We start from the raw sequence: 57,671 nt of genomic DNA, 5'->3' as shown, positions 1-57,671 counted from the left end.
CACCTGACCGGGCACGGCGGTCACCATGCCGCAGCGCTCCAGGTGTGCCAGGTAGGTCTGCCGCAGCCCCAGCCGGGGCCCGCCGATCCAGTGCGTGGCGCGGACCGGGCTGCCGCGTCGTCGCAGCAGCTCGAGTGCGTGGTCGAGTGTCGGGTCACCGGTCGGCCGTGGGAGCACCACGGCGATCCGGTCACCCTCAGGAACGATCCGTCCGGCCAGGGACAGCTCGACGAGCTGTGCCCCGGCGAGTCCGAGGTCGAGGGTCTGCGGCTGCGCAGTGGTGCCCGTGGTCGGGTCCAAAGCGAGCAGCAAGAGTTCCTCGGGAACAGTTCTGCGGCTCTTGCCCATCCAAGCCTCCCCGCGTGGATGGGAAACAGCGTGACGCCTCTCACACGGGCTTGTCGAGTACGCCTCCGAATCGTGACCTTGCGATCGAGCGGGGGAACCGCCCGTGGCGGGCCCGGCGTCTGACCGTTGAACAGGCCGCGGCGCGGCCGCGCCGCGCCAATAACCGCCGGTCGGGCGGGGTGTGGGCGACCGGATCGGTCGCCGGTGGCGGAGACTGTACAGGTACACGGGGCGGGGTACCGGCTTCCCGAAATCGGGTCGGCCGGTGCCCCGCCGGGCGTTGAGGAGGCTGGGTTACGTGGGCGAGTCCCCCGACAGGGTGCTGCGGGACGGCGATCGGGCGCGGGAGCGGGACGGCGAACCGGCCGACTCCGCCACGGCCGAGAAGGCGGCCGCGCCGGCGGTGGACGGGGCGGCGGACGGCGTGACGGACGGAGTGACGGGCCGGGCGGCCGAGCCGGAGCCGGGCACCGTCGCCGAGCCTGCGGAGGCCGGCGACGCTCCGTCGGGCGATGCTCCGTCCGGTGACTCGGGCGATGCCCGGTCGGGGGACTCGTCCGGTCGCTCGCCCGGTCACTCGTCCGATGAATCGGACGAGTCGAACGAACCGGACGGCGCCCCGGATCCCGCCGACGGCGGACCGGGCCGGCCGGCCAAGCCCGCCACGGTGCAGCTGCGCGTCCGGGATTCGGACACCCGGACGACCGCGCTGCGGATGCCCGTGGACCAGGCGACCACGGCGTTGCGGATGCCGTCCGACGATGCCACCACGGCGTTGCGGATGCCGTCCGACGACGCGACCACGGCGCTGAGGATGCCGTCCGACGACGCCACCACCGCACTTCGCCTGACCGAGGAGTCGCGCAGGCCGTCCGGGGCCACCGCGATCGGTTCGGCCGGGCGGGAGGAGGAGGTCGGCGGCGCCGCGGCCGACGCACCGGGGCGCCCGACCGGAACCGACCCCCGTCTCGCCATTCGGACGCCGTCGCCGTCGCCGGCGGCGGCCGGGCCCACCGGTCGCACAGAGCCCAAGGCCAAGGCAGAGGCAGAGGCCGAAGCCGAGCCCGCCGGGAACGACACGGACACCGACGGGCAGCCGGCGTCCGCCTCCGCGTCCCCGGTGACCGCGGCGGCGGAACCGGCGGAACCGGCGGAACCGGCCGAACCGGCCGCCGCGGCCGCGCGGGCCGAGAAGTTCGAGAAGCGGGAGGACGCCGAACGGACCCGGATGCTGCGCCTCCCCACGGCCGCCGGCACCGTCCCGAAGCCACCCGCCCCCGAGCCCGTTCCGGAGCCCGAGCCGGTCCCCGCCCCCGAACCCGGGCCGGCCCCGGAGCCGCGCCCCGCCCCGGCCCCCGCGCCGCCGCCCGCGCCCGAACCGCTGCCCCTGCCCGAACCCGCGCCGCTGCCGTTCCCGGAGTCCACCTCCGAGGCGATGGACGTGCTGGCCACGCTCAACGGCCGGCCGGTCTCCCCGCTGCGTCGCGCGCTCAAGCGGATCACCATCTGGACGGCCTTCCTCGCCGTCGTCCTCGGCGCGATGGTCACCGCCCAGCTGCTCCGCCCGCTGCCGGACGCCAAGGTGCGGATGACCGCGGCCGGCGGCTTCGGTTTCCCCGGTGACCCGCTCGACCTGGCCTGGCCCGCCAAGGGCCAGTCGGCCGCCGGGGTGGTCGGGGTCGGCAGCCTGGGCAGCTCGGGCCCGGAGACCCCGGCCTCGATCGCCAGTGTCACCAAGGTGATGAACGCCTACCTCATCCTTCAGGCGCACCCGCTGAAGAAGGGCGAGGGCGGTCCGAAGATCACCGTCGACAAGCAGGCCGCCCAAGAGTCCGGCAACGTCGACGAGTCCCGGGTCACCCTCACCGAGGGGCAGCAGCTCAGCCAGTACCAGGCGCTGGAACTGCTGATGCTGCCCTCCGCCAACAACGTGGCCCGGCTGCTGGCGCGCTGGGACGCCGGATCGGAGGAGGCGTTCGTCAAGAAGATGAACGACACCGCCGCCGCGTTCGGCATGACCAACACCACCTACACCGACCCGGCCGGCTTCAACGCCGAGACCAGGAGCACGGCCAAGGACCAGCTGAAGCTGGCCGAGCAGGTGATGCAGGACGAGATCTTCCGGCAGATCGTGTCGACCCCGGACACCACCTTCAACAACCAGAAGATCTCCAACACCAACACGCTGATCTCGCCCAAGAACGGCATCATCGGCGTCAAGACCGGCTCCAGCACCCCGGCCGGCGGCTGCCTGATGTGGGCCGCGTTCAAGGACGTCGCCGGTGTGCGGCGGCTGATCCTGGGCGTCACCCTGGGGCAGCCGGCGACCGCCGCCGAGCCCAGCATCCTCAAGGTGGTGCAGAGCGTCAGCGCCAAGCAGATCCAGGCGGCGCAGAACGGGCTCACCGCTCAGACCCTGGCCAAGCAGGGCGACGTGGTCGGCCGGATCGACGACGGCCTCGGCGGTTCGGTCCCGGTCGTCGCCGCGCAGGACCTCTCGGTGGCCGGCTTCCCCGGCATCACCGGCACCCTGGTGCTGGACCCGGTGAAGGTCGGGCACCGGGTGACGGCCGGGACCCAGGTCGGTGTGCTGCGGTCCGGTGAGGGCGCCAACAAGGTCGAGGTGCCGGTCGTGCTGAAGTCCGACCTCGCCCCGCCGTCCATCCTGGACCGGCTGACCCGGGCGCTCTGAGGTCCGCCGCGGCCCGGGCACACCGCCCGGGCCGCCGCCCGGGCGCGTCGGTACGGCCACACCGCCGAGGCTCGTCGGCACCGGCACACCGCCCGGGGCCTCGGTCGGGGCGGTCCGCGTTCAGGAGCGCGGACCGCCCCACCGGCCCGGTTCGGTGCGCGAGCCCAGCAGCTCGGCGATCGGTTCCTCCTCGGCGACCACCCGGCCCAGCGCGATCGCCAGGGTCACCCCGGTGAAGCCCACGATCAGCCAGGACAACGAGGTGAACACCACACCGTAGGGGCCGAACTGGCCGATGCTGCGACTCATCGCGCTCGGCAGGTAGATCCGCGAGGCCACCCCGATCACGACCACGGCCACCCCGCAGAGCAGCGCCCCCGGCAACAGCGGCAGCCAGCGCACCCGGGCGCCCAGCAGCAGGTGCTGGGTCCACCACCAGAGCACCGTCGACGCCAGGAAGATCAGCGGGACGCCGAGCCAGGCGCCCAGGCCGAAGCCCTCCCGGACCGGGGTCTGGAACACCAGGTAGACCAGCCAGACCAGCAGCCAGACCAGCCAGCGCCAGGCCGCCACCCTGGTGCCCGACTTGGGCAGCTCCCAGCAGCGCTCGCAGACCCGCTGCATCGCCCGGCTGAGGGCCGTCGCCGAGAGCAGGGTCACCAGCGCGCCGATCACCCCGAAGCCGGTGTCCTCGTGGTGGGCCGTCCCGAGCAGCTGCTGGACGGACTGCGCGGCCGCGCCCTGGAGCCCCAGCTCCTTGCGCAGCGAGCGCACCAGCCCGTCCCGGACGGCCGCGGGGGTGAACACCGCGACCACGAACAGTGCGGGCAGGGCGCTCAGGAAGGCCTGGGCGGCCAGCCGGGTCGCGCAGTCCAGCAGGTTCACCCGGAGCAGCTGGCGCAGGGCGCGGCCCACCAGCGGGACCTGTTGGGGCAGCTCGCGCGCCGAACCGGCCAGGGCGGTCGACCGCTGCTTCCACCGGTCCGTCCGCCGGGGTGCCGGACCTTCCGGCGGAGGGGTCCGCCGTTCGGGAGGCTGCTCGCTCGGCTGCTCGCTCACGGACGGTCCTCCCGACCTGGTCGCCGTGATCCATGGTCGCCCGAGCCCCGGCGCGCCGCATCCGGGCTGCCTCCCGTCCCGCGGGCCCGCCGGCCCGGGCGGGGGTCAGCGGCCGGCGCCGGCGCCGTCCAGCAGCGCGAGCGTCATCCCGCCCAGCGGCGTCACCTGCTGCGGCGGGCCGAACCGGCTCCGCAGGGCGGCCGCCTCGCCGGCGGGCACCTCGGCGAGCGGATCGGCGGTGTCGCCCAGCACGACCAGCCAGGTCCGGGTCCCGGACCCGGTGCAGTCCGCGGGCTTCGGGCACGGTATCGGGAAGAGGTCCCCGGCCGGGACGGCTCCGCTCGCCACGAACAGGGGGTACGGCCGTATCGCGTCCGGCAGGTAGTAGGAGACACCGGGGCCGACCATCGACCAGGCCTGGCCGCCGATCGGCACGGCCAGCCCGTCCCCGGGCCGGTAGCCGGCGGTGATCAGCCGGGCCACCGCCTGGTACGGCTCCTTGGACTGCGCGTGCGATCCCGGGTAGCGCACCAGCGACTGCCGGGGCAGCGCCGTGGCCCCGGTCACCGCCACCACACCGACCGCGAGCACCAGCCCCGCCGCCCGCAGCTCCGGATTGGTCCGGCCGGGCTTGGCCGCCGCCGTCACGGCCGCGTACACGGCGCCGACCCCGCAGCCGGCCAGCGCGGCCCAGGCGGGGACCGTGAACAGCAGGTACCGGTCGAGGAAGTACGAGGTGGTGCCGCGCGAGAGCACCCAGACCGCCAGCACCGGCAGCACCGCGAGCAGCAGCAGCCGCAGCGCCGGACCGCGCCGCCCGGGCAGCACCAGGGCCAGCACCGCCAGCACCAGGAAGACGTCGAACACCCGGGCCGAGCCGAACAGCGGCTCGCCGAAGTGCCACAGCTGGTCCACGCTCGGCCGGGCGAGCCAGCCCAGCTGCCGCTCCGACTGCTGACGGCCGAGGAGCGCGACCGGCAGCACCGCCACCACCACGGCGGTCAGCACCGCCGCCAGGCCGACGAGCAGCCGCCGCAGGTCCGGACCCCGGGCCGCCCACAGGTGCGGCGCGACCAGGGCCGCCTGCCCGACCAGGGCACTCAGCGAGACCAGGTGCGCGGCGCCGGCCACCGCCATCGCCAGGCCGTACGCGATCCACCGCCACGGCGTCGACCGGTCCAGGGCGCGCAGCAGGAACCAGGTCGCGGCCGCGACGGCGCAGGTCACCAGCGCGTAGGAGCGGGCCTCCTGCGCGTACCGGGAGACCAGTGGCACGGTCGCGAAGAGGAGCCCGGCACAGGTGCCCGCGACCCGGCCGCCGAACAGCCGTGCGGCGGTCAGCGCGGTGAACGCGGCCGCGCCCGCCATGGCCAGCACCGACGGCAGCCGCAGCATCGTCACCGAGTCGCCGAACAGTGCGATCCAGCCGTGCAGCAGGATGTAGTAGGCGCCGTTGCTGGCGTCGACGTGCTGCAGCATCCGCAGCAGTTCACCGAGCGGGCGGACGGCGGAGGTCCAGGTCGCCACCTCGTCCCGCCACAGGGTCGGGGTCCCCAGCCGGTAGCCGCCGACCGCCAGCATCACCAGCGCCGGGGCCAGCCAGGTCGCCGGCCCGGCCACCCGTGCCGCCCGGCGGACGGATCTCCCGTACCACCGCTCGCCCGCCGTCATCTGCCGCCCCCGCCTCTGTCCACCGGCCCCTCGGGCCCGGGGCCGAGGGGCCGTCGAGTCCCGTCCTCCCAGGCTAACCGGCGTTCCTTCCGCAGGTCGGGCCGCCCCCGGCCGCGCTGACCCACCGTCGGCCCGCCCACCCCGGGCCCGTCCCCGCCCAACCCTCTCCACCGATCCGCTAGGCTGTCAGCGGTCTTCCCCGCCTCAGTAGCTCAGGGGATAGAGCACGGCTCTCCTAAAGCCGGTGTCGCAGGTTCGAATCCTGCCTGGGGCACAGTACGAACGCAGCAAAGGCCCAGGCCGGCGGGTGAATCCCGCCGCCCTGGGCCTTCGCCGTTCAGTCCTGTCGGTCACCCCGTGCGGCCCGGTGCGGCGGAGATCGTGGAAGCGCACCTCCATCGGGATGCCCGTGCGGACCTTCGCGGCGGTCCGGGCGTCCCGGAAGTCGCTGCGGCGCAGCCGGTCGCGGCGCGGCCCGATGAACATGCGGCTGTCCGACTCTGCCCCCGCGAAGTGCTCCAGGTGGTGCCGGAGGGCATCCACGACCGAGTCCGGGAACACGACCGGACGGGAACCCCGTACGGCTCTTCGGCGCCTGGTCCTACGGCGGGAAGCTGTACGGCGCCGCGCGTTGCGGTGGGCCGAGGCCGGCCGGGGTGATCGTCGGCGCGGTCGTTCGGGGGTGCGGCGGCCCTCAGCGCAGGAGGCCGTCGGGACGGTCGGGGACGGGGTCGGTGGCCGGCCCGGCGGCGGTGCCGGGGGTGTCGGAGGCGCGGACCGGGGCGTCGACCGAGGGTGCGTCCGGGAGGTCGTCGGCGGGGTCGTCCGCGGGGCCGGTGTCGCGGGGCGGTCGGGCGGAGGAGACGAGGACCCGCTGGACGCGGGGGCGGGTGCGCCAGTCCACCCGGCGGAAGTCGCGGGCGAGGGCGCCCGGGCGGGCGAGTTCCACGATGACGGTGACGGCGCCGAGGACGATTCCGGCGGCGAGCCAGCCGGCCAGGACATCGGTGGTCCAGTGCAGACCGAGGAAGACCCGGGAGGCACCTATCGCGAGAACGGTCAGCGCGGCGGTGGTGCAGGCGGTGGTCCGGCCGGCGCGGCGGGCCCGGGGCCAGAGCAGGCCGACCAGTACCGCACAGGTGATCGCGGAGGCCATCGCGTGTCCGGAGGGGAACGCGGGACCGGAGGCGTGCGCGACCGGGTCGGAGAAGGCCGGGCGCTGGCGGCCGAAGGAGAGCTTCAGCACCCACTGGCCGCCCCAGCCGATCAGGGTCTGGGCCGCGACCCAGCCGGCCAGGGTCCGGGCGCCGATCAGCCAGAGCCAGAGCGCGACGGCGCCGAGGACGCTGCGCATGGTGATCGTCCCACCGATGTCGGAGAACATCTGCACCGAGGCGGTCCACACGGTGTGATCGGCCGCGTAGCTGTGCAGGTCGCCGGTGAGCTCGTGGTCGAACCGGGAGAGCGGGCCCCAGCCGGTCTGCACCAGGGCCGCGAGGGCGGCGAACAGTCCGGCGCAACAGACCGCGAGTGCCGCGTGCCGGAGCAGGTGGCGATCACGCGCGGTGATGATGGGCGAGCTGTTGGTCAGGTGCATGGCTGTCACCTTCCCAGCCGCCTGTGCCGAGCGCGCGCTGCGGTGATAGCGATTTGGCATCTTTTGTGCGGAGAACCTGCGTGCGCCGGTGCGGGAGCGCGGGTCCGCGCGGGAACGCGCCCGGCGCCGGCGGGGTTGTGCCTGACGGGGGCCGTGCGCGGGGTGCGCCGGAACGGTCCCGAAACGGCACCCGTGGTGCCCGCACGGTCACCCTCCGCTCGGAATCGGGGAAAAATCTCGCAGGATACTGCATCCCTGGAAGAATCTGAGCGACTTGGGAATGTTGTCCGGAATCTGTTCGTTGGATCGTTACGTGCAAGGCCCTCCGGGCCCGCATGTCGCGCCCTCCTGGGGGCAGGCAGCCAGACCTCGGCAACACCAGCAAAGGGAGCACAAGCATGGCCACCCGTGCCGTCGTTCGCGACAGGGCCGACCGGACTCGCGCGGCCCGCCCGACCAACTTCGAGGCCGACCGTGACCTGGTCGGCATGTATCTCGACGAGATCGCCAGGACACCCCTGCTCGATGCCGCCGAGGAGGTCGAGCTCTCGCTGCGGATCGAGGCCGGTGTCTACGCGCAGCACCTGCTGGAGGAGGGAGCGCTCCCCGAGGGGGTGCGACGCGAGGAGCTCGAGGCGATAGCCGAGGACGCCGAGCGTGCCAAGGACGTCTTCATCCGATCGAACCTCCGCCTCGTGGTCGCCGTGGCCCGCCGCTACCCGCGCAGTGGTCTGCCCCTGCTGGACCTCATCCAGGAGGGCAACGCGGGTCTGGTCCGCGCCGTGGAGAAGTTCGACTACGCCAAGGGCTTCAAGTTCTCCACCTACGCGACGTGGTGGATCCGCCAGGCCATCACCCGGTCGATCGCCGACCAGTCGCGCACCATCCGGCTGCCCGTCCACCTGGTCGAGGAGCTGGGCCGGATCCGGCGGGTGCAGCGGGAGAAGTCGAAGGAGCTGGGCCGTGAGCCCGAGCCGGCCGAGATCGCGGCCGAGCTGGACACCACCGAGACCCGGATCAAGGACGTGCTGGACTGGGCGCGCGACCCGGTCAGTCTGAACATGTCGGTCGACGACGAGGGCGAGACCCAGTTCGGCGACCTGGTCGAGGACACCGGGGCCACGTCCCCCGAGGACGCCGTGATGGTCATGCTCCGCCGCGAGGAGCTGGACGGCCTGATCGGGCGGCTGGACGACCGGACGGCGTCGATCATCCGCTCCCGTTACGGCATGGAGGACGGCCGCGAGCGCACCCTCACCGAGGTGGGCAAGCAGCACGGGCTGACCCGTGAGCGGATCCGCCAGATCGAGAAGCACGCGCTGGCGGAGCTGAAGAAGATCGCCGACCACGCGGGCTTCGAGGCCGCGTAGCAGCGGTCCACGGGCGTCGCGGACACGGCGTGCGGGAGCACGGCGCGCGGGGCGCCGGGTGGAGCGGGTGCGGACGGGTACGGCCCGGTGGGCCCGGTGCGGAGCGGTCCGCACCGGGCCCACCGTCGTCCCGGGGCCGCGTCAGGGCCTTCTAGGCTTGGTGGGCGGGGGCGGACGGCGGCGGCGGGGTACGAGAGCGGTGGAGAAGACGATGGCGAAGGACACGACGGACGACCGGCCGGGCCAGGAGTCGGAGCCCGGCACGGGGGACGGGTCGGCGCAGGCCGCCCCGAAGGCCCGGCCGGGCGCGGACGCGGCGGCGAAGGCCCGGCTGATCTTCGGCGACCCGCTGGACCGGCAGTCCCGGGACGACACCGACACCGGGTGGGGCGACCGCCCCGGGGCCGGGGAGAGCGGTGGACGGGGGCTGGACTGGTACCTGAGCCAGCGCCCGCCGCACCACGGGGACTGATCCGGAGGGACGGGACCGCCGGACCGGGCCCGGGCCCGGTCGGGTGCCGCAGGGTCGGGTGTCGCGGGGTCGGACGGCTCGGGGGTCGGGCAGCCCGGTCTTCAGGCGGCCCGGGTGACCAGGGCGTCGCGGATCTCGGTGAGCAGCAGGACCTCCTTGGCCTCGGCCTCGGCCTGGACCTCGGCCAGGGTCTTGCGCCGGGCGGTGAACCTGGTCATCGGCAGGATGAGGCAGAAGTAGACGACGGCGGCGGTGATCAGGAACTGCAGGGCCGCGCTGAGCACGCTGCCCCAGAGGATCGGGATTCCGGACGTGACCTCGCCGGTGGCGCTCACCTCACAGGGCCCTTTGAGGCAGGAGCTGTAGGACGCGAGGTCCTGGGCCCCGAACGCGCCGACGATCGGATTGATCACGCCCTTGACGAAGGCGTTGACGATGCTGGTGAAGGCCGCACCGATGACCACGGCGACGGCCAGTTCGACGACGTTTCCGCGCAGCAGGAATTCCTTGAAGCCCTTCATGCCGCGTGAACGACGAAGTCGTCCGCCGGTCACGGGTGATTTTCTCCCCCCTCCGCAGGACAACCCGTTCGGCCGACCGGCGGTGCCGATTCCGGCGGCCGCGAGTCCGCCCGGGCCGGTCCGAGGGCGAGTGCGGTCACCACCGCGAGCAGCAGTGCGGCCGGCACCCGGGGGCCGTACCCCAGCAGCTGTCGGAGTCGGCCGCGCGGCCCGGACCGGCCTCCGATCGGCGGGAACGAGGGCACCGGCTGCCGGGGTGGAACGGTCGGCGCGGGCAGCGGGGGGATTGGCAGCGGACGGGGCGGCAGGGCGGACGAAGCGGTGGTCACGGGCACCTCCACGGTCGGGCTCGGGGTTTGCGGTGCCCACTCTGGGCCGCCCCGCGCGACCGCCGGAACTCCGTTTCCAGAACCTGTGGACAACCCGGGCCTGTGGACAACGGGACCCACTCGCAGGGGTGAACCGGCCCGCCCCGCGCTGACAGAACCCGTCCTCCGCAACCCGTCCTTCGGGATCCGTGCTCTCCGCCCCGTCTTCCGGGACCAGCCTTCCGGGACCAGCCTTCCGGGACCCGCCTTCCGCGCCCCGCCCCGGCACCTGCCGCCGAACGCGCGAAAGGCCCGCCGCACCCGTGGAGAACGGGAACGGCGGGCCGTCCGAGAAGCTGGTGCCGCGGCCCGGCCGGAAGTCAGCCGGCCGCCGGGGCGGGGCTGGCGGCGGGGGCCGAGGACCCCGACGAACCCGAGGAGCCCGACGAGGACGAGCCCGAGGAGGAGCTCGCGGGCGACGTCGACGAAGAGGTCGACGAAGAGGTCGACGACGAGCCGGAACCCACCGAGCTGCTGGAGGAGGAGCGGCTGTCGGTCCGGTAGAAACCGGAGCCCTTGAAGACGACACCCACCGCCGAGAAGACCTTGCGGAGCCGTCCCTGGCAGTCGGGGCACGTGGTCAGCGCTTCGTCGGTGAACTTCTGCACCGCCTCCAGGCCGTTGCCGCACTCGGTGCACTGGTACTGGTACGTGGGCACTTGTCTTCCTCCTGGCACTCTCGCCTGATGAGTGCTAACGATCCTCAATGATGCGGCATTCCGAAGGATCAGTCCAGCGACTCGAATGTGAGATGAGTCGGTTCCGGCTCCGGGGTCAGCCCTTGACGGCCCCCACCAGTCCGGCCGGGGCACCCCGTTCCACCGAGCCGGCGACCACCGTGCTGCGGGTTCCGGCCGGTACCAGCAGTCCCCGCAGCGAGAACAGGGCGATCAGGCCGAGGCCGGCACCGGCCACCGGTACCAGGAAGCCGACGGTCGGGCCGTGCGCGTCGATCAGCCGCCCGGCCGCCGTCGCGCCGGTCGCCAGGCCCAGCCCGATGGCGCCGGTCAGCCAGGTGAAGGCCTCGGTCTTGGCGCCGTCCTCGACCAGCGTCTCGACCAGGGTGTAGCCGCTGATCAGGGTCGGGGCGATGGCCAGGCCGCAGACCAGCCCGGCGACCGACAGTGCGACCAGGTTGGGCATCGCCCACAGGGTCGAGCAGCCCAGCACCAGCAGGCCGTAGCTCATGACCATCCGCTGCTGGACCGACCGCCGCCAGGCGATCACGCCGTAGAGCACGCCGGCCACCATCGAGCCGCCGGCGAAGATGCCGTAGACGGTGCCGGCGGCGCCCTGCTGGCCGACCGAGTCGGCGAAGGCGTTCACCGAGACCTGCATGCCGCCGAAGACGGCGCCCACGCCCAGGAAGGTGCCGGCCAGCAGCCGGACGCCGGGCGAGGCGAGGGCCGAGGCCTGCCGGACACCGGGTTCGCGCACCACCCGGGCGGGCGCGGTGCGCCGCTGGGCCGCGAAGGCCAGACCGCCGACCAGGGTCAGCGCGGCCTCGGCGATCAGCCCGGTCGAGGGGTTGACCGAGGTGGCCACGGCGGCGGCCAGGATCGGGCCGACGACGAAGGTGAACTCGTCGGTCACGGACTCGAAGGCGAAGGCGGTGCTCACCTTGGCGGCGGAGGACGCGGAGGCGCCCTCGGCGGTGAAGGTGGAGATCCAGCGGGCGCGCACCATCGCGCCGATCTGCGGGACGCTCGCGCCGGCCGGGGCGGCGGCCAGGAACAGGCTCCAGGCCGGCGCGTGCCCGAGGGCGAGCGCGATCAGTGCGCCGACCGAGGCCGCGTGCACCAGGACGGTCGGGACGAGCACGGCGGCCTGGCCGTAACGGTCCGCGAGCCGCCCGGTCTGCGGGCCGATCAGCGCCTGGGCGACGGCGGCGACGGCCGCGACCGTGCTGGCGGTGCCGTACGAGCCGTGGGTGTCCTTGACCAGCAGCAGGATCCCCATGCTGAGCATCGCGTAGGGCAGCCGGGCGAGCAGCGCGGGGGTCAGGAACGTCCAGGCCCCGGGGGTGCGCAGCAGGGTCCCGTAGCCGACCCGGGCCGGCGCGGCGTCGGCGCGGCCCGTGGCATCGGCGTGGTCCGCGGCGCCCGTGGCCTCCGCGTGGCCGGCGGTGTCCGCGTGGTTCGCGGCGTCCGCGCTGCTCCTGGCATCCGCGGCGTCCACGGGGCGACCGGGGTTTCCGGTGCTCCGGGCGTCCTCGACGCTCTCGACCGTTCGGCGGGCCGTCACGGTCGGTCCTTCCTGCTGCCTGGTAGCGCGGCAGGGCATGGGGTGGCCCCGACGGCGCCGAGAGTCGTCCTCTCGCGCGTCGACCGGGGTAGTTACCGGGCCGGTCCGGCGGTGGGCCGGGTCCGGGCCGCGGCCGCCGAGCGGTCGCGCCAACTCTGCTTCAGGCAGATGCTGGGGTGTGGTGTGTCAGCGAACAATGGTTATACGCGCGTAGATGTCGCGCTGAACCCGACACTACAGGACGGATCCAAAGTTGTCCTGTTAAGTCAAGGTGAACTCCGGGCGAGACCTTCAGGTCCTGCGTCCGTGCAGCCAGTCGGCCAGCTTGCCGCCCTTGTCCACGGCCCGCAGTCGCCGCTCGGCCGCCTCGCCCACCTCGTCCGTGGTGACGACCAGCAGCTCGTCCCCGCCGCGCAGCACGGTCGCCTTGTCGGGCACGAAGCTGCTGCCCTCCCGCACCACCAGGGTGACCGCCGCCCCGGTCGGCAGCCGCAGCTCGCCGATCTCCACGCCGGACATCCGGGAGTCCGGCGCCAGTGCGACCGACAACAGGTGTCCGTGCAGCTTCTCCAGCGGGGCGGACTCGATGCCGAGGTCCTGTCCCATCGACCCTTCGCCGATCCGCAGGCCCTTGGCGACCCAGGGCAGGGTCGGGCCCTGGAGCAGGGTGAAGACCACGACCAGGATGAAGACGATGTTGAAGACGTCCTGGGCCATCGGCGCGCCGGACACCATCGGGATGGTGGCCAGCACGATGGGCACCGCCCCGCGCAGGCCGGCCCAGCTGAGCAGGGCCTGCTCGCGCAGCGGCAGCCGGAACGGGGTGAGCGTGAGCACCACCGAGAGCGGCCGGGCGAGGAAGACCAGTACCGCGCCGATCACCAGCGCCGGCACCACGGCCGAGCCCATCGACTCGGGGGTGCAGAGCAGGCCGAGCAGCACGAACATGCCGATCTGCCCGATCCAGGCCAGGCCGTCGGCGAAGCCCCGGACGGCGGGGCCGTGCGGCAGCTTGGAGTTGCCGAGGATCACCGCGGTGACGTAGACGGCGAGGAACCCGGAGCCGTGCAGCAGGGCGCCGCCGGCGTAGCCGAGCACGGCCAGGGCCAGCACCGCGATCGGGTAGAGGCCGGAGGACGGCAGGGCGACGTGCTTGAGGCCGAACGCCCCGAGCTTGCCGACCGCGAGGCCGACGGCCAGGCCGATCGCCAGCTCGGCGAGGATCGTGCCGATCAGGACGTACCACGGCTCCGTGTCGCCGACGGCGGCGAAGGCGACGACCAGGATGACCACGGGCGCGTCGTTGAAGCCGGACTCGGCCTCCAGCAGACCGGTCAGCCGGCGCGGCAGCGGCACCGTGCGCAGCACCGAGAAGACGGCCGCGGCGTCCGTGGACGAGACGATCGCGCCGAGCAGCAGTGAGGTGCGCCAGTCCAGGCCGACCAGCCAGTGCGCCCCGGCCGCGGTGACGAAGACGCTGATCCCGACGCCGACGGTGGCGAGTACGGTGGCGGCCCCCATCACGGGTCTGGCCTCGCGCCAGTTGGTCTTGAGGCCGCCCTCGGCCAGGATCACCACCAGGGCCGCGTAGCCGAGCACCTGGGTGAGTTCGGCGTTGTCGAAGGAGACGCCGAGGCCGTTCTGGCCGAGCGCCACCCCGATGCCGAGGTAGATCAGCAGGCTGGGCAGGCCGGATTTGGTGGAGACGCGCACGGCGACCACCGCGATCAGCAGGATCACGGAGAACTCGAGCAGCAGCTGGTTCAGGTGGTCGACATTCACGCAGGGGCACCTCGGACGTGGCGGGGGCGGACGGGGTCCCGACAGGGGTGGCGACCGGGGGCGCCAATTACTCCCCTTGCGGATCGTTACTCAGTCTAACATTTTGCCATATCTTTAGGTTCATTGGCCACGCGTTTCCTCGGTCCGGGCCTCCGGCCTCCTGGTGACCTGCTCCGGTCCGCCGCCTCCGGTCTCCTCCGGCCCGCGCCCGCGGCCTCCCGCCGGCCCTCCTCGGGCCGCCTCCTGACCTCCTCCGATCCCACCGTGAGCGTCCCCCGTGCACGGCCGCCAGCCGAGTCGGCCTAATGTGGTGCCCTGTCACGGCCCCGTGCCCTTGACATGTCCGCCCGCCCCCCAGTGAGGACCGCAAGGACCCAGATGCCCCGCTCGAAAAAGTTCCGGCGCGCCCGTCTGATCGTGATCGTGCTGGTCGTACTGCTGGTGGCCGGCGCCGGCTACGGCGGCTACCGGGGGGTGGCCGCGGTCCGCGCGTCCTTCCCCGAGGTCGACGGCAGCGTCAAGGTGGCGGGCATGAGCGCGCCGGTCGACGTGAAGCGGGACGCCAACGGCATCCCCCAGCTCTACGCAGACACCTCCGAGGACCTCTTCCGGGCCCAGGGCTACGTCCAGGCCCAGGACCGGTTCTGGGAGATGGACGTCCGGCGGCACATCACCGCGGGCCGGCTCTCCGAGATGTTCGGCGACAGCCAGGTCGACACCGACTCCATGATCCGCACCATGGGCTGGCGCCAGGTGGCCCAGAAGGAGTTCGACACCCTCCTCGGCGCCGACACCAAGAAGAACCTCCAGGCCTACGCGGAGGGGGTCAACTCCTGGCTCGCCGAGCACCCGGGCGGCTCCGCCGCCTCGGTGGAGTACGGCGTCCTCGGCGTCGTCAACGGCGACTACAAGCCCGAGCAGTGGACCCCGGTCGACTCGGTGGCCTGGCTCAAGGCGATGGCCTGGGACCTCTCCGGGAACCTCCAGGAGGAGATCGACCGCTCGCTGCTCGCCCAGGACTTCAGCCCGGAGAAGATCGCCGAGCTGTACCCGGACTACCCGTACGCGCGCAACGGCACGATCGTGAAGACCGGCACCGTGAACGGCACCTCCTACAAGCCGGCCGACGGCTCGGCCCCGGCCGCCCAGGGGACCGCCGCCGGCACCGCCCAGGGCGCCGCCGCCTCCTCGGCACTGCTCAAGGGCGTCACCGACCGGATCGACGCGCTGCCCGAGCTGCTCGGCCGCAACGGCCAGGGCATCGGCTCCAACTCCTGGGTGGTGGCCGGCAGCCACACCACCACCGGCAAGCCGCTGCTGGCCAACGACCCGCACCTCGGTCCCGGCCTGCCCTCGGTCTGGTACCAGATGGGCCTGCACTGCCGGGCGGTCTCCCCGACCTGCCAGTACGACGTCTCCGGCTTCACCTTCGCCGGCATGCCCGGTGTGGTCATCGGCCACAACAAGGACATCGCCTGGGGCTTCACCAACCTCGGCGCCGACGTCACCGACCTCTTCCTGGAGAAGGTGACCGGCCCCGAGACCTACCTGGTCGACGGCAAGGAGAAGAAGTTCGAGCTCCGCAAGGAGACCATCAAGGTCGCCGGCGGTGAGGACCGCACCATCACCGTCCGCACCACCGAGACCGGCGCCCCGCTGATCTCCGACCCGAGCACCGAGCAGCAGAACGTCGGCAAGTACGCGCCCAACGGCGCCTCCGCCCCGGACCGGGGCACCGGCGGCTACGGCGTCGCCCTGCAGTGGACCGCGCTGATCCCGGGCCGCACCATGGACGCCGTCTTCGCGCTCGACCGGGCGAAGAACTGGGACGACTTCCAGAAGGCCGCCGCCGACTTCACCGTCCCGTCGCAGAACCTCGTCTACGCCGACGCCAAGAACATCGGCTACCAGGCCCCGGGCTACATCCCGGTGCGCGGCAAGGGCGACGGCCGCTACCCGGCGCCGGGCTGGGACTCCGCCTACCAGTGGAAGAAGGACCCGGTCCCGTTCAGTGCCATGCCCTGGAGCCTCAACCCGAGCAGCGGCTACATCGTCACCGCCAACCAGGCCGTGGTCGACCCGGGCTACAAGCCCGCGCTGACCACCGACTGGGAGTACGGCACCCGGGCCAAGGAGATCACCGACCAGCTCGAGGCCCGGCTGAAGAACAACGGCAAGATCTCGCCGGACGACATGCAGGACATGCAGCTCGACAACACCAGCATCCTGGCCAAGACCCTGGTCCCGATGCTGCTCAAGGTCGAGATCGACGACCCCTACGTGCGCGAGGCGCAGGACCTGCTGAAGGACTGGAACTTCCACCAGGACGCCGACTCGGCCGCCGCCGCCTACTACAACGGCGTCTGGCGCCAGCTGCTCACCCTCGCCTTCGGCCAGAAGTTCCCGGCCGACCTGCGGGCCGAGGAGAACTGCCTGCTGGTCCGCCAGCAGATCGACCCGACCAGGCCGGACAGCAAGTCGAAGATCGTCACCGAGTGCGGCACCCGTGACCCGGCCAAGGCCCAGCCGGACGGCGGCGACCGCTGGAACGAGGTCGTCCGGCAGCAGCTGGAGAAGCCCGACAGCGGCTGGTGGACGTACATCGACTCCCAGCACAAGGAGCAGAAGGGCCTGGACAACCTGCTGCGCGAGGCGATGACCAACGCCCGCCAGGAGCTCACCTCGCTGCTCACCAAGGACATCACCACCTGGAGCTGGGGCCGGCTGCACAAGCTGGAGCTGCGCGAGCGCACCATGGGCTCGGACAGCTCCTCGATCGGCTCGGGCGTCGTCCACCAGTTGCTCAACCGGGGCCCCTACCGGCTCTCCGGCGGTTCGGCGGCGGTCGACGCGGCGGGGTGGAACGCGGCCGCCGGGTACCAGGTGGACTGGATCCCCTCGATGCGCATGGTGGTCGACCTGAACGACCTCGACGCCTCGCGCTGGATCATCGTCGGTGGTGCCTCCGGTCACGCCTTCCACGAGAACTACAACGACCAGACCGACCTCTGGCTCAAGGGCAAGCTGCTGAGCTGGTCCTTCTCGCCGGACGCGGTCGAACGGGCGACCAAGCACAAGCTGACGCTGACCGCGGGCTGACGCCCGCCCGCCGTCCGGGCCCCGTGCCCCCGGATCCGTCCGGGGGCACGGGGCCCCGCCGTACCCGCCCGCCGTACCCGCCCGCCGGGCCTCACCCCAGCCGGTGGGCGCCGGAGGGGGTCAGCGCGAGGTCCACCGGCCGGTCGTGCGGCTCGGCCGGCACCCGTTCGAGCAGCTCGTGCTCGTACAGCAGCACCGCCAGCACCGGCCGCGCCCCGGACCGCTCCAGCCGGGCCAGCACCCGGTCGTACGAGCCGCCGCCCCGGCCCAGCCGCAGCCCCCGCCGGTCCACCGCCAGCCCCGGCAGCAGCACCAGCCCGGCGCCGGTCACCGCCTCTGGCCCGAGCCGCCCGCCGACCGGCTCCAGCAGGCCGCGCCCGGCCGGGGCCAGCGCCGCCGGCCCGGTGTACTCCGCCCAGTCCAGATCGTTGTCGGCCAGCAGGACCGGGAGCAGCACCCGCAGCCCGCGCGCCCGCAGCGCGTCCAGCAGCGGGCGGGTGCCCGGCTCGGTGCCCACCGAGACGTACGCGGCCACCGTGGCCGCCGCGCCCGTCGTCGCCCCCGCCGCCCCCGCCGTCGCGGCCTCCCCGGCCGGCACGGCGGCGGCCGCCAGCGCGCCGGCGTGCCCGGCCAGCGCCTCGGCGGCCCGCTCCCGCTCCTCGGCCGGGATTTCCCGCCGCTCGGACAGCAGCCGTGTCCTCAGCGCGCCCTTCTCGTTGTGCATGGGATGGTCCACCGTTCCTCCATCGCTCCGACCACGACCGCTCTGGACCCCTGACGCCTGTGCGACCGGGCCGCCCAGAGCCTGACACGCGGAAGGCAGCCCCCGATGTCCACCCCGCTGCTGGTCCAGGCCCTGGCCGTGCTGAGCGCCCCCGCGCTGGCCGGCGCCGCCGTCCTCGGCGTCCGGCTGCGGCGCGGCGCGGCGCGCGCGGCCCGGCGCGAGACCGGGCTGCGCGAGCGCGTCGCCGAACTGGAGGAGCGCAACGCCGAACTGGAGCGCACCGCCTCCTGCGACCCGGTCACCGGCGTCTGGAACTACCGGCACCTCCAGCTCACCCTGGACCGGGAGATCGACCGGGCCCGCCGGGCCGAGCAGCACGAGCCGCAGGACGGGCCGCGTCCGCTGGCCGTGCTGCTGCTGGAGATCAACGGCTTCGACGCGGTGGTCGCCGAGCACGGCCGGACCCGGGCCGGGACGGTGCTGCGCGACCTCGCCCAGCGGCTCGGCATGGAGATCCGCCGCTCCGACACCCTGGGGCGGTACAGCGGCGAGGAGTTCCTGGTGGTGCTGCCGGACACCGGGGCCGAGGGCGCGGCCCAGGTCGCCGACCGCCTGGTCTGGTCGGTCCGCCGCCACCTGCTGCTGGACTGGTCCTCCGGCGAGCGGGCGGACCGCCGCCCGCACGGCAACGGCCTCACCGCCGCGATCGGCCTGGCGGTGCTCCCGGAGGACGGCACCCACGCCGCCGTCCTGCTGCGGTCCGCCGACCGGGCACTCGCCGCCGCCCGCGCCGCGGGCGGCGACTGCTGGCGCCCGGCCGCCCCGGTGGCCCTTTCGGGAAACGTTCCGGTGACCGGGGCGGCGGTCGTTTCCCCGCAGCCGGACGGAGTCTTCGCAGCCGAACGTGACCGTTAGGAAAAGCCGGGTAATCTGTCGCCCTGTGTCGGAGGGGACCCCCTCACCCCGCCCGGCACGTCCCCCTTGCCTGCCATCGCGGCCGGGTCCGGCGACGTGCTGCCCAAGCATCGGTCAACTGCGCCCGGTCAGGCGAAATACGTGCCTTAGTAAGGTAAACGCATGACGACGACCAACTCCCGTATCCCGGTCACCAAGGCAGTGGTCCCCGCGGCCGGTCTGGGTACCCGATTCCTGCCGGCCACCAAGGCCACTCCGAAGGAGATGCTGCCCGTCGTCGACAAGCCGGCGATCCAGTACGTCGTCGAGGAGGCGGCCTCCGCGGGCCTGTCCGACATACTGATGGTCACCGGCCGCAACAAGCGCGCCCTCGAGGACCACTTCGACCGCGCCTACGAGCTCGAGGAGCTGCTCGCCCGCAAGGGCGACCAGGACCGCCTCCGCCGGGTCCGCGAGTCCGTCGAGCTCGCCAACATGCACTACGTCCGCCAGGGCGACCCCAAGGGCCTCGGCCACGCCGTCTCGGTCGCCGAGCAGCACGTCGCCGGCCAGCCCTTCGCCGTCCTCCTCGGTGACGACCTGATCGACCCGCGCGACCCGCTGCTGTCCCGCATGATCGAGGTCCAGCAGGAGCTCGGCGGCTCGGTCGTCGCGCTGATGGAGGTCGACGCCTCCCAGATCCACCTGTACGGCTGCGCCGCCGTCAAGCCGAGCACCTTCGGCGAGGACGTCTTCCAGGTGACCGACCTGGTCGAGAAGCCGGAGACGGCCGAGGCCCCGTCGAACTACGCCGTCATCGGCCGGTACGTGCTCGACCCGTCCGTCTTCGACGTGCTGCGGGACACCCCGCCCGGCCGCGGCGGCGAGATCCAGCTCACCGACGCCCTTCGTGAACTGACCACCCGCCCGTCCGACACCGGCGGCCAGGTCCACGGCGTGCTGTTCAAGGGCCGCCGCTACGACACCGGCGACCGCTCGGACTACCTGCGCGCTATCGTCCGTCTCGCCTCGGAGCGCGAGGACCTCGGGCCGGAGTTCCGCACCTGGCTGCGCGAGTTCGTCGCCTCCGAGCTGCAGGACTGACACACCGACAGAGAGCGAGCGCGCCCATGACCGGGTCCACGGAGAGCGGTACCACCCCCGCAGCCTGCTGCGACGACTCCGCGGACCCGGCTCCGGCCGCCCGCCCCGGTGCCCGTCCGGACGGTCCGTGGACCGTGGACGAGCACCTCGCGGACGTCCTGGCCGCCGTCGGCCCGCTCCCCGCCATCGAGCTCCAGCTGCTCGACGCGCAGGGCTGCCGGCTGGCCGAGGACGTCGTCGCCGAGGGCGATCTGCCGCCCTTCGACAACAGCTCGATGGACGGCTACGCCCTGCGCACGCCCGACACCGTCGGCGCGGGCACCGCGTACCCCTCGGTGCTGACCGTGGTCGGCGACATCGCCGCCGGTGCCGGTGAACTCCCCGCGGTGGGCCCCGGCCAGGCCGCCCGGATCATGACCGGCGCCCCCGTCCCGCCCGGCGCCGGGGCCGTCGCCCCGGTCGAGTGGACCGACGGCGGCACCGGCTCCGGCCGCCCCGCCGACGCGATGGCCGCCGCGGTCGAGGGCGAGGAGGTCCGGGTGCTGCGCCCGGTCGCCGAGGGCGCCCACATCCGCCGCCGCGGCAGCGACGTCGCCGCCGGCAGCCGGGTGCTGACCGCCGGCACCCGGCTCGGACCCGCCCAGCTCGGCCTGCTCGCCGCGATCGGCCGGGCCACCGCCACCGTCCGCCCGCGCCCGCGGGTCGTGGTGCTGTCCACCGGCAGCGAGCTGGTCCAGCCCGGCGAGCCGGTCGGCCCCGGGCAGATCTCCGAGTCCAACAGCTTCACCCTCACCGCCGCCGCCCGTGACGCCGGCGCGATCGCCTACCGGGTCGGCGGCGTCCCCGACGACGCGGCCAGGCTGCGCGCCGTGCTGGAGGACCAGCTCGGCCGGGCCGACCTGATCGTCACCAGCGGCGGCGTCAGCGTCGGCGCCTACGACGTGGTCAAGGAGGTCTTCGCCGAGTACGGCGGGGTGGACTTCCGGCGGCTGCGGATGCAGCCCGGCAAGCCGCAGGGCTTCGGCCGGATCGGGCCCGGCCCCGGGGTGCCGCTGCTGGCCCTGCCGGGCAATCCGGTCAGCGCGTACATCTCCTTCGAACTGTTCGTCCGCCCGGCGATCCGCGCGATGCTCGGCGCCGAGGACATCCACCGCCCGGTGGTCCGGGCGCACTGCCCGGTGGCGCTGCGCTCGCCCGCCGGCCGCCGGCAGTTCCTCCGCGGCCGGTACTCGGCCGCGGACGGCCTGGTGGAACCGGTCGGCGGCGCGGAGTCGCACCTGGTCGGGGCGCTGGCCCGGGCGGACTGCCTGATCACCGTTCCCGAGGACGTCACCGAGCTGCCCGCGGGCAGCGAGGTCGACGTGGTGCTGCTCGGCGGCTGAGCACGGCCGAACTCCCCGCCGCGGCGGGGCCGTCCCACCGATGCGGCCCCTCCCGCGCCGGGACCGGGACGGGGGGTACGGTAGCGCGGTATTCGACCTGCGCGCCCCCTGGAGCCACCCGTGACCGCCTCACCCCCCGGCGACCGCCTCACCCATGTCGACGAGCAGGGCGCGGCCCGGATGGTCGACGTCTCCGCGAAGGACGTGACCGCCCGGACCGCCGTCGCGGCGGGCCGGGTCCGGGTGTCCCCGCGGGTGGTCGAGCTGCTGCGCGGCGAGGGGGTGCCCAAGGGCGACGCGCTGGCCGTGGCCAGGATCGCCGGGATCATGGGCGCCAAGCGGACGCCCGAGCTGATCCCGCTCTGCCACCCGATCGCGCTCTCCGGGGTGAAGGTCGAGCTGACCGTCGCCGACGACGCGGTGGAGATCACCGCGACCGTCAGGACCACCGACCGGACCGGCGTCGAGATGGAGGCGCTGACCGCCGTCGCGGTGGCCGGCCTCACCGTGATCGACATGGTCAAGGCCGTCGACAAGGGTGCCGCGGTGGAGTCCGTCCGGGTGCTGAGCAAGACCGGCGGCAAGAGCGGTGACTGGACCGCCCCGGAGGGGGAGGAATGAGAGCCCTCGCGGTCACCGTCTCCAACCGCGCCTCCGTCGGCGTCTACGCCGACCGGGGCGGCCCGCTGCTGGTCGAGGGTCTGCGGGCGATGGGCTTCACGGTCGACGGCCCCCGGGTCGTCCCGGACGGCGAACCGGTCGAGGCGGTGCTGCGGGAGGCCGTGGCGGCCGGCTACGACGTGGTGCTGACCACCGGCGGCACCGGCATCTCGCCGAACGACCTCACCCCCGAGATGACCGCCCGGGTGCTCGACCGGGAGATCCCCGGCATCCCCGAGGCGATCCGGGCGTACGGACGGGACACGGTGCCCACCGCCGCGCTCTCCCGGGGGCTGGCCGGCCTCGCCGGACGTACCCTGGTCGTCAATCTGCCGGGATCGACCGGCGGCGTCCGGGACGGCCTGGCCGTGCTGGCCCCGCTGCTCGCCCACGCCGTCGACCAGCTCGGCGGCGGGGACCACCCCCGGCCCGACACGGCAGCTTCCGGGAGCGCGCACTGAACGCCGGCTGGCCGGTGGAACTCCACGAGGGGGACGTCGTGCTGCGCCCGATCAGGGCGCGCGACCAGCGCGAGTGGCAGGAGGTCAGCCGCCGCAACCGGGACTGGCTGCGGCGCTGGGAGGCCACCGTGCCGCCCGGCCCGGCCGGTCTGGCGGCGGGCCCGCGCCCGACCTTCCGGCAGATGGTCCGCTATCTGCGGGCCGAGGCCTCGGCGGGGCGGATGCTGCCCTTCGTGGTGCTGTACCGGGGCCGGCTGGTCGGTCAGTTGACCGTCGGCGGAATCACCTGGGGGTCGATGTGCTCGGCCAATGTCGGGTACTGGATCGACGAGGCGGTGGCCGGGCGGGGCATCATGCCGACCGCGGTCGCGCTCTCGGTGGACCACTGTTTCCGCACTCTCGGCCTGCACCGGATCGAGGTGTGCATCCGGCCGGAGAACGGACCGAGCCGGCGGGTGGTGGAAAAGCTCGGCTTCCGTTCGGAGGGAATGCGGCCGCGCTATCTGCACATCGACGGCGACTGGCGGGACCACCTGGTGTTCGCGCTCGCCGCCGAGGAGGTCCCGGAGGGGATGCTGGAACGCTGGCGTTCCCTCAGCTCGGGCCGTCGGCCGCATAATTGAATGTATGTTCGAATGGAAATATCGATATGGCATCGGCGCGACGACGGACGGGCACAAATACCGGCAAAATAGTCGGAGAATCAGCTTGATCACACGACACGCCGTGCCAAATTGCTACCGGCCCCTCCTGCACGCCCGTACGGTGTGAATCGTGAGCAGTAGCGGCCTTATCTACGCCGTCATCGTAGGGGCCTGGGCCGCCTATCTGGTGCCGATGTGGCTCCGCAGGCAGGACGAGCTCAACGAGGCGCGCCCGACGGAACGCTTCAGCACCGCCATCCGCCTGCTGGCCGGGCGTTCGGCGCTGGAGCGGCGGGCGTCCCGGGCCCTGGGTGACGAACCGCGTGACGACGAGCAGAGCATGGACGGCCCCCCCGAGCGGGACGCGGCCGCCCCCGGCGACCCCGCGAGCGCCCCGGACGCCCCGGACGTCCCCGACGGACGGACGCAGGAACCCGCGCCCGGCCGGCCGGCGGAACGCGACCGGGCCGAGCCGAGGCCCGCGCCCCAGGGCGGCGGCCCCGAGCGCCGGGCCCGGCTGCTGGCGCGTCGGCGCCGGATGGTCACCGTGCTGTTCCTGGCCTTCGCGCTGGGAGCGGTGGTCGCGGCCGTGGCCGGTCTGGCCTTCCTGTGGGTCCCCGCGGTCCCGGCCGCGCTGCTGACCCTCTACATCGGGCACCTGCGACGCCTGGAGCGCCAGCGGTACGCGGTCAAGCTGGACCGCACCCGCGCGGCCCAGGCCGCCGAGCGGCTGCGCAAGCGCGAGCAGCAGCGCGTCGAGGCCGGCCGCGCGGCCGCCGCCCCGGTGCCGGCCCCGGCGGCCGAGCCGGAGCGGCGCACGCCCGCCCCCGGCCGCGCGCGCCCGCACCTGAGGCTCGCCACCGAGGCGGACGCCGTACGGGCGGCCTCCGGGGGCGCTCCCGCGGCGGGCCCTGCCGGGGCCTCCGCCGCGACCTCGGCCGGGGGCTCCGCGGCTTCGGCCTCGGCCGTCGCGGAGGTCACCGAGCACGAGGAGTGGGTCGACGGCATGCGGGAGCGGGGCGCCGCCGGCCCGGACTCCTGGGAGCCGGTGCCCGTTCCGCTGCCGACGTACGTGACCGCGCCGGTGGCCCCCCGGGTCAACCGGGGGCTCGACCTGTCGGCGCCGGGCACCTGGACCGCCGGCCGCCCGGTCGAGTCCCGGAACACCCCGCTCTTCGACCAGTACGCCGAGCCGTCCGGGCCGGAGCCGCGGCCCCGCGCCGCCAACGAGTAGGACGCGCGGTCCGCGACCGCCCGCGAAGAGGCCCCCGCCGCCGGGGGTCTCTTCGCGTTCCGCCGCCCGTTCCGCCCCCGCTCCCGTCCCGCCGCGGGGGCGTCACCAGGAGGGTGGTCACGGACCACCTCGGAGAGGTGCTAAAGTTTCTTCTTGTTGGGGCTGTGGCGCAGTCCGGTAGCGCACCTCGTTCGCATCGAGGGGGTCAGGGGTTCGAATCCCCTCAGCTCCACCCAACGGAAGTCCCGCCCGATCGAAAGATCGGGCGGGACTTCTGCGTTGTGGGGGCGGACCGGCCGACGGGGGGTCAGCCGGGCCGACGGGGCGGGCGTCCGGCGGGCTGTGAGACGGATCACGCACGCACGGGCGGGCGCGGGACCGGACCAGCAGGGGGCGGACCGGGAAGCGGTGAGGGCCGGACCGGAGAGGTCTCCGGTCCGGCCCTCGGGGTCCGGGTGGGTCAGGAGCGGGTCAGGACTGGCCGGAGCCCGCGTACGGGCCCGGCTGCGGGGCGCCGGACTGCGGCGGCACCGAGCCGTAGCGGGCCGGCCGGCGGCCGCGCGGGTGGCGGGTCAGGGTGTAGCCGGCGACGCCTGCCAGGGCGGCCAGCACGCCGCCCGCCAGGGTCCAGAACCAGCGGCTGTTCCAGCCGGAGAACCAGCCGGTGTACCAGTGCTCCTCGGGCTCCTCGGGGGCCGCCGCCTTGGCCGTCGCGGCACCGCCGCCGGCCGGCGGGACCAGCGGGGCCTTCAGCTCGCCGCCCTCCGGCTGGGCGTTGTCCTCGTCGCCCTTGGCCGTCACCCGCAGCTGCACGGACGCGGCCAGGCCGAGGTCGGGCTGCGGGGCGTCGGCGACCGAGAGCCGGACGTAGTAGGTGCCGGGCAGCGGATCGCCGGACCACGGCTCGGCCCAGGAGCGGACCTCGCGCAGGGTGCAGCTGAGCGCCAGCGAGCCGGCGGCCTGCTCGGCGGTCGCGTTCTGGGTGCCGTCGGTGCAGGACTGGCGGCGGCGCAGCCCGTCGAACACCTCGACGTTCCAGGTCTGCGGCCCGTGCCGGTCGGCGGACGGGGCCAGGGCGACCGTGAGGTCCACCTTGGCGGTCCGGCCCTCGGCGGCGCCGAAGGCCCAGTACAGGTAGTCGCCGGTGGAGACGTCCACCTTGGCGTCCTGACCGGGTGCCAGATTGACGGCGGTCAGGAAGGAGGTGCCGGCCTTGTTGGCCGGGGCCGGGGTGCCGCTCGCGCTCGGCGAGGGCGAGGCGGCCGTGGCGGCCGGGGCCGCGAGCAGCAGCGCCGGGAGCGCGGTCAGGGCGGCCGCGGCGGTGCGGAGGAAGGTCGTACGCATGGTCAGTTCTCCTGCCAGACAGCGATCCGCCAGCGCGCGATCCAGCCGAACAGCAGGCCGGTCAGCAGGCCGGCCAGGGTGAGCACCAGCAGCAGGATCCAGCCGCGGCCCAGGCCCATCGCCGGACCGTCCGGGGCGGGGGAGGCGGCGGTCAGGTCGACCGTCAGCTCCAGCGGCAGGCCGGGGTCGGCCGCGGCGCCGGCCTGCGGGGCCAGCGAGTTGGAGACGACCAGGCAGACATTGGTCTCCGGCTTGCCGCTCGGCGAGGCGGAGGCGGTGGCGGTGGCGGTGGCGTAGCCCTTGGAGGCGTCGGCCGACCAGCGCAGGCCGGTGGAGACCACGTCGGTGCGGCTGCTGCCCGCGTCGGTGCCGCGGACCAGCTCCTGGCCGGTGGTGCTGGTGGCCTGGAGCAGGACTCCGTAGTCGCGGGCCACCGGGCGGTCCAGGGCGACGCTGACCGAGGCGCGCAGCTCCTGGCCGGCCTTGACCGGGACGCGGTAGACGCGGTGCTCGGAGAACTTCTCGCGGTCGCTGTAGACGCCCGGGGTGAGGACCGGCGCGGACTCGCACTTGTCGGTGCCGGCGGTCTTGACCGGGGTGACCGTGTAGGTGTCGTTGGAGCGGTCGACCAGCTGCTTCACCTTCTCGGTGAGCTGCTCCTGGGTGCGCACGTCGGTGTAGGTGCCGCCGGTGGCGTTGGCGATGCAGAGCAGCTGCTGGCGGGTCTTGTCGTCGTGGGCCAGGCCCAGGGTGTCGACCACCAGGTGGATGCCCTGGGAGGCGAGTTCGCGGGCGACGTCGCAGGGGTCGGGCGGGGTGCAGGTGTCCTCGCCGTCGGTGATCAGCACCACCCGGCGGGTGGTCTCGCCCTTGCCGAGGTCCTGGGCGGCGCCGCGCAGGGCCAGGCCGATCGGGGTGAAGCCGGTGGGCCGCAGGGTCGCGACGGCGGTCTTGGCCTCGGTCTTGTCGGTCTTCCCGACCGGGAAGAGCTGCTTGCTGTCCAGGCAGCCCTGGGCCTTGTCGGTGCCGGGGTAGTTGGCGCCCAGGGTGCGGATGCCGAACTCGGTCTCCGCGGGCAGGGCGTCGATGACGTCGCTCAGGGACTGCTGGGCCACCGAGATGCGGGTCTTGCCCTGGATGTCCGCCTCGCGCATGGAGCCGCTGACGTCCAGTACGAGATCGACCCGTGGGGCCTCCTTGCCGGCTTGGCCGGCTGATGGTTCGTCGGCATGGGCGGGCAGGCCGCTGAGCAGCGCCCCGCCCGTTATCGCCAGGGCGGCCAGCAGGCTGCCGAGCCTGGCCTTCGGTCGTCGTCCGGTAATCACCCGTCGATCCTAGGGACCATCAGTTCGCCGTGGCCAACGCGCGACAGGGCCGGACACACCGGGTGAACCGGGCGGAATACCCGCACAGTCCTCGTTAGGGTGGCGAAGGTGATGGGGGTGCCGCCCGTCCTCCCCGGTGGCCGTTCCGGCGGCGCCCGCAGCCCCGACTCCCAGGACGGTCCGTGGCGACACCCTCCGCCGTGACGAGAACCGCAGGCCGGCCGCGCCGTACCGTGCCGACCCGGCGCAACACCGAGCTCGCGCTGGTCCTCGCGGCGGTGCTGACGGCCGTGCTCGGCTACGTCCAGGTGGGCCTCAACCTCGACGGCGCGGTGCCGGCCGACGCCGCTGAGTACGGGGGCGCGCTGGGGGTGCTCGCGCTGCTGGCGCACGGCGCGGTCCGCCTGCGGGCGCCGTACGCGGACCCGCTGCCGCTGCCGATCGCGGTGCTGCTCAACGGTGTCGGACTGGTCGTCATCCACCGGCTGGACCGGGCCACCCCGGGCAACGCGGCGCCCACCCAGCTGCTCTGGTCCGGCCTCGGGGTGGGGCTGTTCGTCCTGGTGCTGTTCCTGGTGCGGGACCACCGGCGGCTCCAGCGGTACGCGTACATCGGGGCGCTGGTGGCGCTGGTCCTGCTGGTGCTGCCGGTCTTCTTCCCGCCGGTCTACGGATCGCGGATCTGGATCACCTTCGGGCCGTTCTCCTTCCAGCCGGGCGAGTTCGCCAAGGTCCTGCTGGCGGTCTTCTTCGCCGCCTACCTGGCGGTGCATCGGGACGCGCTGGCGCTCACCGGGCGGCGGGTGCGGCGGCTGCGGCTGCCGCCCGGACGGGTGCTCGCACCGGTGCTGGCGATCTGGGCGGTCTTCGTCGGGGTGCTGGTGCTGGAGACCGACCTCGGCACCTCGCTGCTGTTCTTCGGCCTGTTCGTGGTGATGCTCTACGTGGCCACCGCACGGACCGGCTGGATCGCCATCGGGCTGTTCCTGGCGGCGATCGCGGCGGTCGGGGTCGGCCTGCTCTCGCCGCACGTGCACAGCCGGGTCGCGGACTGGCTGGACCCGCTCGGCTCGATCGCGGCCGGGCACGGGGCCAACCAGATCGCCCAGTCCCTGTTCGCCTTCGCCTGGGGCGGCGAGCTGGGCGCCGGGCTGGGGGCCGGGCACTCGGTGCTGATCGGCTTCGCCGCGAAGTCCGACTTCGTCCTGGCCACCATCGGGGAGGAGCTGGGGCTGACCGGGCTGGTGGCGGTGTTCCTGCTGTACGCGCTGCTGGTGTCGCGCGGGTTCCGGACCGGGATCGCGCTGCGCGACCCGTTCGGGCGGCTGCTGGCGATCGGGCTGGCGGCGCTGGTCGGGCTGCAGGTCTTCGTGGTGGCGGGCGGGGTGCTGGCGCTGATCCCGCTGACCGGGATGACGCTGCCGTTCGTCGCCCAGGGCGGGTCCTCCGTGGTCACCAACTGGGTGATCGTCGCGCTGCTGGTACGGATGAGCGACATCGCCCGACGGCCCGCCCCGGGGGAGGGGCGGTGAGCGGGCTCGGGGACGGGACCGGGAGCGGGAGCGGGCGCCGCGGGGCCGGTGACGGGGGCGGTGCCCGACGGCCGGGCGGCGGGCCGCAGGGGCTGCCGGGGATCTCGGTGACCGGGCGCCGGGCCGGCACCTTCTGTCTGCTGCTGATCGTCGCGCTGTGCGTCCAGGCCACCCGGGTGCAGGTGTTCCGCGCCGACGAGCTGAACCACAACAGCGCCAACCAGCGGCTCGTCCTCGAGCGGTACTCCCAGCCGCGCGGCGACATCCGGGTCGGGGCCGACAGCGTCACCGGCTCCGAGCCGACCGGCGGCCGGTACGACTACAGGCGCACCTACACCGACGGGCCGCTGTACGCGGCGGTCACCGGCTACTCCTCGCAGACCTACGGCAACAGCCAGCTGGAGGGCACCGAGGACGCGCTGCTCTCGGGCACCGACCCGGGGCTGGCGAGCTGGGCGGTGTGGGACGCGGTGGCCCGGCGGCAGAACCCCGGCGGGGACGTCCGCACCACGGTCGACCGGGCCGTCCAGGAGGCGGCGGTGCGCGGGCTCGGCCGGCAGAAGGGCGCGGTCGCGGCGGTCGAGCCGGCCACCGGGCGGATCCTGGCGCTGGCCTCCACCCCGTCCTACGACCCGGGGAGCTTCGGCGGCACCTCGGCCGAGGACCGGGAGGCCTGGAGCCGGCTCCGGAGCGACCCCGACCAGCCGATGCTCAACCGGGCGCTGCGGCAGACCTACCCGCCCGGCTCGACCTTCAAGGTGGTGACCGCGGCGGCGGCGCTGGAGAGTGGGGTGGTCACCGATGCCGACGCGCCGACCGACACCCCGCACCCCTACCTGCTGCCGGGCACCTCGGTACCGCTGGTGAACGACTCGGCGGCCTGCGACGAACCGGGACAGTCGCTGGCCACCGCGATGGTGCTCAGCTGCAACAGCGTGCTCGGCCACCTCGGGGTCGAGGTCGGCCTGCGGCGGATGTCGGCCGCGGCCGAGGCCTTCGGCTTCAACGACGCCCGGCTCGACGTCCCGGTGCGGGCGGCCCGGTCGAACTTCGACACCCGGATGGACGACTCGCAGCTGGCGCTCTCCTCGATCGGCCAGTTCGACACCGCCGCCACCCCGCTGGTGATGGCGATGGTCGCGGCGGGCATCGCCAACAACGGCACCGTGATGCGTCCACAGCTTGTGGACAGTCTGACCGCCGCCGACGGCACGGTGGTGCGGTCGGTGCGGCCGTCCGTGTACCGGCAGGCGGTCGGCGCCGGCACCGCCGGGCAGGTGCGCCGGATGATGGTCGACGCGGTGGAGAACGGCACCGGACGGGCCGCCCGGATCGACGGCGCGGTGGTCGGCGGGAAGACCGGCACCGCCCAGCACGGGGTGGACAACACCGGGACGCCGTACGCCTGGTTCATCGCCTGGGCGGCGCCGGCCGGCTCGGCCGGGGTGCCGCCGGTGGCGGTCGCCGTGGTGGTCGCGGACAGCGACGCGACCGAGGTGACGGGCGGGGGGCTGGCGGCCCCGGTCGCACGCGCCGTGATGCAGGCGGCGCTGGCCCGATGAGTCCCTTACCGATGGCGGTGACCTGCTGCTTTATCGCCTCGTCGAGAGATCCGCCGTCTGCGAAGTGTCCGGTTTGTACATGCCGATGCGACGGTTCGTACAATGCGCGCGCCGTGACTGTTCGTTTGCGACACTGGTGCTTTCGCGCGGTACTGTCCCATCTTTGTTCGGTTGGTCCCCGATGGCACCCTTCGGTGCGTCGAGCGGCCGGCCACTAGGACACCCTCCCCCGCCTAGAAGGACACCCCCGTTTTGGCCCCGAACACGCTCGGCGCACGCCTCCTCAGGCGCAAGCCCGTCTCCACCCTGATCGCCGAGAGCGAAGGCCGTGAGGGCCCGCCCGCCGGGGCGCCCGAGGAGGGCGGCCGTTCCGGCATCCACCTGCGTCGCTCGATCGGCCTCTGGCAGCTGTCCGCGATCGGCATCGGCGCCACCATCGGCACCGGCATCTTCTTCGTGCTGAACAGCGCCGTGCCGTCGGCCGGCCCGGCCGTCATCCTCTCGTTCGTGATCGCGGCCGTCACCGCCGGCCTCACCGCGCTCTGCTACGCCGAGATGGCCTCCGCGATCCCGGTCAGCGGGTCCTCCTACTCCTACGCCTACGCCACCCTCGGCGAGGGCGTGGCCTTCGGCGTCGGCATCTGCCTGCTGATGGAGTACGGCGTCTCGGCCTCCGCGATCGCGGTCAGCTGGGCCGAGTACCTGAACAAGTTCTTCGACCTGGCGTTCGGCTTCAAGATCCCCGAGGCGATCGCCGGCGCGCCCGACGACACCCACTGGTTCAACCTGCCGGCGCTGCTGCTGGTCGCGATGGTCTGCTTCCTGCTGATCCGCGGCGTCAGCGAGTCGGTCAAGGTCAACACGGCCATGGTGGCCGTCAAGATCCTGATCCTGCTGCTGTTCATCGGGGTCGCCCTGACCGGCTTCCACTCCGGCAACCTGACCCCGTTCATGCCGCTGGGCATCGGCGGCGTCCAGGTCGCGGCCTCCAGCATCTTCTTCTCCTTCATCGGCCTGGACGCCGTGTCCACCGCCGGTGAGGAGGTCAAGAACCCCCGGCGCACCCTGCCGATGGCGATCATCATCTCGCTGGTGGTGGTCACCGTGCTCTACATCCTGGTGGCCCTGGCCGGCATCGGCGCCCAGCCCTGGCAGAAGTTCGACGGCCAGGAGGCCGGCCTCGCCCAGATCCTCCAGGACATCACCGGCCAGAGCTGGCCCGCGATCCTGTTCGCGATCGGCGCCATCGTCTCGATCTTCTCGATCACCCTGGTGGTCATCTACGGCCAGACCCGGATCCTGTACTCGATGGGCCGCGACGGCATGCTGCCCAAGCGCTTCGCCGAGCTCTCGCCGCGCACCGGCACCCCGGTCTGGAACACCATCGTGGTCGGCCTGGGCGTCGGCGTGCTCGCCGCCTTCGTCCCGCTGGCGCGGCTGGCCGACATCACCAGCCTGGGCACCCTGATCGCCTTCTCGGTGGTCTCGATCGGCGTGATCGTGCTGCGCCGCACCCAGCCCGACCTGCCGCGCGGCTTCCGGGTCCCGGGCTACCCGGTCGTCCCGCTGGCCAGCGTCGGCTTCTGCGTCTACCTGATCACCGGTCTGCACGCGGACACCTTCGCGGCGGGCGGCGTCGCCCTGGTGGTCGCGGTGGCCGTGTACTTCGGCTACAGCATCAAGCACTCCAAGCTGGAGCGGGCCGGGGAGCGGGCGGACGCCGGCTCCACGGCCGGCTGAGCGGCCGGCACGCCGTGCACGGGGCCGTCCGGGGAACAGCTCTCCCCGGGCGGCCCCGTCCGCGTCCGCACGGGCGTTCCCGCGGCTGTTCCCGGCCGTTCGCCCGCCGGTGTCCCGGCCGCGGCCCGGGCCCGTGGCGCCGGACACTCGTGCCCGCCACATGGCGACAGGGCACCACCCCCGGCCCTAACCTTCCACCATGGTGAGCACCCGCACGCCCGGCTTCTCCCGCCCGCGCGGCCGCTTCACCGGCCGGAGCACGACGCCGACGGCGCCCGTTCCGGCCGCGCCCCCGACCGGAGCCGGACGACCGCCCGGAGACCGGGGCCACTGGTCGTTCCCCCGCCAGCGCGGCGAGGAGGGCCCGCCGTCCCCGCCCGATCGGCTGAATCCGGCCCGGCTCGCCGGACACCGGGGCGTCCAACTGCTCGGCTGCCTGGTCGCGGCCGGGTGGGCGGCCGGCTTCCCGATCGTCTCCGACCTCCCCAACCAGCGTCTGTGGGGCACCCTCGCGGCCCCCGCCTACCTGCTCGCCGGGCTGTTCTGCCTGGTCCTCCCGCGCCGGGTCGCGGCCCGCGCCGCCGCCGCGGCGGCCCTGCTCGGCGCCGTCCTGGTGCCGCTGGTGGTCCTCGTGCTGCAGGGCCGCCACCAGTCCGAGGTGATGGTGGTCGAGCGCTCCGCGCGGCTGCTCTTCAGCACCGGGAGCCCCTACCTGCCGGATCCGGTGGTGGTGACCGACTACAACCCCTACCTGCCGGCGATGTCGCTGTTCGGGGTGCCGCGGGCGCTGCTCGGCGACGGCAACGCGCTCGCGCGGCTGGCCGGGGACGCCCGGATCTGGTTCGCGCTGGCCTTCGTCGCCTGTCTGCTGGCGAGCTGGCGGCTGCTGCGGCCGAACCGGGACCGTGCCCCGCTGCTGCCGCTGACCGTGCTCACCGCCTCGCCGCTGGTTGCGCTGGCGCTGGTCGGCGGCGGGGTGGACCTGCCGCTGATCGGCCTCTGCTGCCTGGCGATGGCGCTGGCCGAGCGGGACCGGACCATCGCCGCCGGACTGGTGCTGGCCCTGGCCGGGACGCTGAAGTGGACGGTCTGGCCGGCGCTGCCGGTGGCCGTCCTGCTGCTCTGGCGGCTCTACGGCCGACGGCCGGCCGCCCGGGCCGGGCTCGCCGCGCTCGGCGCGGCGTGCGCCGTGATGGTGCCCTACGTCCTGACCCGGGCCGAGGAGCTGCGCGACCAGGTGGTGCGCTTCCCGCTCGGGCTGACCGCGATCCAGACGCCGGCCGGCAGCCCGCTGCCCGGCAAGGTGCTGGCCGGCTTCGGGCCCACCGGGCACACCGCCTCGCTGGTGCTGCTGACCGTGGGCGGGCTCGGGGTGACGATCTGGCTGCTGGCCCGGCCGCCGGTCTCCGCGATCGCCGCCGCCGACCTGCTGGCCACCGGGCTGGCAATCGCCTTCATGCTGGCGCCGGCCGGGCGGTTCGGGTACCTGGCGCTGCCGGCGGTGCTGGTGATCTGGCCCCGGCTGGCGGCCCGGCGGTGGAGCGGCGCCCGGCCGCCGGTCCGGCCGGCCTGCCTGCTCAACCAGGCCGGGCCCGCCCTGCCGGTGAGGTAGGACGGGCCCGGTCCGGGGTCGGCGTGCGCCGCCCGGGTCAGCGGTTGCCGGCCGCCTTGATGATCGAGGCGACGGCGGGGCCGGCCGCGTCCACGCCGTGGCCGCCGCCCTCGACCTCGGAGGCGATCGCCAGGTTGCCCCGGTAGGCGGTGAACCAGCTGTTGGTGGTGGCGATGCCGGTCGCCTCGGCCGAGCCGGTCTTGGCGCCCGCGTTGTCGGAGATCCCGGCCATCACGTCCTTGGCGGTGCCGCCGGTGGCGGTGGCGGCCATCATCTGGCGCAGCTTGCCGGCGACGTCGGGGCCGAGGTCCCGGGGGGCCTTCTGCTGCGGCAGCTCGGCGACCAGGATCGGCTGCTTGAAGGAGCCGCTCTGCACGGTGGCCGTGATCGAGGCGATGGCCAGCGGGTTCATCTGGACCTTGCCCTGGCCGATCGACTGCATGGCCTGCTCGTCCTTGTTGGTGCCGGCGTCCGGCACCACCGCGTCGAAGCTGGGCAGACCGGTCTGCCAGTTCAGGCCGATGCCGTACACGTCCTTGGCCGTGGTGGTCAGCGCACCCGGCTTGAGGCTGGTCAGGCCCTGGTCGATGAAGGCGGTGTTGCAGGAGATCATGAAGTCCTGCTGCAGGGTGTTGTTCGGGTACGCGTCGGGGAACGAGTTCGGGATCTTCTTCGGGTTGCTGCTCAGCGTCGGGCAGGCCACCGGGGTGTCCGGGTTGACCCCGGCCTCCAGCAGGGCGGTGGAGGTGAGGATCTTCAGCGTGGAGCCCGGGGCGAGCTGGCCCTGGAAGGCCCGGTTCAGACCGGTGACCGGCGCGTTGGCGAAGGCCAGGACCTGGCCGGTGCTCGGCTCGATGGCGACGATCGAGCCCTTCTTGCCGCCCAGGTCGGTCATCGCCTTCTCGGCGGCGGCCTGCAGGGTGTTGTCGATGGTCAGCTTGAACGGCTTCGGCGGCTTCGGGTCGACGATGGTGAACAGCCGGTCCGGCACGCTGTTCGGGTCGGCCGCGTTGGTGATCACCACGCCGGTGCCGTTGTCGCTCTGGTCCTTGTTCTGGTCCGCGAGCAGCTTGGCGACCTTGGCCTGCAGGGTCGGGATCAGCGGGGTGATCGAGGGGCTGCTCAGCGGCTTGTTGTTGCGGTCCACCACGTTGCCGGCCAGCGGGGGCAGCGGCTGCACGCCGATCGACTCGCCCGGGGCCAGGTGCGGGTGGATCACCGAGGGCGCCCAGTGCACGGCCGGGGTGTTGTCGCTCATCTTCACCACGCCGAGGAAGCCGCTGTAGTCCCAGACCCGGTTGGTGCCCTCGAACTCGGCGCGGGCCTTGAAGCCCATCAGCACCCCGGTCGGGGCGGCTGGGGCGGAGGCCGACGGCGAGTCGGTGGGGAGCGGGCCGCCGGGGGTCGGCGTGGCCGGGGCGGTGGTCGGGGCCTTGGGCGCGGCGCTCGGGGAGCCGGTGGCCGCGGCGAAGGCCGCCGGGGTGGCCGGCCCGGCCGGGGCCAGGGTGAGCCCGCTCGGCTTGACCTGGTCCCGGAACGCGGTCAGCGCGGTGGTCGCGCCCGCCGGGTCGTCGGTCAGCGAGGCCGCCTTGGCGATGTCGCCGGCCGCCCACGCGTCCAGGAAGTCCTTGGTGCCCGCCGCCGCCTGCTCGGCGCTCGGGGGCTCGGCGACCACCGTGCGCGCCTTCTTGGCGGCCGGGGCGTCCTTGTCGTCGGAGCCGCCGACGAGGCTGTACGCCCCGTAGCCGCCCGCGGCGAGCACGGCGACGGCCACGCCGGTGATCAGGCCGGTCTTCGCGCCATTGCGCATGGTGATGTTCCCCCAAGGGTCAGGCGGTCGGGCCGCAGCCGGACGTGGCCGGATGCGCGTTCGGAGTCCACCCTAGGCAGCCTGACTCCGTGCCCCGGTGAAAGGACGGGGTCTTGTGACGGATCTGGTACGTGTCGCGCACCACTCCGGTACGCTCCGCCGCCCGGCACCGCCCCCGGCGCGCCCCCGGCGTCAGATCCAGGTGTTGAACCACATCCGCTTGCGCCAGTCCTCCATCGGGATCGTCTCGCCCGTGTACAGGGGGTGGAAGAAGAGGAAATTCCACATGATCAGCAGGAGCACCAGGCCGGCCGCGGTGCCGCCGATGATCCGGCGGTCCCGGGAGGCCCCGGCGGGTCCGACCAGCGCCCCCAGCAGCATGGTCACCGCGAGCACCAGGAAGGGCACGAAGCAGACCGCGTAGAACAGGAAGATCGTCCGCTGCTGGTAGGCGAACCAGGGCAGGTAGCCGGCGGCCAGGCCGCAGAGCACCGCGCCGGCCCGCCAGTCGCGCCGGGCCGCCCACCGCCACAGGCAGTAGACCAGGGCGATCACACCGGTCCACCAGAGCAGCGGGGTGCCGATGCCGAGCACCTCGCGGGCGCACTCGTTCACCGTGCAGCCGGCCGCGCCCTGCTTCGGCGACTCGTAGAAGAAGGACACCGGCCGGCCCAGCACCAGCCAGCTCCAGGGGTTCGACTGGTAGGTGTGCGGGTCGCTCAGGTGGGTGTGGAAGTCGTAGACCGTCGAGTGGTAGTGCCAGAGCGCCCGCAGACCCTCCGGGATCCACGGGAAGTCGGTCGAGCGGCCGACCGCCCAGTCCCGGCCGTAGCCGCCCTGGTTCGGCACCGTGCTGCTGGCGAACCAGCCCCACCAGGAGGCGATGTAGACCGCCACCGGGACCACCACGAGCGAGACGAAGGCCGGTACCGCGTCCCGGACCAGGGTCCACCGGTAGGGGCGGTCGGCCCCGGCCAGCCGGCGCGAGCCCGCGTCCCACAGCACCGTCAGCAGACCGAAGGCGGCCGCCACGTACAGGCCGCTCCACTTGGTCGCGCAGGTCAGACCGACGCAGACACCGGCCGCGATCCGGTACGGGCGCCAGCCCAGGTTCATCCGGTGGGCGGTCGCCGCGTCCGGGAGGCCGTCGCCGAGGGCGCTCAGCCGGGCGGCGATCCGGGCCCGGGTACGGTCGCGGTCCAGCAGCAGGAAGCCGAAGGCGGCGACGATCCAGAACATCACCACCAGGTCCAGCAGCGCCGACCGGCTCATCACGAAGTGCAGGCCGTCGACGGCGAGCAGCAGGCCCGCCACGCAGCCCAGCAGGGTCGAGCGGAACAGCCGGCGGGCGATCCTCGCCAGCATCAGCACCGACAGGGTGCCGAGCAGCGCCACCGCGAACCGCCAGCCGAAGGGGTTCATCCCGAACAGCTGCTCGCCGGCGCCGATGATCCACTTGCCGACCGGCGGGTGCACCACGTACGACGGGTTCGATCGGTAGGGGACGGGGCCGCCGGACATGATCTGTTCGTTGGCGCCGTCCGGCCAGCTGATCTCGTAGCCGCCGTGCCAGAGCGCGTAGGCGTCCTTGGCGTAGTACGTCTCGTCGAAGACGATCGCGTTCGGCGAGCCGAGGTCGGCGAACCGCAGCACGCCGGCGAACAGCGTCACCGCGAGCGGACCGAGCCAGCCGGACCAGCGGCAGAGCCAGGACCACAGCGGTGCCGGCAGGGCGAGGCCGAGCCGGAGCAGCAGCGGGGACGGCGGCACCCGCTCCGGGGTCACGCCCGGGCCGTCCGGCATCGGCGGGACCAGGCGCTCGGCCGTGGTCGCGGCGGGGGCCGGGGCGTAGCCGAACCGGGCCAGGCCGCGCAGCCAGGCGGGGCGCGGCGGGGGCGGGGCGGGTATGGAGCCGTCCGGGGAGTCGGGGGCGGGGCCGCCGGGCTCGTCCGGGCCGCCGGGACCGTCGGCGGCGTCGCCGGCCGGGTCGCGCGGGCCCGGCAGGGCGGGCGACGGCTGGTCCGCCAGGACCGGCCCGCCGACGCCACCCCGCGCGGTGAGGTCTGTACCAGTGGGCGTCTGCGCCGCCGTGTCGCCGTTCATCCGCCACATGGTAGGGGTGCGTCATGACGCTGGGACGGCTCCCTCCGAAGCTGCCCGAATCGTCACCAAAAGCGCCCGGCGGCCGGTTGCTGGAAGGATGGGGTCCGTGACAGGAGTACTGGTACTGGCAGGAACCCCCATCGGCGACGTCGCGGACGCCCCGCCCAGGCTGCTCACCGAGCTGGCCGCGGCGGACGTCATCGCGGCCGAGGACACCCGGCGGCTGCGCCGGCTCACCCAGGCGCTCGGGGTGACCCCGGCCGGGCGGGTGGTCTCCTACTTCGAGGGCAACGAGGTCGGGCGCACCCCCGAGCTCGTCGAGGCGCTGCTCGGCGGGGCCCGCGTCCTGCTGGTCACCGACGCCGGGATGCCGTCCGTCTCCGACCCCGGCTACCGGCTGGTGGCCGCCGCCGTGGCCGCGGACCTCAAGGTGACCGCGGTGCCGGGACCGTCCGCGGTGCTCACCGCGCTGGCGCTGTCCGGGCTGCCGGTCGACCGGTTCACCTTCGAGGGCTTCCTGCCCCGCAAGACCGGCGACCGCGCCCGGCAGCTGGCCTCGATCGCCGCCGAGCCGCGCACCATGGTGTTCTTCGAGGCCCCGCACCGGATCGCGGAGGCGCTCGCCGCGATGGCGGAGGCGTTCGGCCCCGAGCGGCCGGCCGCCGTCTGCCGGGAGCTGACCAAGACCTACGAGGAGGTCAAGCGCGGTCCGCTCGGCGATCTGGCCGCGTGGGCGGCCGAGGGGGTCAGGGGAGAGATCACGGTGGTCGTGGCGGGCGCGCCGCCGGCCGCGCCGAAGGAGCTGGGCCCGGCCGAGCTGGCCCGGCTGGTGGCCGTGCGGGAGGAGGCGGGGGAGCGGCGCAAGGAGGCGATCGCGGCGATCGCGGCCGAACTCTCGCTGCCCAAGCGCGAGGTGTTCGACGCGGTGGTGGCGGCCAAGAACGCCGCCGCGGGCGGAGCCGGCTGAGCGGTCGCCCGCCCCCGGCCGGGGCGTCGGCGGGCGATCCGGTCGGGAACGGTCGTCGAACGGCCGGGGAACGGTCGGAAAGCGCCTCGACAGGCGTCTGAGCTGCGAGTACGCACGGTTCGTGGGCGAGGTGCCGCCGGGCCTGCGGGCGCGTACCTTGGAGAGAAGGCCCCGGATAAACGCCCGTCGAGCTGAAGCTTCGGTCGAGGTTTTCGGACAGGACCCACCCTTTCGTATAGGGCTTCCCAACCCCCCTCCAAGTCTTCACAAGACGGGCATCGACCGGGACGTTCCGGGCATTTGCTGGGATGGAAAGACCCAGCCGGGCGAGCGCCCGGCGGGCGCTGGGAGACGGCTATGAGCGAGACGATCGGTAGCCCCCGCGGTGGCAACGCCCTGAGCGACCCCGGCCCGAGCGGCGCCGGCCCGAGCGGCCGGTCGCACACCCCCGTCGAGACCGTCCGGGAGGCCTACTCCTTCGTGTGCCTGAGCTGCGGGTACGGCTGGGAGCAGGCGTACGACATCGAGCACCACGTGGCCCGGGACGGGCGCGTCGTGTTCGAGTACCACGCCAACGGAGTCCGGGTGCCGTCGCCGCTGCTCAAGCCGGCCTGCCCGGGCTGCGGCGGCCACACCGTCCGGATCATGCGCGAGGGCCGGGTGGCCGGGCAGGACCAGCCGTGGCAGCACGCCCCCGGGTACTCGTCGCACGCCGAGCCGGCCCTGCCCGCCGACGCGGCGCGGCCGGTCCGCACCGCCCCCTCGGGCGGGCGCTGGGCGCGGTTCTGGGCGCGGATGCGGGGCTGACGGTGGCAGCGGCGGTCGGGCCCGTACCCGGGCCCGACTAAGCTTGCCGACCATGGCGGCCACTGCAGACCACAGCACCACCGGGGGCACCACTCCCGCGTACTACGTCACCACCCCGATCTACTACGTCAACGATCGCCCCCACCTGGGCCACGCGTACACCACCGTGGCGGGCGACGTGCTGACCCGCTGGCACCGCCAGCGCGGCGAGCGGGTGTGGTACCTGACCGGCACCGACGAGCACGGTCAGAAGATCCTGCGCACCGCGGAGGCCAACGGCGTCACCCCGCAGGAGTGGTGCGACAAGCTGGTCGAGGAGGCCTGGAAGCCGCTCTGGCAGCACCTGGAGATCGCCAACGACGACTTCGTCCGCACCACCCAGGAGCGCCACACCGCCCGGGTGCAGGAGTTCGTCCAGGACCTGTACGACAAGGGCGAGATCTACAAGGGCGGTTACTCCGGCCCGTACTGCGTCGGCTGCGAGGAGTACAAGCTCCCCGCCGAACTGCTCGACGGTGCCACCGAGGGCGAGAAGCTCTGCCCGATCCACAAGAAGCCGGTCGAGTGGCTGGAGGAGGAGAACTACTTCTTCCGCCTCTCCGCGTACGGCCCGAAGCTGCTGGAGTTCTACGCCGAGAACCCCGGCTTCATCGCCCCCGAGACGGCCCGCAACGAGGTGCTGCGCTTCGTCGAGCAGGGCCTGCAGGACCTCTCCATCTCCCGCTCCACCTTCGACTGGGGCGTCCCGCTGCCCTGGGACGACAAGCACGTCCTGTACGTGTGGGTGGACGCGCTGCAGAACTACATCACCGCGGCCGGCTACGGCGCCGACCCGGAGCGGTTCGCCGAGCTGTGGCCGGCCTCGGTGCACCTGGTCGGCAAGGACATCCTGCGCTTCCACGCGGTGATCTGGCCCGCGATGCTGATGGCCGCGGGGCTGCCGCTGCCGAAGCGGGTCGTCGCCAACGGCTGGCTGATGGTCGGCGGCGAGAAGATGTCCAAGTCCAACCTGACCGGCATCGCGCCCACCGATCTGACCTCGCACTTCGGCGTGGACGCCTACCGCTACTACTTCCTGCGGGCGATCCCGTTCGGCACCGACGGCTCGTTCTCCTGGGAGGACTTCACCGCCCGGTACACCTCCGAGCTGGCGAACGACTTCGGCAACCTCGCCTCCCGGGTGGCGGCCATGGTCGGCAAGTACTTCGACGGCGTGCTGCCGGCCGCGGCGGCGCCGGGCGCCGCCGAGCAGGCCGTCGCCGAGGGCCTGGCGGCCGCGGTCGCGACCGCGGACCGGAAGATCGGCGAGGAGCTGGACTTCGCCGGGGGCCTCGCGGCGATCTTCGAGTTCGTCAAGCAGGTCAACGGCTACCTCACCGAGCAGGAGCCGTGGAAGGTCGCCAAGGACGACTCGGCCGAGGGCCGGGACCGGCTGGCCACCATCCTCTACACGGCGGCCGAGTCGCTGCGGGCCACCGCGGTGCTGCTCAACCCCGTCATGCCGGCCACCGCCGAGAAGCTGTGGGAGTCGCTGGGCGCCGCCGAGGGCCTGGGCGCGCTCGCGGGCCAGACCGTCGTGCAGGCGGCGCAGTGGGGCCTGCTGCCGGTCGGCGCCACCGTCACCAAGGGCGAGATCCTGTTCCCGCGACTCGAGGAGAAGCCGGCCGCCTAGGGGCCGACCCCGGGGCCGGAGGAGGACGACCGATGCCGAAGAAGGACGACGAGCGTTCCACCCCGCCGCCGCTGCCGGCTCCGCTGGCGGTGGCGGTGGCGGACTCGCACACCCATCTGGACATGCAGTCCGGCACCCCCGAGGAGGGCCTCGCCAAGGCCGCCTCGGTCGGGGTGACCACCGTCGTCCAGGTCGGCTGCGACGTGCCGGGCTCGCGCTGGGCCGCCGAACTGGCGGCCCGGTTCGAGCAGGTGCACGCCGCCGTCGCCCTGCACCCCAACGAGGCGCCGAGGATCTTCCTCGGCGACCCCGACGGCTGGTCCGGGCAGCGGCGCGAGCCGGGCGGGCAGGCCGCGCTCGACGCGGCGCTCGCCGAGATCGACGCGCTCGCGGCGCTGCCGCACGTCCGCGCGGTCGGCGAGACCGGCCTGGACTACTTCCGCACCGGGCCGGAGGGCGTGGAGATCCAGAAAGAGTCGTTCCGCCGCCACATCGCGATGGCCAAGCGGCACGGCAAGGCCCTGGTGATCCACGACCGGGACGCCCACGAGGACGTCATCGCCGTCCTGCTGGAGGAGGGCGCCCCGGAGCGGACCGTCTTCCACTGCTACTCCGGCGACGCGGAGATGGCCAAGGTCTGCGCCGAGCACGGCTGGTACCTCTCCTTCGCCGGGCCGGTCACCTTCAAGGCCAACCAGCCGCTGCGGGACGCCCTGGCGGCGACCCCGCTGGACCGGGTCCTGGTCGAGACCGACGCCCCCTTCCTCACCCCGCACCCCTACCGCGGCCGGCCCAACGCGCCGTACCTGATCCCGGTCACGGTGCGCTCGATGGCGGACACCCTGGGCCTGCACGAGGACGACCTCGCCACGGCGATCGCGGCGAACACGGCGCGGGCCTTCGGGTACTGATCCGATCGAACGAAAGTCGGGTTCCGAAGGAACGGTTCGGCACTCCTGGTGGCTTCCTAGGCTGGCTAGCATGAGTGCAGTGAGGGAGGTGGCCATGACCGCCATGCCGAGCGACGGACCCGTCGAGGATCGTCACGAACCGTCGCACCCGCTGTCCCAACTGCGGACGTACGAGCAGGCCAAGCACCTTGATCTGCCGTTCGACTGGGATCTTGTGGACGGAGTCATCGTGGTCCGGGGGCAGACGAATCAGTGGCACGACCAGGTGCGGGACGAGATCTATTCGGTTCTGCGCGGCTCCCGGGTCGTTCCCTATGCGGCCAATGTCGAGCGGTGTGTGCTGCTCGACGAGGACAACACGACCAAGCCGGACGTGGTCGTGTTCGACAAGACCGGCATCGACGTCTTCGAGCTCGAGTGCCTCCCGCCCGAGGCCGTCGTGCTGACCGTCGAGGTCGTCTCGTACGGGACCCGGGCCAACGACCGGTTCCGCAAGCCCGGGCAGTACGCCGAGAAGGGCATCCCGTACTACTGGCGGGTCGAGCGCGGAATCGACAACCTGCCGATCGTGCACGAGTTCCACCGGGACGAGGAGAAGGGTGTCTACCTGCCCGTCGCCCAGCACGAGGGCGTGCTGCGGACGTCGGTGCCGTACCCCGTGGAGATCGACCTCGCGGCGGTCGTCGAGCTGTGAGGGGGCGGCGCGCCCGTATCCTTGGCGGGTGAGCACCACCGACCCCACCTCTGACAACAATCTGCTCGGCGCCGCGGACATCCGGGCGCTCGCGGAAGCGTTCGGCGTGAAGCCGACCAAGCAGCGCGGGCAGAACTTCGTCATCGACGGCAACACCGTGCGGCGGATCGTCCGGGCCGCGGAGGTGACCGGCGAGGACACGGTGGTCGAGGTCGGGCCCGGGCTCGGGTCGCTGACCCTCGCCCTGCTGGAGGTCGCCCGGCACGTCACCGCGGTCGAGATCGACCCGGTGCTCGCCCGGCACCTCCCGGACACCGTCGCCGCCCGGATGCCCGGCAAGGCCGACTCCTTCGACCTGGTGTTCAGCGACGCCATGGTGGTCACCGAGCTGCCCGGCCCGGCGCCGACCGCGCTGGTCGCCAACCTGCCGTACAACGTGGCCGTGCCGGTGCTGCTGCACATGCTCGCCACCTTCCCCACCATCGAGCGGACCCTGGTCATGGTGCAGAGCGAGGTCGCCGACCGGCTCGCCGCCAAGCCGGGCAACAAGGTCTACGGCGTCCCCTCGGTCAAGGCCAACTGGTACGCCGAGGTGAAGCGCGCCGGAGCGATCGGCCGCAACGTCTTCTGGCCCGCCCCCAACGTCGACTCCGGGCTGGTCTCGCTGGTCCGCCACGACCCGCCGAGCACCACCGCGAGCCGCGAGGAGGTGTTCGCGGTCGTCGACGCCGCGTTCGCCCAGCGCCGCAAGACCCTGCGGGCCGCGCTGGCCGGCTGGGCCGGCTCCGCCGCCGGGGCCGAGCAGGCGCTCGCCGCCGCCGGCATCGACCACAAGCTGCGCGGCGAGATGCTCACCGTCGAGCAGTTCGCCGCCATCGCCGAGCACAAGCCGGAGTAAGGGTTTCCCAGTGACCGTCACGGTACGCGTGCCCGCCAAGGTCAACGTCCAGCTCGGGGTCGGCGGCCTGCGCGCCGACGGCTTCCACGACCTGGCCAACGTCTTCTTCGCGGTCGCCCTCGGCGACGAGGTGACCGCGACGGCCGGCGAACCCGGCACGGGTGTCACCCTCAGCTGCACCGGGCCGGACGCCGACGCCGTGCCGCTGGACGACAGCAACCTCGCGGCCCGCGCCGCCCGGCTGCTCGCCGCCCACCACGGCCTCGCCGCCCCCGACGTGCACCTGCACATCGCCAAGGCCATCCCGGTGGCCGGCGGCATGGCCGGCGGCAGCGCCGACGGCGCTGCCGCGCTGGTCGCCTGCGACGCCCTGTGGGGGCTCGGCACACCCGTCGGGGTGCTGCTGGAGCTCGCCGCCGAACTCGGCTCGGACGTGCCGTTCGCCCTGGTCGGCGGCGTCGCCCTGGGCCGCGGCCGGGGCGAGATCCTGGAGCCGCTGCCCGTCGCCGGCACCTACCACTGGGTCTTCGCGGTCGCCGACGGCGGCCTGTCGACGCCCGCGGTCTTCCGCGAGTGCGACCGCCTGCGCGAGGAGGCCGGCACCGGCTCCAGCGACACCGAGGTGGTCACCCCCGACGCCGACCCGGCGCTGCTCGCGGCCCTCGCCGACGGCGACGCCGTCGCCCTGGCCGCCGCGCTGGCCAACGACCTCCAGCCGGCCGCCCTGTCGCTGCGGCCCGCCCTCGCCGCCACCCTGCGGGCGGGCACCGAGGCCGGCGCGATCGGTGCGCTGGTCTCCGGCTCCGGGCCGACCTGCGCCTTCCTGGCCAAGGACGCCGACGGCGCGGAGGCCGTCGCGGCCGCGCTGCGGGCCTCCGGCAGCTGCCGCGCCGCGCACGCCACGTACGGGCCGGTGCCGGGCGCGGCGGTGACGGCGGGGGAGTAGCGGCGGACGCCGGGTCGGGCAGGCGGGCAGCCGGGCCGGACGGGCAGCCGGTCGGACGGGCAGCCGGAGCGGGGCGGGCGGGACGCCGGGCCGGCCGGGTGGGGAGCCGCAGCGGGAGGGCAGTCGGAGCGGGCCCACTAGGCTGGGGAGGATCCGGACCTCCGCCCGAGCCCGGACCGTCGAACCCAGGAGCGCAGCACACGTGGCCGTCAACCTCGCCACCATCGAGTCCGTCACGAAGGTGTACGGCACCCGGGCCCTTCTGGACGGGGTCAGCCTCGGCGTCAGCGAGGGGGACCGGATCGGCGTCGTCGGACGCAACGGTGACGGCAAGACCACCCTGATCCGGATGCTCGCCAAGCTGGAGGAGCCGGACGGCGGGCGGATCACCCACGTCGGCGGCGTGGAGATGGCCGTCCTCACCCAGCACGACTCGCTGGACCCCGAGGCCACCATCCGGCACGAGGTCATCGCCGGTCGCGCCGACCACGAGTGGCTCGGCGACGCCCGCATCCGCGACATCGTCGAGGGCCTCTTCGGCGGCCTCGACCTGCCCGGCTTCCCCGACGGCCTGGACACCGTCATCGGCCCGCTCTCCGGCGGCGAGCGCCGCCGGATCGCCCTCGCCAAGCTGCTGCTCGGCTCGCCCGACCTGATCGTGCTCGACGAGCCCACCAACCACCTCGACGTCGAGGGCATCGCCTGGCTCGCCCAGCACCTCCAGAACCGCCGCTCCGCGCTCGTCTGCGTCACCCACGACCGCTGGTTCCTCGACCAGGTATGCACCCGGATGTGGGACGTCCAGCACGGCTCGGTGCACGAGTACGAGGGCGGCTACTCCGACTACGTCTTCGCGCGCGCCGAACGCTCCCGGATCGAGGCCACCGAGGAGCAGAAGCGCCAGAACCTGGCCCGCAAGGAGCTCGCCTGGCTGCGCCGCGGCGCCCCGGCCCGGACCTCCAAGCCGCGCTACCGGATCGAGGCCGCCAACGCGCTCATCGCCGACGTGCCCGAGCCGCGCGACAAGAGCGAGCTGATGAAGTTCGCCAACGCGCGCCTGGGGCGGACCGTCTTCGAGGTCGAGGACATCACGGTCAAGGCCGGCCCGAAGCTGCTGCTGGAGAACGTCACCTGGCAGCTCGGCCCCGGCGACCGGATCGGCCTGCTCGGCGTCAACGGCGCCGGCAAGACCTCGCTGCTGCGGGCGCTGCGCGACGCCTACACCTCGGAGGGCGACATCCAGCCCGCGTCCGGTGTGGTCAAGGTCGGCAAGACGGTGCGGCTGGCGTACCTCTCCCAGGAGGTCGCCGAGCTCGACCCGGCCACCCGGGTGCTGCAGGCCGTCGAGCAGGTCCGCTCCCGGGTCGACCTCGGCAAGGGCCGGGAGATGAGCGCCGGCCAGCTGTGCGAGCAGTTCGGCTTCGGCAAGGACAAGCAGTGGACGCCGGTCGGCGACCTGTCCGGCGGCGAGCGGCGGCGGCTCCAGTTGCTCCGGCTGCTGATGGACGAGCCCAACGTGCTCTTCCTCGACGAGCCCACCAACGACCTCGACATCGAGACGCTGAACCAGCTGGAGGACCTCCTCGACGGCTGGCCCGGTTCGATGATCGTCATCAGCCACGACCGCTTCTTCATCGAGCGGACCACCGACGTCACCTACGCGCTGCTCGGTGACCGGCGGATGCGGATGCTGCCGAACGGCGTCGACGAGTACCTGCAGCGGCGGGCCGCGATGGCGGCGGCCGCCGCCATCGCGGCCGCGGCCTCGGTGGCGTCCGGCGCGAGCGGTGCCGCCGCAGCGGGCGGCGCGGAGGACTCGGCGCCCGCGCTGTCGGGCGGCGACCTGCGGGCGGCGAAGAAGGAGCTGCAGAAGCTGGAGCGCCAGATCGCCAAGCTGGACCAGAAGGAGTCCAAGCTGCACGCCCAGCTCGCCGAGCACGCCGCCGACTTCTCCAAGGTCGCCGAGCTGGACAGCGAGCTGCGGGCGGTCCGGGACGAGAAGGAGGAGCTGGAGATGACCTGGCTGGAGCTGGCCGAGCAGGTCTGACCGGGGCCGGGTCCGGCCGGGGCCGGCGGCTCGGCGGGTAGGGCGGGCGACTCAGCGGGTAAGGCGGGCGGCTAGCGGCTCGGGCGGTCGGCGAGCAGGGTGTCCAGTTCGTCCGCCGCACGGCCCAGCGCACTGCGCGAAGGGTCGTGCGGCCGGGTCGGCCGCGCCGCCGCCCCGGTCGGCGGACGGTGCGCGCGCGCCGCGGCCGTCAGCTCGTCCAGCGCCCGGCCGACCCGCTCCACCTCCGCCCGCTCCGGCACCCGCCCGCCGTACCGGCGCTGCGCCGCGAACGCCGCCACCGCACCGCTCAGCCGCTCCAGCGCGGCCGTCGCCGGCAGCCACTCGGCCGCCAGCCGGCCCGTCGGCGGCGGCTCGGCCAGGCCCCGCTCCACCTCCGCGCGGGCGTCCGCGAGCGCCCGGTAGGCCGTCCGCCGCAGCCACACCTCGGACCGGGGCTCCGGCCCGTCCTGCCGCACCACCGAGGCCAGATAGGCCTTCAGCGCGGCAGCCGCGGACACCAGCCGCGGTTCGATCCGGTGCCGCGGCCGCTCCGGCCAGAGCAGATGGCCGAACAGCAGCACGATCGCACTGGCCAGCACCGTGTCCAGCACCCGGGGCCAGAACTCGGCGGCGCCGTCCTGCCCGCCCAGCTGGAGCAGGACCAGCGCCATCGGCGTCATCACCACGGTGTTCAGCCCGTAGTGCGCCGCCGTCGCGTACGGCAGCAGGGCCACACAGAGCGCGGCGATCGCGACCAGTGCCCACGGACCGGGAGCCAGCGACAGCACCGCCGCCGTCACCGCCACCCCCAGCACCGTCCCCACCGCACGGCTCACCGACCGCAGGAACACCGAGCCGAGGTCCGGCTTCAGGACGAAGGCGATCGTCATCGGCACCCAGTAGCTCCGGCTCAGCGGCACCGTGGCCATCAGCGCCGCGCCCACCGCGATGCACAGCGCCAGCCGCGCCCCGTACCGGGCCGCCCCGGGCGAGACCAGCCGCACCCGCAGCCGCCACGGGTCCGGCGGGGGTGCGGGAGCGGTGCCCAGTGCGGCCTCCCGGCCCGCGACCGTCGCCGCGGCCGCGCGCAGCGCCGCGTCCAGGGCCTGCCGGGACGGAGTGTTGGGCGCCCAGTCCGGCACGGGCACCTCGCCGTCGGGTCCCGGGCCGGTGCCGCGTTCGGGCCCGTCAGCGCGTTCGGGCCCGGTGCCGCGTTCCGCCGGGACGCCGCGTTCCACCGCGCGGGCCAGCAGGACCGGCACGGCGGCCACCTCGGGCGGCACCGGTCGGCGGGCCCACAGCAGCCCGGTGGCCGCCTCGGTGGCGGCGAGCGCGGCCCGGTACATGGTGTGGACGCGGTGGGCGGCGGGGCCGGGCGGGTTCCCGGGGTGCCGGGGGAGGGGCGGGAGCACGTCCTGCAGCTGGTTCAGCCGGGCGGTCAGCACCTGGCGGGAGGCCGACCCCTGGGGAGTCCCGAGATCGGCGAGCATCCGGCCGAGCGCGTCGTACACGGCGGCGAGCGCGCGCACACCCGGGTCGGCGCCGGGCGCCCGGCGGCCGCGCAGCGGCACCCCGAGCAGCAGCACCAGCACCGCACCCGCCGGCAGCACCGCCGCGGCGGCCCACCACGGGTGCGGCAGCGGCATGCCGCTCCCCAGCGTGGCGGAGACGAGCAGCAGCAGCCCCGCGGCCGAACCGCGCGGGCCCGTCGCACTCAGCGCACCGGAGACGAAGGCCGTCACGGTCAGACCGGCGCCCAGGGCGAGCGGGCCGGCCTGGGCGTGCTGGAGCGCGCTGCCGACCAGCATGCCGAGCGCCGAGGCCGGTACGGCGGTGGCGATCCGGCGGGCCCGCAGCCGGACCGGCTCGACGCGGTCGTTCATGGTCGCGTGCATCGCGCCCAGCCCGGCGAACACCCCGAGGTCCACCCGGTGTGCCAGCAGCCCGGCGGTCAGCGCCAGCGCCATGGCGAGCGCGGCCCGGGCCATCGGCGCCCACGGCAGCGGCGGCCGGGCCGGGCGGGCGGCCCGGGCCCACCAGGGGGTGGCGGGGGTGCTGGGGGTGGTGGGGGCGGTGGGGTCGACCGGGGTGTTGGTGGGCATGCGGGGCGTCCGATCCGCGGCGGGGCCGGGGCCCGGTGGGTGCGGGGCTGGGCGGCGGCCCGGGGCGCTGCTGTGCGACGCTGCGCGGCAGTGGAGGTCTCGTCCGGTGCGACCGGACCCGGCCAGTCTAACGGCGCCCGCCGCCCGGGCGGCCCCGCCCCGGCACGGGGTGGACGTGTCAAGTTCGTACCGATCGCGTTCAAGCGGGGCACGGGCCCTGCCGGTCCGACGGAGGTGGTGGCTACGATGATTGAGGCGCCGTCCGTCCCGAAGGGAGGACGGTTCTGCCGGATCGACCCGACGGAGCCGATGGGCCGGATCGATCTGTGCGGCCGGTAGGACCGAGCAGTTGACGGTGTGTGTCGCGGTGCGGCGACCTGCGGGGGCCGCGCCGTGCACGGGGGAGAGGTGGATTGCTGTGCCAGGCGAGGCTGGACCGGGAGGCGCGGGCTGGGCCGACGGCCCCGACGGTGAAGTGACGCCGTGGACGCTGAGCAACAGTTGGATCGGTCGCGTGGTCGGCCAGGTCCAGGTCGACGTCAGCGCCAACGCGCTGGTGGCGGCGTTCGGCTCCAAGGACGTCAAGATCGAGCTCGACACGCTCACCAACTTCAAGAAGAAGGTCGACGCGCTGCTGGCCTCGCTGGAGGGTTCGGAGGCGGCGCAGCACAAGATCAAGGAGCAGAAGCTGCACGCCGGGAACCTCGGCAGCGGCTTCCACGAGTCCGCCGACCTGATCGCCGCGTACGAGAAGACGCACGCGGCGATCGCGCAGCTCTCGAAGTCGTTCGCGGAGCAGATCGACAGGATGAGCAAGGCGGTCGCGCAGACGGCGGGGAGCTACGGCAACAACGAGGAGCACCAGACGGCGGCGGTCAAGGCGGTTGCGACGGACGCGGCCGGCGGGCCGGGGTCGAAGAGCGGTGACTACTGATGGTGCGCATGTCTGTGGGCGCGGCCGGGACGGGGGACAACTGATGGCGGGCGGAACGAATTTCGAAGGCATCAATCATCCGCAGCTCAAGTCCATGGTGGCCGGCAGCGATCCGTCCAAGGTGACCGGTCGTGGCAACCAGCTCAAGGCTGCCGGGCGCGTCCTGGACGAGCTCAGCAAGGCTCTGGCCGCCCATGTGACCCAGATCCAGTGGGAGGGCCCGGCCGCCGAGAACTTCAAGTCGTGGGCCAGTGACCTGCACAAGTCGGCGTCCATGATCAGTGAGTACTCGAAGGGCGCGGGCGACGCCATGGTTCAGGCCGGGGAGGCCCTGAGCAGCGCGAAGACCGGCGTGCCGGAGGTCCCGACCAAGGACATCGACACGGTCAAGCGGCACTCCACGCAGCCGTGCCTCAAGCCTTCGCCGCTGAGCATCGCCGGCTTCGGCAACCCGTCCGTTTCCACCGACGCGATCATGAAGAAGGAAGACCCGACCTGGGTCTCCTACACGGAGGCGGCGGCGGCGCAGAAGCGGGTGGACACGGCGCACCAGGAAGCCATCCACCAGATGGAGAAGCTGGGACAGGCGTACGAGGCGGCGACGACCCAGCTCAACTCGCTCAAGATGCCCGATCTGCCAGGTACTCCCGGTGACGGGCCGAAGGCGGTCGACGGAGGAACCGAGGTGCCGGTGGGGTCCGGTGGCGGACGCTACGGCTCCGGCGGGAGCAGCCGAGGCACTCGCAGCGGGAACACCGGCGGCAACGGCTACAGCCCGCACTCCGGCGGCGACCGGAGCGGTGGCGGTTCCGTGACGCCGCGTCCGCCGGTGCTGGTGACGCCCGGGCCGACTCCGCCGGGGAACGTCACGCCGACGCCGCCGCGGCGCACTCCGGTGCCGCTGCCGAGCGACCCGACCACGCCGGGCCCGGTGCCGACGGGACCGACGCACCCCGGGGACCGTCCCGGCACCGGGCTCGACAGCCTGCCGACAGTACCGACGCTGCCCGGCCCGACCGGACCGGCGGGTCCCGGGGGCGGTCCCGTGCCCGGGTACCCGCAGGGCGGCGGTCCCGTGCACCCGGGCACGCCCGGCGGCGGCCCCGGTGGGTTCCCGGGCGGAGGGCCGGTCCCGTTCGGCGGAACCGGTCCGTTCACTGGGGGGTCCGGTCCGCTGAAGAGCGGCGGAGGCCCTGTGCCGCTGGGCCGGACCGGCACCGTCGGGGGCGGCCTGCCGACGAAGAACGGCGGTCCGGGCGCGAGCAACGGCGGCACGGTCTTCGGCGCGCGCGAGGCCCAGGGCCGGTCCGGCGGGTCCGGTGCCGGCGGTTTCGGCGGTCCGGGTGGCGGCATGCACCAGGGCGGCGGGCACGGTGGTGGCGCTGTCGGCGGTGCGCGCGGCCGGGGCTACAGCTCGACCGGCGGTGGCGTGGTCGGTGGGGCGAAGGGGCCGGTGGCCGCCGGGGAGTTCACCCCGGGCGGCAGCGGCCTGCGCAACCGGGCGGCAGCAGCAGGTGCGGCGGCTGCCGAGGGCGCGGCGCGGCCGGGCCAGAACGGGATGATGGCCCCGGGCATGGCGGGCGGGGCGGGTGAGCGGCGCGAGCGCGACCGCCGGAACCGGGCCGACTACCTGCACGAGGACGAGGAGACCTGGACCAGCGGTACTCCGAAGAGCAACCCGGGCGTGATTGAGTAGTCCGGAACGACTGCCCGGCCACTGGGACTCCCGGTGGCCGGGCAGTCCTGCGCGGGGCGCGGTCCTGGCTCGATGGGGAAAGTGACGAGGGAGCAGCGATGCGGCGGATGAACGTAGGGGTGCGGGGATTCGCCGCAGTGATGGCGGCGGCCGGGATCGTGGCCGGGCCGACTGTGGGCCCGGCGGCCGCCGTGGACTCGATCCGCGATCAGCAGTGGCACCTGGACACCATGAAGGCGCCCGAGATCTGGCAGGCGAGCAAGGGGCAGGGGGTCACGGTGGCGGTGGTCGACGGAGGCTTCCGGCTCGATCATCCGGATCTCGTCGGTCAGCTGCTGCCGGGCAAGGACCTGAGCGGACTGCCCGGTGGGATCGGTGTGGACAAGAGCGGTCACGGCACAGGCATCGCCGGTCTGATCGCGGGATCCGGCAAGGGCCTCGGGGGGAAGGGCGCGTACGGCCTGGCACCGGACGCCAAGGTGCTCCCGATCAAGATCAACATCAACGACGACCCGGCACAGCCGATCGACGCATCCGGCTACCTCAAGCAGGTGAGCCAGGGAATCACGTATGCGGCGGACCAGGGGGCGAAGGTCATCAATGTCTCCTCGGTCGCCGGTGCCTCCGGGGTTTCCGCGGGGGACGTCGCAGAGCTCGAGAAATCCGTGAAGTATGCCAACGGGAAGGGGGCGCTGGTTGTCGCGGGTGCCGGAAACAGTGGACAAGAGGGAAATCCCGCCCTCTATCCCGCCGCGTTGCCGAGCATTGTCGCGGTAGCTGCGGCCGACCGGGCGGGAACGGCCACCGACGAGTCCGAGCACGGCCCGCAGATCGACATCGCGGCTCCCGGAGTGGACATCTACACGTCGTGTGTCGCCGAGTCCGGCTACTGCAAGAAGCACGGGACCTCCGATGCGACCGCGCTCGTCTCGGCATCGGCGGCGCTGCTCTGGGCGGTTCACCCCGATTGGGCTCCGAATCAGATCATCCGGGTGCTGATCGGAACTGCCGGGAAGCCCAAGGACGGGTCGAGCCGAACGGATTTCATCGGCTACGGAATCGTCCGTCCTCGGGTCGCGCTGCAGACGCCGGGGGACCCGGGCTCCGCCGATGTGAGTCCGCTGGTCGAGCCCTCGGCCAGCGCGACATCCGTGGAGCCGTCCACACCCACCGCCGCCTCCCAGAGCCCGGCGGCGCAGCCCGCCCCCACCCCGCCGCCCTCGGCGTCCGCCGCCCCCGTGGCCGAGCCGAAGGACGACGGCTCGTCCCCGGCCCTGGTGGCCGCGGTGGTCGGCGGGTTGCTGCTGGTGGCCGGAGCGGCCGTGGTGGTCGTGCGGCGGAGGGGCGGCCGGTCCGCCCGTTGAGCGGGCGGCGCCGGGGGGCGTGGGGTGCGGGGCGGGGCGCGGGTGTCACCCGGGTGGGCGCTGTCGGGGGTGGGGCGTCCTCGTCAGGGTTGGGGGTATGGGTGCGACGGGGCAGATGCGGCGGGCCGCTGCGGCGGCGCTGATCGGTACGGCGATCGAGTTCTACGACTTCTTCATCTACGGCACGGCGGCGGCGCTCGTCTTCGGGGAGGTGTTCTTCCCCGAACTGGGCACGGTCGGCGCGTTGCTGGCGGCGTTCTCGGTGTACGCGGTGGCGTTCCTGGCGCGGCCGCTGGGGGCGGTGGTGTTCGGGCACTTCGGGGACCGGCTGGGGCGGAAGACCACGCTGGTGGTGTCGCTGCTCCTGATGGGGCTGTCCACGGCGGTGGTGGGGGTGTTGCCGGGGTACGCGGCGTGGGGGTGGTGGGCGCCGGTGGTGCTGGTGGTGCTGCGGGTGTGTCAGGGGGTGGGGCTGGGCGGGGAGTGGGGCGGAGCGGCACTGCTGGTGGCGGAGAACGCGCCGGCCGGGCGGCGGGGGCGGTACGGGGCGTATCTGCAGTTGGGGCCGACGACCGGGTTCGTGCTGGCGAACGGGATCTTCCTGGTGCTCCAACTGTGGCTGGACGAGGCGGCGTTCAGGTCCTGGGGCTGGCGGGTGCCGTTCCTGGCCTCGCTGGGCCTGGTGGCGGTGGGGCTGTTCGTGCGGCTGCGGCTGGAGGAGACGCCGCTGTTCCGGGGCGAGCCGCGGACGGGGGCCGAGCGGGCGCCGGTGGTGGAGGTGCTGCGGGGGCACTGGCGGACGGTGCTGGCGGGCTGCGGCGCGATCACCGTGGGGTACGCGCTGTTCTACCTGACCACGACGTACTCGCTGGCCTACGCGACGACGGGGCTGGGGGTGCCGAGCACGGTGGTGCTGTCGATGCTGCTGGCCGGCGCGGTGGGGAAGGGCGTGACGGTGTGGCTGAGCGCGAGGCGCAGTGACGCCTGGGGGCGCCGGCGGACGCTGCAGGGGGCGACGGGGCTGGCGGTGGTGTGGTCGCTGGTGCTGTTCCCGCTGCTGGAGACGGAGCGGCGCGGGCTGATGTTCCTCTCGCTGGCGGGGGCGATGGTGGTACTGGGCTGTCTGCTGGGACCGTTGGCGGCGTTCCTGCCGGAGCTGTTCCCGACCCGGGTGCGGTACACGGGGGCGGCGCTGACCTACAACCTGGGCGGGGTGGTGGGCGGGGCGACCACCCCGCTGATCGCGACCAGGCTGACCGGGACGTACGGGACGGCGGAGCCGGTGGGCTGGTACCTGGCGGGGTGCGGGGTGGTGGCGCTGCTGTGCCTGCGGCTGCTGCCGGAGACCGGCGGAAGGGACCTCTCGGCGGTGTCCGGGCCGGCCGTCCGGGCTGCCGGGACCGATTTCCCATTCCGCCCCCCTGCCGTGTAATGTCTTCCTTGTTCGAGCGAACGGGCGGAGCGGAAGCGAAGTCGGGGAGTTCGGACAGGCAACAGGCCCCTATAGCTCAGTCGGTAGAGCGTCTCCATGGTAAGGAGAAGGTCTGCGGTTCGATTCCGCATGGGGGCTCGGTCAGGACCCCCGCCATCGAGGCGGGGGTCCTTTTCGTTGTGCTCGTCCGCCGGTGGCGGTGAGACGGTCTGGCACGTCGGGTACGGAATGCGCTGTGATGGTGCGTCACCGGCCGCCCGCTCCCGCCGGGCGGGGCCGCGGGCGGGACGCCGACCTGGAGGGGTCTCATGGGTGTTCGCCTCGTGGTGGTCGACGACCACCGGTTGTTGGCCGAGGCGCTGGCCACCGCGCTCCAGCTGCGGGGCCACCGGGTGCTCGCGGTGGGGTCGCCGGCCGCGTCGGCGGCCGATCTGGTGGCGGGTCGGCGTCCGGAGGTGTGCCTGCTGGGGGTGGCCGCGCCGGCCGACCCGGGGGCGTTCGACGGCTTGCGCAGGATCCGCCGGGAGCGGCCCGAGGTGGCTGTCATCGTGCTCGGTCCGGTCGGTGAACTCCGGGGCGTGGCGGGCGCGTTCGCGTCCGGTGCGGCCGGGTACGTGCCGAGCGACGAGCGGATCGAGGTGGTCGAGCGGGCGATCGCGCGGGCCCGGGCCGGTGAGGCGGCGGTCACGGTGGAGGTGCTGCGGGGCGCGTTCGACCAGTTGCTGAGACCGGCGGCGGAGCCGGACGACGAGGCGGTCCGGCTGCTGCGGCTGCTCACCCGGCGCGAGGTGCAGGTGCTGGCGCGGATCGCGGACGGCGAGGACACCGCGGCGATCGCGGCGGGGATGCGGATCGCCGCCAGCACGGCCCGCACGCACGTCCAGCGGGTGCTGATGAAGCTCGGTGCCCGGACCCGGTTGGAGGCGGCGGCGGTGGCGGCGCGGACCGGTCTGCTGGACCGGATGGCGCGCGGTTGACGGACGGCCGTCCGAGTGGTCCGAGCACCCCCGGTGGGCAGGGAGAATGGGCCACAGTCGTACGAACGTCCCCGATGGTCCGCCGACCGCGGACCATCGCCCGCTGGAGGTCGCATCATGAGTAAGTACCTGGTCACGGGTGGCGCCGGCTATGTCGGCAGCGTGGTCGCCGCCCACCTGCTGGAGGCGGGGCACCGGGTGACCGTCCTGGACGACCTCTCGACCGGCTTCCGGGAGGGCGTGCCGGCCGGGGCCGAGTTCGTCGAGGGGCGGATCCAGGAGGCCGGCAAGGTCCTCGACGGCTCCTTCGACGGCGTGCTGCACTTCGCGGCCTCCTCCCAGGTCGGCGAGTCGGTCGTGGACCCGGAGAAGTACTGGCGCAACAACGTGGCGGGCTCGCTGGAGCTGATCTCCGCGATGCGCGCCGCGGGCGTGCGCAAGCTGGTGTTTTCCTCCACCGCCGCCACCTACGGCGAGCCGGAGTCGGTCCCGATCGCCGAGACCGCCCGCACCGCGCCCACCAACACCTACGGCGCCACCAAGCTGGCCGTGGACCACCTGATCACCAGCGAGGCCGTCGCCCACGGCCTGGCCGCCGTCTCGCTGCGCTACTTCAACGTGGCGGGCGCGTACGGTGCGTACGGCGAGCGGCACGACCCGGAGTCGCACCTGATCCCGCTGGTCTTCCAGGCCGCGCTCGGGCAGCGCGAGCACATCGCGGTGTACGGCGACGACTACCCGACCCCGGACGGCACCTGCATCCGCGACTACATCCACGTCGCGGACCTCGCCGACGCGCACCTGCTGGCGCTCGACGCCGCGAAGCCGGGCGAGCACCTGATCTGCAACCTGGGCAACGGCAGCGGCTTCTCGGTCCACGAGGTGATCGAGTCGGTCAAGCGGGTCACCGGCCGGGAGATCCCGGTGGTGGTCTCCGGCCGTCGCGCCGGCGACCCGGCGGTCCTGGTGGCCTCCGCCGAGCGTGCCCACCAGGCCCTCGGCTGGACCCCGCGCCGCCCGAACCTGGACGACATCGTCGCCGACGCCTGGAAGTTCACCCTGGAGAAGAACGCCGGCTGAGGCACGGGCCGGGGCCTGCCCCGGCCCGGCGGACGACCGGGCGCCGCTCCCTCGCGTACGGCGAGGGGCGGCGCTCCGGCGTTCCCGGCGCGGCTCCTGGCGCGTTCCGGGCGCGGCTCCCACCGGGGTTCCCGGAGCCGGCGGAGCGGGCGGGACATCGCGCCGGGAGGCCGCATCTGGGCACCAAGTCACGCCAATTTCGCACCTCCTGACGAAACTTCACCAAATCCCCACCGAGCCCGCGCCCACCCCGTACGCTGATTCCGGTACCGGTGGGGGTCGGCACCTCGGCCCTTCCGGGCACCCGGGAGGTGAGCGGCGCAGGAGCGCCCGGACGGCGGCGGCGGGACCGGCGCGCCGTCCCGGACGCGGGCCGGAGCTGAGCAGGGGGGAAGTGACGATGGGGCGGATCCGCGTCCTGGTGGTCGACGACCACCGGATCTTCGCCGAGGCGCTGGCCGCGGCACTCGCCGCCGAGCCCGATGTCGAGGTCGGTGCGGCGGGCAGCGCGGCCGCCGCGGAGCGGGCGCTGGAGCGTGCCGCCGCCGAGGGCCGGGTGTTCGACGTGGTCCTGGTCGACGCCGACCTCGGGGTGGCGGAGGCCGCGGCCGCCCGCAAGCCCCGCCAGGCGGGCGCCGAACCGCCCGACGCCGTCCGCCGCCGACCGCCGGCGGCGGTGCCCCCGCCCCGTCGGCCGGCGGTGGCCCAGGCCGTCGGACCGCCCGCGACGGCCGTCCTGCCCGGGGCCGCGGGTCCGCCCGGGGCCGTCGTCCGCCATCCGGCCGACCGTCGCCCGGCCGCTCACCCGGCCGGGCCGCTCACGGCGGAACCGCATCCGACGGCGCCGGTGATCCCGGTGGCCGCCCCGGCGGTCCCGGCGGCCGTCCCGGCCGCCGGCCAGATTCCCGACGGCATCACCCTGCTGGCCCGGATCCGCCGCCACCATCCCGGCCTGCGGGCGATCGTCCTGGCCACCGCCGACGACCCGCACCGGGCCGCCCGCGCCCTGCACGCGGGCGCCACCGGCTGGGTGGCCAAGGAGAGTTCGCTGGCCCGGCTGCTGGCGGTGATCCGGGGGGTCCTGCGGGACGAGACCCATCTGCCGCCCGCGCTGCTGACCGGCGTGATCCGCGAACTCACCACCGCCCGCCGGGACCGCACCGAGAGCGAACGGCTGGTCGACACCCTCACCCCGCGGGAGAAGCAGATCCTGCGCTGCATGGTCGCGGGCCTCGGCCGTCAGGCCGTCGCCGAGCGGCTCTACCTCTCCCCGCACACCGTTCGTACGCACATGCAGAACGTCCTCGGCAAGCTCGGGGTGCACTCCACCCTGGCCGCCGTCGCGGTGGCCCGCCGGGCGGGCGTCAGCCCGTCCGAGCTCGCGGCTCCCGCTGTTCCGCCGTCCGTCGCCACGACCACCTCTCCCGGCCCCGGCTGATCCGTCCGTCCGTCACCCCAGCACCACCGGTTCGGCTCCGTCAGGTCAGGGAATTCCGGAGGACAGATGTCGCCGCACAGTACTTCCGCACGCCCGCACCCGACGCCGCAGGGCGCCGACGGGGGCCCGGACAAGAACGCGAACGCAACCGCGGGTGTCCCGGGCGGCGGCCCGGAGTCGCCGGAGGGCGCGCCGGGGCCGTCGGCCGTCGGCCGCGCCGCGCCGCCCAAGGGGATGCGCACCCTGGTGGTCGGCGCCGGGGCGGCCGGGACCGCGCTGGTGCGCGACCTCGGCCGCGCCCCGGAGTTCGGCCTCGACCCGATCGGCCTGCTGGACGACGACCCGGCCAAGG

The 57,671-nt window shown here is 73.9% G+C and carries 45 protein-coding genes and 3 tRNA genes (2 of these 48 cut by a window edge); 34 read left to right on the top strand and 14 right to left on the bottom strand.

Translation table 11 applies throughout. The features are described from left to right. Nucleotides 1–348, bottom strand: the 5' end (the start) of a protein-coding gene (locus ACIPYS_RS32390) for a GPP34 family phosphoprotein (protein ID WP_400752893.1). 408 nt of this gene lie to the left of the window's left edge; the window shows 348 of its 756 coding nt (coding positions 1–348); its start codon is at nucleotides 346–348; its stop codon lies beyond the left edge, outside the window. A 298-nt stretch (nucleotides 349–646) separates the two neighbouring features. Here ACIPYS_RS32390 and ACIPYS_RS32385 point away from each other — a divergent pair, with 298 nt between their 5' ends. Further along, nucleotides 647–3,040 carry a hypothetical protein gene (locus ACIPYS_RS32385; protein ID WP_400752890.1) on the top strand — a complete coding sequence of 798 codons (2,394 nt, stop codon included), beginning with the start codon at nucleotides 647–649 and terminating at the stop codon, nucleotides 3,038–3,040. Between the two features lie 120 nt (nucleotides 3,041–3,160). On the opposite strand, the gene ACIPYS_RS32380 is transcribed toward ACIPYS_RS32385, so the two are convergent. Both ACIPYS_RS32380 and ACIPYS_RS32375 read right to left on the bottom strand, forming a co-directional pair. After that, nucleotides 3,161–4,099, bottom strand: a complete 939-nt coding sequence (locus tag ACIPYS_RS32380; RefSeq protein WP_093860827.1) for a YhjD/YihY/BrkB family envelope integrity protein — start codon at nucleotides 4,097–4,099, stop codon at nucleotides 3,161–3,163. A 105-nt stretch (nucleotides 4,100–4,204) separates the two neighbouring features. Next, on the bottom strand, nucleotides 4,205–5,770 hold the full coding sequence (locus ACIPYS_RS32375) for a glycosyltransferase family 39 protein (protein WP_093860826.1): 1,566 nt from the start codon (nucleotides 5,768–5,770) through the stop codon (nucleotides 4,205–4,207). A 201-nt stretch (nucleotides 5,771–5,971) separates the two neighbouring features. On the opposite strand from ACIPYS_RS32375, the gene ACIPYS_RS32370 reads away from it, so the two are divergent. Then, nucleotides 5,972–6,044 (top strand) — tRNA-Arg (locus ACIPYS_RS32370). A 420-nt stretch (nucleotides 6,045–6,464) separates the two neighbouring features. On the opposite strand, the gene ACIPYS_RS32365 is transcribed toward ACIPYS_RS32370, so the two are convergent. Next, nucleotides 6,465–7,367 carry a phosphatase PAP2 family protein gene (locus ACIPYS_RS32365; RefSeq protein WP_400752885.1) on the bottom strand — a complete coding sequence of 301 codons (903 nt, stop codon included), beginning with the start codon at nucleotides 7,365–7,367 and terminating at the stop codon, nucleotides 6,465–6,467. Nucleotides 7,368–7,765: 398 nt separating this feature from the next. Here ACIPYS_RS32365 and ACIPYS_RS32360 point away from each other — a divergent pair, with 398 nt between their 5' ends. Together ACIPYS_RS32360 and ACIPYS_RS32355 are read left to right on the top strand one after the other, a co-directional pair. After that, on the top strand, nucleotides 7,766–8,737 hold the full coding sequence (locus ACIPYS_RS32360) for a sigma-70 family RNA polymerase sigma factor (RefSeq protein WP_093860824.1): 972 nt from the start codon (nucleotides 7,766–7,768) through the stop codon (nucleotides 8,735–8,737). 211 nt (nucleotides 8,738–8,948) lie between these two features. Beyond that, nucleotides 8,949–9,209 carry a hypothetical protein gene (locus ACIPYS_RS32355; protein WP_400752882.1) on the top strand — a complete coding sequence of 87 codons (261 nt, stop codon included), beginning with the start codon at nucleotides 8,949–8,951 and terminating at the stop codon, nucleotides 9,207–9,209. Nucleotides 9,210–9,310: 101 nt separating this feature from the next. Here the strand turns inward: ACIPYS_RS32355 and mscL are convergent, their stop codons facing one another. The 4 genes from mscL to ACIPYS_RS32335 all read right to left on the bottom strand — a co-directional run bounded on the left by mscL (nucleotide 9,311) and on the right by ACIPYS_RS32335 (nucleotide 14,124). Beyond that, a complete protein-coding gene (gene mscL / locus ACIPYS_RS32350; protein WP_093860822.1) occupies nucleotides 9,311–9,730 on the bottom strand; it encodes a large conductance mechanosensitive channel protein MscL in 420 nt (139 codons plus the stop codon). Nucleotides 9,731–10,418: 688 nt separating this feature from the next. Then, nucleotides 10,419–10,757, bottom strand: a complete 339-nt coding sequence (locus tag ACIPYS_RS32345; protein WP_400752879.1) for an FmdB family zinc ribbon protein — start codon at nucleotides 10,755–10,757, stop codon at nucleotides 10,419–10,421. 115 nt (nucleotides 10,758–10,872) lie between these two features. Then, entirely contained in the window at nucleotides 10,873–12,132 is a 1,260-nt protein-coding gene (locus tag ACIPYS_RS32340) for an MFS transporter (protein WP_231978783.1), read from the bottom strand. Nucleotides 12,133–12,633: 501 nt separating this feature from the next. Beyond that, on the bottom strand, nucleotides 12,634–14,124 hold the full coding sequence (locus ACIPYS_RS32335) for a potassium/proton antiporter (RefSeq protein WP_093860819.1): 1,491 nt from the start codon (nucleotides 14,122–14,124) through the stop codon (nucleotides 12,634–12,636). Nucleotides 14,125–14,502: 378 nt separating this feature from the next. On the opposite strand from ACIPYS_RS32335, the gene ACIPYS_RS32330 reads away from it, so the two are divergent. Then, entirely contained in the window at nucleotides 14,503–17,223 is a 2,721-nt protein-coding gene (locus ACIPYS_RS32330; RefSeq protein WP_093860818.1) for a penicillin acylase family protein, read from the top strand. Nucleotides 17,224–17,314: 91 nt separating this feature from the next. Here the strand turns inward: ACIPYS_RS32330 and ACIPYS_RS32325 are convergent, their stop codons facing one another. After that, nucleotides 17,315–17,947, bottom strand: a complete 633-nt coding sequence (locus tag ACIPYS_RS32325) for a 5-formyltetrahydrofolate cyclo-ligase (protein ID WP_093860817.1) — start codon at nucleotides 17,945–17,947, stop codon at nucleotides 17,315–17,317. 105 nt (nucleotides 17,948–18,052) lie between these two features. On the opposite strand from ACIPYS_RS32325, the gene ACIPYS_RS32320 reads away from it, so the two are divergent. From ACIPYS_RS32320 to ACIPYS_RS32285, 8 genes are all read left to right on the top strand, one after another. Further along, nucleotides 18,053–18,862, top strand: coding sequence for a GGDEF domain-containing protein (locus tag ACIPYS_RS32320; protein ID WP_093860816.1), 810 nt, complete (start codon nucleotides 18,053–18,055; stop codon nucleotides 18,860–18,862). 162 nt (nucleotides 18,863–19,024) lie between these two features. Continuing rightward, nucleotides 19,025–19,945, top strand: a complete 921-nt coding sequence (galU, locus tag ACIPYS_RS32315) for a UTP--glucose-1-phosphate uridylyltransferase GalU (protein WP_093860815.1) — start codon at nucleotides 19,025–19,027, stop codon at nucleotides 19,943–19,945. A gap of 26 nt (nucleotides 19,946–19,971) precedes the next feature. Then, nucleotides 19,972–21,327 carry a gephyrin-like molybdotransferase Glp gene (gene glp / locus ACIPYS_RS32310; RefSeq protein WP_400752873.1) on the top strand — a complete coding sequence of 452 codons (1,356 nt, stop codon included), beginning with the start codon at nucleotides 19,972–19,974 and terminating at the stop codon, nucleotides 21,325–21,327. Between the two features lie 120 nt (nucleotides 21,328–21,447). Further along, the gene (gene moaC, locus ACIPYS_RS32305) at nucleotides 21,448–21,948 is read left to right on the top strand and encodes a cyclic pyranopterin monophosphate synthase MoaC (protein ID WP_030393484.1); all 501 of its coding nucleotides are present in this window, start codon (nucleotides 21,448–21,450) and stop codon (nucleotides 21,946–21,948) included. After that, nucleotides 21,945–22,448: a molybdenum cofactor biosynthesis protein B gene (locus ACIPYS_RS32300; protein ID WP_400752869.1), complete on the top strand. Its 504-nt coding sequence runs from the start codon at nucleotides 21,945–21,947 to the stop codon at nucleotides 22,446–22,448. Before moaC ends, ACIPYS_RS32300 begins: the two co-directional genes overlap by 4 nt. Before the next feature lie 14 nt (nucleotides 22,449–22,462). Next, entirely contained in the window at nucleotides 22,463–23,071 is a 609-nt protein-coding gene (locus ACIPYS_RS32295; RefSeq protein WP_093860812.1) for a GNAT family N-acetyltransferase, read from the top strand. A 151-nt stretch (nucleotides 23,072–23,222) separates the two neighbouring features. Next, on the top strand, nucleotides 23,223–24,326 hold the full coding sequence (locus tag ACIPYS_RS32290; protein ID WP_400752864.1) for a hypothetical protein: 1,104 nt from the start codon (nucleotides 23,223–23,225) through the stop codon (nucleotides 24,324–24,326). 158 nt (nucleotides 24,327–24,484) lie between these two features. After that, a tRNA-Ala gene (locus ACIPYS_RS32285) sits at nucleotides 24,485–24,558 on the top strand. 239 nt (nucleotides 24,559–24,797) lie between these two features. On the opposite strand, the gene ACIPYS_RS32280 is transcribed toward ACIPYS_RS32285, so the two are convergent. Beyond that, complete coding sequence (locus tag ACIPYS_RS32280; protein ID WP_400752861.1) at nucleotides 24,798–25,670, bottom strand: peptidase; 873 nt, start codon at nucleotides 25,668–25,670, stop codon at nucleotides 24,798–24,800. Nucleotides 25,671–25,672: 2 nt separating this feature from the next. After that, on the bottom strand, nucleotides 25,673–26,995 hold the full coding sequence (locus ACIPYS_RS32275; RefSeq protein ID WP_400752858.1) for a VWA domain-containing protein: 1,323 nt from the start codon (nucleotides 26,993–26,995) through the stop codon (nucleotides 25,673–25,675). A gap of 200 nt (nucleotides 26,996–27,195) precedes the next feature. Here ACIPYS_RS32275 and ACIPYS_RS32270 point away from each other — a divergent pair, with 200 nt between their 5' ends. From ACIPYS_RS32270 to ACIPYS_RS32255, 4 genes are all read left to right on the top strand, one after another. Continuing rightward, nucleotides 27,196–28,527, top strand: coding sequence for an FtsW/RodA/SpoVE family cell cycle protein (locus ACIPYS_RS32270; protein ID WP_231978610.1), 1,332 nt, complete (start codon nucleotides 27,196–27,198; stop codon nucleotides 28,525–28,527). Nucleotides 28,528–28,634: 107 nt separating this feature from the next. After that, a complete protein-coding gene (locus ACIPYS_RS32265; RefSeq protein WP_400752853.1) occupies nucleotides 28,635–30,089 on the top strand; it encodes a penicillin-binding transpeptidase domain-containing protein in 1,455 nt (484 codons plus the stop codon). A 252-nt stretch (nucleotides 30,090–30,341) separates the two neighbouring features. Continuing rightward, entirely contained in the window at nucleotides 30,342–31,829 is a 1,488-nt protein-coding gene (locus ACIPYS_RS32260; protein ID WP_400752850.1) for an amino acid permease, read from the top strand. 199 nt (nucleotides 31,830–32,028) lie between these two features. Continuing rightward, a complete protein-coding gene (locus ACIPYS_RS32255) occupies nucleotides 32,029–33,441 on the top strand; it encodes a glycosyltransferase 87 family protein (RefSeq protein WP_400752847.1) in 1,413 nt (470 codons plus the stop codon). Between the two features lie 37 nt (nucleotides 33,442–33,478). On the opposite strand, the gene ACIPYS_RS32250 is transcribed toward ACIPYS_RS32255, so the two are convergent. After that, entirely contained in the window at nucleotides 33,479–35,251 is a 1,773-nt protein-coding gene (locus ACIPYS_RS32250) for a penicillin-binding transpeptidase domain-containing protein (protein WP_093860806.1), read from the bottom strand. Between the two features lie 192 nt (nucleotides 35,252–35,443). After that, nucleotides 35,444–37,354 carry a dolichyl-phosphate-mannose--protein mannosyltransferase gene (locus tag ACIPYS_RS32245; protein ID WP_400752843.1) on the bottom strand — a complete coding sequence of 637 codons (1,911 nt, stop codon included), beginning with the start codon at nucleotides 37,352–37,354 and terminating at the stop codon, nucleotides 35,444–35,446. Between the two features lie 97 nt (nucleotides 37,355–37,451). On the opposite strand from ACIPYS_RS32245, the gene rsmI reads away from it, so the two are divergent. The 8 genes from rsmI (at nucleotide 37,452) to ACIPYS_RS32205 (ending at nucleotide 46,296) form a co-directional block, all read left to right on the top strand. After that, nucleotides 37,452–38,321, top strand: a complete 870-nt coding sequence (rsmI, locus tag ACIPYS_RS32240; protein WP_093860805.1) for a 16S rRNA (cytidine(1402)-2'-O)-methyltransferase — start codon at nucleotides 37,452–37,454, stop codon at nucleotides 38,319–38,321. A 357-nt stretch (nucleotides 38,322–38,678) separates the two neighbouring features. After that, nucleotides 38,679–39,128: a hypothetical protein gene (locus tag ACIPYS_RS32235; protein WP_093860804.1), complete on the top strand. Its 450-nt coding sequence runs from the start codon at nucleotides 38,679–38,681 to the stop codon at nucleotides 39,126–39,128. Nucleotides 39,129–39,180: 52 nt separating this feature from the next. Next, a complete protein-coding gene (gene metG / locus ACIPYS_RS32230) occupies nucleotides 39,181–40,800 on the top strand; it encodes a methionine--tRNA ligase (protein ID WP_400752838.1) in 1,620 nt (539 codons plus the stop codon). Nucleotides 40,801–40,832: 32 nt separating this feature from the next. Further along, nucleotides 40,833–41,711: a TatD family hydrolase gene (locus ACIPYS_RS32225; protein ID WP_400752835.1), complete on the top strand. Its 879-nt coding sequence runs from the start codon at nucleotides 40,833–40,835 to the stop codon at nucleotides 41,709–41,711. Between the two features lie 70 nt (nucleotides 41,712–41,781). Next, on the top strand, nucleotides 41,782–42,405 hold the full coding sequence (locus tag ACIPYS_RS32220; RefSeq protein WP_400752832.1) for a Uma2 family endonuclease: 624 nt from the start codon (nucleotides 41,782–41,784) through the stop codon (nucleotides 42,403–42,405). Between the two features lie 28 nt (nucleotides 42,406–42,433). Further along, on the top strand, nucleotides 42,434–43,303 hold the full coding sequence (rsmA, locus tag ACIPYS_RS32215) for a 16S rRNA (adenine(1518)-N(6)/adenine(1519)-N(6))-dimethyltransferase RsmA (RefSeq protein ID WP_400752829.1): 870 nt from the start codon (nucleotides 42,434–42,436) through the stop codon (nucleotides 43,301–43,303). A 10-nt stretch (nucleotides 43,304–43,313) separates the two neighbouring features. Further along, a complete protein-coding gene (locus ACIPYS_RS32210; protein WP_400752826.1) occupies nucleotides 43,314–44,249 on the top strand; it encodes a 4-(cytidine 5'-diphospho)-2-C-methyl-D-erythritol kinase in 936 nt (311 codons plus the stop codon). 202 nt (nucleotides 44,250–44,451) lie between these two features. After that, nucleotides 44,452–46,296, top strand: coding sequence for an ABC-F family ATP-binding cassette domain-containing protein (locus ACIPYS_RS32205; RefSeq protein WP_400752824.1), 1,845 nt, complete (start codon nucleotides 44,452–44,454; stop codon nucleotides 46,294–46,296). Nucleotides 46,297–46,367: 71 nt separating this feature from the next. On the opposite strand, the gene ACIPYS_RS32200 is transcribed toward ACIPYS_RS32205, so the two are convergent. Further along, nucleotides 46,368–48,398 (bottom strand): FUSC family protein, encoded by a 2,031-nt coding sequence (locus tag ACIPYS_RS32200; RefSeq protein WP_400752821.1) that lies wholly within the window; start codon nucleotides 48,396–48,398, stop codon nucleotides 46,368–46,370. 418 nt (nucleotides 48,399–48,816) lie between these two features. Here ACIPYS_RS32200 and ACIPYS_RS32195 point away from each other — a divergent pair, with 418 nt between their 5' ends. The 9 genes from ACIPYS_RS32195 to ACIPYS_RS32155 all read left to right on the top strand — a co-directional run. Next, nucleotides 48,817–49,332 carry a hypothetical protein gene (locus ACIPYS_RS32195; protein WP_159424910.1) on the top strand — a complete coding sequence of 172 codons (516 nt, stop codon included), beginning with the start codon at nucleotides 48,817–48,819 and terminating at the stop codon, nucleotides 49,330–49,332. A gap of 43 nt (nucleotides 49,333–49,375) precedes the next feature. Then, the gene (locus ACIPYS_RS32190) at nucleotides 49,376–51,028 is read left to right on the top strand and encodes a WXG100 family type VII secretion target (protein ID WP_400752818.1); all 1,653 of its coding nucleotides are present in this window, start codon (nucleotides 49,376–49,378) and stop codon (nucleotides 51,026–51,028) included. Between the two features lie 98 nt (nucleotides 51,029–51,126). Next, nucleotides 51,127–52,392: a type VII secretion-associated serine protease mycosin gene (gene mycP / locus ACIPYS_RS32185; protein WP_400752815.1), complete on the top strand. Its 1,266-nt coding sequence runs from the start codon at nucleotides 51,127–51,129 to the stop codon at nucleotides 52,390–52,392. A 97-nt stretch (nucleotides 52,393–52,489) separates the two neighbouring features. Beyond that, on the top strand, nucleotides 52,490–53,824 hold the full coding sequence (locus tag ACIPYS_RS32180) for an MFS transporter (RefSeq protein ID WP_093860794.1): 1,335 nt from the start codon (nucleotides 52,490–52,492) through the stop codon (nucleotides 53,822–53,824). Between the two features lie 65 nt (nucleotides 53,825–53,889). Beyond that, nucleotides 53,890–53,962: transfer RNA gene (locus ACIPYS_RS32175), tRNA-Thr, on the top strand. A gap of 170 nt (nucleotides 53,963–54,132) precedes the next feature. Then, on the top strand, nucleotides 54,133–54,801 hold the full coding sequence (locus ACIPYS_RS32170) for a response regulator transcription factor (protein WP_093860793.1): 669 nt from the start codon (nucleotides 54,133–54,135) through the stop codon (nucleotides 54,799–54,801). A 117-nt stretch (nucleotides 54,802–54,918) separates the two neighbouring features. After that, nucleotides 54,919–55,881 carry a UDP-glucose 4-epimerase GalE gene (gene galE, locus ACIPYS_RS32165; RefSeq protein WP_093860792.1) on the top strand — a complete coding sequence of 321 codons (963 nt, stop codon included), beginning with the start codon at nucleotides 54,919–54,921 and terminating at the stop codon, nucleotides 55,879–55,881. Between the two features lie 400 nt (nucleotides 55,882–56,281). Further along, entirely contained in the window at nucleotides 56,282–57,319 is a 1,038-nt protein-coding gene (locus ACIPYS_RS32160) for a LuxR C-terminal-related transcriptional regulator (protein ID WP_400752810.1), read from the top strand. A 66-nt stretch (nucleotides 57,320–57,385) separates the two neighbouring features. Continuing rightward, on the top strand, nucleotides 57,386–57,671 hold the 5' end (the start) of the coding sequence (locus ACIPYS_RS32155) for a polysaccharide biosynthesis protein (RefSeq protein ID WP_400752808.1). 1,355 nt of this gene lie beyond the right edge of the window; 286 of the gene's 1,641 nt are visible here — the first part of the coding sequence; the start codon lies at nucleotides 57,386–57,388; the stop codon falls past the right edge of the window.

This window comes from Kitasatospora sp. NPDC089913, from assembly GCF_044748625.1.
GTDB lineage: Bacteria > Actinomycetota > Actinomycetes > Streptomycetales > Streptomycetaceae > Kitasatospora.
The sequence above is the reverse complement of the archived record's forward strand: the minus strand, read 5'-3'. Positions and strand labels throughout refer to the sequence as shown.

Bases quoted from the DNA above. Each gene is read 5' to 3' on its own strand.
- ACIPYS_RS32250 (WP_093860806.1), bottom strand. From the start codon at position 35,251: ATGCGCAATGGCGCGAAGACCGGCCTGATCACCGGCGTGGCCGTCGCC.
- glp (WP_400752873.1), top strand. From the start codon at position 19,972: ATGACCGGGTCCACGGAGAGCGGTACCACCCCCGCAGCCTGCTGCGAC.
- mycP (WP_400752815.1), top strand. From the start codon at position 51,127: ATGCGGCGGATGAACGTAGGGGTGCGGGGATTCGCCGCAGTGATGGCG.
- ACIPYS_RS32320 (WP_093860816.1), top strand. From the start codon at position 18,053: ATGTCCACCCCGCTGCTGGTCCAGGCCCTGGCCGTGCTGAGCGCCCCC.
- ACIPYS_RS32365 (WP_400752885.1), bottom strand. From the start codon at position 7,367: ATGCACCTGACCAACAGCTCGCCCATCATCACCGCGCGTGATCGCCAC.
- ACIPYS_RS32220 (WP_400752832.1), top strand. From the start codon at position 41,782: ATGAGTGCAGTGAGGGAGGTGGCCATGACCGCCATGCCGAGCGACGGA.
- ACIPYS_RS32325 (WP_093860817.1), bottom strand. From the start codon at position 17,947: ATGCACAACGAGAAGGGCGCGCTGAGGACACGGCTGCTGTCCGAGCGG.
- galE (WP_093860792.1), top strand. From the start codon at position 54,919: ATGAGTAAGTACCTGGTCACGGGTGGCGCCGGCTATGTCGGCAGCGTG.
- ACIPYS_RS32190 (WP_400752818.1), top strand. From the start codon at position 49,376: ATGGCGGGCGGAACGAATTTCGAAGGCATCAATCATCCGCAGCTCAAG.
- mscL (WP_093860822.1), bottom strand. From the start codon at position 9,730: ATGAAGGGCTTCAAGGAATTCCTGCTGCGCGGAAACGTCGTCGAACTG.
- galU (WP_093860815.1), top strand. From the start codon at position 19,025: ATGACGACGACCAACTCCCGTATCCCGGTCACCAAGGCAGTGGTCCCC.
- ACIPYS_RS32225 (WP_400752835.1), top strand. From the start codon at position 40,833: ATGCCGAAGAAGGACGACGAGCGTTCCACCCCGCCGCCGCTGCCGGCT.
- ACIPYS_RS32170 (WP_093860793.1), top strand. From the start codon at position 54,133: ATGGGTGTTCGCCTCGTGGTGGTCGACGACCACCGGTTGTTGGCCGAG.
- ACIPYS_RS32160 (WP_400752810.1), top strand. From the start codon at position 56,282: ATGGGGCGGATCCGCGTCCTGGTGGTCGACGACCACCGGATCTTCGCC.
- ACIPYS_RS32330 (WP_093860818.1), top strand. From the start codon at position 14,503: ATGCCCCGCTCGAAAAAGTTCCGGCGCGCCCGTCTGATCGTGATCGTG.
- ACIPYS_RS32200 (WP_400752821.1), bottom strand. From the start codon at position 48,398: ATGCCCACCAACACCCCGGTCGACCCCACCGCCCCCACCACCCCCAGC.
- ACIPYS_RS32360 (WP_093860824.1), top strand. From the start codon at position 7,766: ATGGCCACCCGTGCCGTCGTTCGCGACAGGGCCGACCGGACTCGCGCG.
- ACIPYS_RS32300 (WP_400752869.1), top strand. From the start codon at position 21,945: ATGAGAGCCCTCGCGGTCACCGTCTCCAACCGCGCCTCCGTCGGCGTC.
- ACIPYS_RS32355 (WP_400752882.1), top strand. From the start codon at position 8,949: ATGGCGAAGGACACGACGGACGACCGGCCGGGCCAGGAGTCGGAGCCC.
- ACIPYS_RS32180 (WP_093860794.1), top strand. From the start codon at position 52,490: ATGGGTGCGACGGGGCAGATGCGGCGGGCCGCTGCGGCGGCGCTGATC.
- ACIPYS_RS32255 (WP_400752847.1), top strand. From the start codon at position 32,029: ATGGTGAGCACCCGCACGCCCGGCTTCTCCCGCCCGCGCGGCCGCTTC.
- ACIPYS_RS32375 (WP_093860826.1), bottom strand. From the start codon at position 5,770: ATGACGGCGGGCGAGCGGTGGTACGGGAGATCCGTCCGCCGGGCGGCA.
- ACIPYS_RS32235 (WP_093860804.1), top strand. From the start codon at position 38,679: ATGAGCGAGACGATCGGTAGCCCCCGCGGTGGCAACGCCCTGAGCGAC.
- metG (WP_400752838.1), top strand. From the start codon at position 39,181: ATGGCGGCCACTGCAGACCACAGCACCACCGGGGGCACCACTCCCGCG.
- ACIPYS_RS32245 (WP_400752843.1), bottom strand. From the start codon at position 37,354: ATGAACGGCGACACGGCGGCGCAGACGCCCACTGGTACAGACCTCACC.
- rsmI (WP_093860805.1), top strand. From the start codon at position 37,452: ATGGGGTCCGTGACAGGAGTACTGGTACTGGCAGGAACCCCCATCGGC.
- ACIPYS_RS32280 (WP_400752861.1), bottom strand. From the start codon at position 25,670: ATGCGTACGACCTTCCTCCGCACCGCCGCGGCCGCCCTGACCGCGCTC.